Here is a 45949-nt window from a genome sequence, read left to right on the forward strand (position 1 = left end):
GCCTCTATCACTTTTGATGGAGAAAAAAAAAAGCCAGCTAACTACATAATTCCTGCTACCTTTTTCCAAGCACTTTCTCCTGCTGTAAAAAAAGTGGCTCAACCTATCGTTGAAAAAGTTGAAAAAACTAAAGTTGAAAAAGTTGAAGAACCAAAACCAATCTTAGAAAAAGTAGTTTTAAAATCTGCAGAAAGAAGAACATCATCTTTGTCATTAAAAAGTATTCATCTGAAAAAAGAAGTAAAAAAATCTGCTGTTGAAGAAAATTATGATAATCATCCAAAAGAACTTTTTACAGAAAAAAAACTACAAGAATATTGGGATATTTATCATCAAAAAATGATTGCGAAAGGTGAGAATAATATGGCTACAGCATTAGGTGTTAGCAAACCAAAATTAAAAGATAACTTCTTGATTGAATTAAACTTACCTAGCGATTTAATAGAAGGCCATTTTAAAGAAGGTAGAACAAAATTTATTAAATATTTAAGAAGTTCTTTAAATAATTATGGTTTATTTATAAAAATAATTATCGATAAAACTATAGAAGAAAAAAAGGCCTATGGCAATGTTGGTAAATACAAAATTTTAGTGCAGAAAAATCCTTTATTAGAGCAATTAAGGCAAACCTTTGAGTTGGATTTATGATTTTATTTTTGGTTTAAAATCATAAATTATTTTTTTTCCAAGATAAGCTATTACTAAATCTTTCTTTTCAATACCTTCTTTTTCAAACTCAGCAATTAGATAAATATCCTTTCCTTTTTCGATAAAAATAGGTACGGATTTTTCTTCTTTTGCTAAAAGTTCGAGCATTTTCTCTAATTCTTCATTGCCTTTTATCTTCACTTCATGTATTGTTGGATTTTCGCGGTAAGCTTCAATTAATTTTATATAATCGTCTTTTGGCGTAAAGAAACCTTCTCTGTCTTTATCTGATGCGTTTATAGCTTCTAAAGAAGATGCCAATCTAAAGGAACCATGTTCTCCAAAAATTTTAGAAAAACTGTTTACAGCATATTTGTTTACTTCATCACTACCTGTCATCGCAATCAAATATCCCACATCATTTAATTCTATATTATCTCGTAATTCATCATCATAAATATTTACGTCAAGTGCCTCTAAATCATCATCTAAAGCTTGTCTAATGTAGTTTTTATTTGAATCTATTAACACTACTCTTTTTCCTTTGTCTCTTAAAAAACTTGCTATTAGTCTGGCTGGATCAGAAGCACCAACAATTAATATTCCATTAGAACTTTTAAGAAATACACCCACCATTTTTGCAAATAATCTGGCTGTTGTTGCATTTAAAAGCACAGTCCCTAAAACAATTGTAAAAACTAAAGGTGTTATATATTCTGCACCATCTACTCCTTGTTTTAAAAGTTTGCTTCCAAATAATGATGCGATTCCAGCTGCTACAATTCCTCTTGGGCCAACCCAACTAATAAATAATTTTTCATTCAGTTTTAATTTAGAATTAAATGTGCTTGCAAAAACAGCCAAAGGTCTAATTATAAAAACTACAATTGCAAATAAGGCAGCAGTTTTCCATGTATAAAGCAACATTAAATCTTCCATATCGATGTTTGCCGACAACAAAATAAATAAGATTGAGATGAGCAATACACTCAAAGATTCTTTAAAATAGAGCAACTCTTTAATGTTTTCTAGTTTTCCATTTCCTAAAACCATTCCCATTACTACAACTGCTAAAAGTCCAGATTCGTGAGCAAATACTTCAGATTCTACAAAAACTAATAAAACTGCTGACAGAGAGACTACGTTTAACAAATAATGAGGAATTAATTTTCTATTAATTGCATATGCTAAAGCATGTGCAAAAGTGAATCCGAAAGTTGTTCCAAATAATAAAATTTTACCAAATTCAATTAATGCTGTTTTGGTAAAACCTCCATCTCCACCAACACTAATAAATTCAAAAACCAATACTGCAACCAAAGCGCCTATTGGATCTATTAAAATTCCTTCCCATTTTAAAACGGTAGAAATATCTCTTTTTAAAGGGATATTTCTTAGAATTGGAGTGATTACTGTTGGCCCAGTAACAATGATTAAACCTGAGAATAAAAACGATAATTCCCAACCTAAACCAAATATTAAGTGCGCAATAATTCCAGCTCCAAAAAAAGTGATTGCAGATCCCAAAGTAATTAGCTTTGTAATTACAGGTCCTACATTTTTAATTTCATTTCTTTTTAAGGTTAAACCTCCTTCAAATAAAATAATACTAATTGCAAGCGATACAAAATAGTATAAATAATCTCCTGGAAATAAACCTTTTTCTCCATTCCATATTGGCTCAATCCATTTAGAACCATCTTCGCTTAAATAAGTTTCTGCTACTGGCCCAACTAACAACCCAATTAAAATTAAAGGTAAAATTGCAGGGATTTTAAATTTCCATGCAACCCATTGTGCCAATATTCCTAAAATGATAATTCCTGCTAATTCTAACATATTTCCTTAAATCTATTGAGCTAGTAAATTTAAGAATGTTTACGCATCATAAAAATTAAAAGTATAGTTTTTTTTCATTCCTATAAAGTTTGGTATCTTGTGCCACTAACTGCACCTAAAATCTTTTTTTGCCAAAATTTGACAAATTACTTATCGGAATCGCTTTTTCACCTAATTTAAAACCAAACCTATTTGAAGCTATAAGGTTAGCTAATATGTTTGATTCAGAGTTAGTTGTTGTTCATGTTGGCTTAGAATCTAAAGAAAAAAAAGCAAGAATAAATTCACTTTTAGAAGAAGTAGAGCCTTTAAAAAAACCGTTTACCATTATTTTTCAGCAAGGAAAACCTGTGCATGTTATTTTAGCGATTTGTAAAAATGAGAAAATAGATTTATTGATTTTAGGAGCCTTGCAACAAGAAAATTTATATACATATTATGTTGGCTCTATAGCTCGAAAAATTACAAGAAATTCACCTTGTTCTGTACTTTTATTAATTAAACCTTCTATTAAAAGAGTGCCTTGTAATCATATAGTAGTTAACGGTTTAGAAGATGGAAAAACTGAACAAACTATAAAAACCGCTTTTGTAGTTTCTAATTATTTAAATTGCAAAAAAATTACGATTGTAGAAGAAATTAAAGAAGAAGAATTACATGTTATTGTAAATGATGATAAATCTCTAAGAAAAGCAAATATTATAAAAGAAAGGCTAAGAAACAGAGAAAACAGGCGTATAAACACTATTTTAAAAGAAATCGATTGTACTGACATTCATATAAAAATGCAAAGTATTTTTGGCAAAAGAGGATATTCTATTGGGCATTATGCAAAAATTAAAAGAGCAGACTTGTTAGTAATGAGTGCTCCAAAAAAATCCAGCTTATTAGATAGAATTTTCCCTCATGATTTAGAATACATCTTATTTGAATTACCTACAGATGTTTTAATTGTAAAATAAATGAAAAAACAAGGTACATTTAAAACATTTTTATCAGAAATACCGAAAAATTTATTTGCTGGTTTTGTGGTTTCTTTAATTGCACTTCCTTTAGGTTTAGGCTTGGCTTTAGCTTCTGGGGCTCCACCAATTTCTGGAATGATTGCAGCAATTGTAGGTGGTATTGTAGTTTCTTTAATTGGTGGTTCTCATGTTACAATTACAGGTCCTGGAAATGGTTTGGTTGTAGTTATACTTGCAGCAATTACAACTTTAGGAAATGGAGATATGCAACAAGGTTTTTTATACACTTTAGCCGCCATTGTTGTCTCTGGAATTATTATGATTATGCTCGGTTTTTTAAGAATGGGTTCTTTAGGAGATTTCTTTCCATCTTCAGCAATACAAGGAATGTTGGCTGCTATTGGTATTGGAATTTTTGCCAAACAAATACATGTAATGTTTGGAAATATAGAGGCAAAAGGAAGTATAATTGATCTTCTTATACAAATCCCTAAAGGAATTATCAACTTTATAAAAACAGATAATTCTAGTGTTTTTTATGCTGGCTTGGTTGGTATTATTAGTTTGCTGATTATGATTTTTTATAGCAAAATTAGAAACAGATACTTTAAGCTCATCCCTGCTCCTATGTGGATTGTACTTTTAAGCATTGGTTTGTATTTGTATTTTGATTATTTTTCTGCTTCAAAGTATCCTATTGATAAAAGTTTACTTATTAATTTACCTGATGATATTTTATCAAACTTTGCTTTTCCTAACTTCGGAAAAATATATGAAATTAACTTTATAAGCGCAGTAATTAGCATCACTTTAATTTCAAGTATAGAAAGTCTATTAAGTATAAAAGCTGTAGATAAATTAGATACTCTAAAAAGACGTTCTAACGTAAATAAAGATATTAGAGCTCTAGGAATTGCAACTGTTATTAGTGGTTTTTTAGGAGGATTAAATGTTGTTACAGTAATTGCAAGAAGTTCTGTAAATGTAAATAATAAAGGCAGTAACAGATCTGCAAACTTTTTTCATGCTACTTTTTTGATCTTATTTATACTTCTATTTGCAACAGAATTGCGTAAAATTCCTTTGCCAGCATTAGCTGCTATTTTAGTCTATACAGGTTATAAGTTGGCTTCACCTAAGAATATTAGAAAAGTTTTTAGAGTTGGTAAAGAACAATTAATTATATTCTTAATTACTTTATTTACAACAATTTCAACAAGCTTAATTATTGGGATTTTAGTGGGTATTATTGCAACTTTTATCATTCATATTATTATCAATAAAAATGCGAAGTTGTTTTTTAAAAATGCTTTAAAGCCTAATGTTTTAATGTTTAAAGAAGATAATACGTTTTATGTGAGTGTCAAGAATTTTTCTAGTTTTCTTAATTACATAAAGTTAAAAGAGAAGATAAACCAAATACCAGAAAATCAAGAAGTTATTATAGATTTTTCGTTATGCGATTTTGTAGATGATTCTGTCATGGAAAACATGAGCAATTATGCAGAAAGCTTTGCCAGAAAAGGTGGACATTTTGAAATAATTGGATTGGATGAAACTAAATCTGTAAATAACCATCCTTTTGCTTTGCGAAAAATAATTCCAAAACAAATTAATTCTATTGGTAAGTTCTTAACAAAAAGACAAAAATCTATTGAAAATATTAGTAAAGAAATGCATTGGAAATATGATGCTTTTTCTGATTTAGAAATGGAAGAACTTCCCACTTTTGGATACTTTAAAACAAAGAGAATTGAAAAAGTTTCTAATGTACTTTCTAATGAGAATTGCACCATTTTTGATGCTCATTTTTCTGAAGGCGAATTAATTACCAAAGAAGACATTAAAGCAACAATGTTACATATTCATACCAAAACTGAAATTCCAGATTTCACATTAGACAAAGAAGGTCTCTTTGAGCATATTTTGCATATTGTAGGTTATGGAGATATTGATATTGACAATCATCCAGATTTTAGCAAACGCTTTTATTTATCTGGTAAAAATGAAGAAAAAATTAGAGATTTCTTTAAAGATGATTTAATTTTATTTTTCGAAAGCAACAGACAATATCATATAGAAGCTTCTAAAAACGGATTGTTAATTATTGGAAACGAACGTTTAGCAAGTGTAAAAGAAATAAAAGCACTCGCCTATTTTGGCATTGGTTTACAAAAAAACATTGGATAAAAAATTAGATGGTAAAAACTCTAACTTTCTTATTCTTTAAACGAACATTGTTTAATTCTTCGACCAATTTACCTGCTTCAGAAACTGGTACAGCAACAAATGCACAATCTTGTTTTAATTCTATAACACCCAATTGATCCTTACTTAAATTGCCTTGTTTAAAAAATAAACCTGCAATATCACCTTTCGAAATTTTATCTTTTCTACCTCCAGAAATAAATAAAGTTTCCCAAAAAATAGGTTTTATTTTTTCTTTATTAGAAATATCTGCATTTGTAAATCCTTTAATAAAATCTGGTAAATCTTCTTTTTGCCACTTTAAAACATAGGCAGTTCCTTTTGCATTTACTCTGGCAGTTCTTCCATTTCTATGGGTAAATTCTTCTAATCTTTCTGGCATTTCGTAATGAATAATAAATTTCATTTCTGGAATATCTATACCTCTGGCAGCCAAATCTGTAGCTACCAAAATTTGACTACTTCCATTTCTAAACTTTATCAAAGAACGCTCGCGATCTCTTTGCTCCATACCTCCAGAAAAACAACTGTGTGCTATTTTATTTTTTGATAAATAATCGCTTACATAATCGATACTATTTTTTAAATTACAAAAAATAATGCCTTGCTCATTTCCTAAATGATGTAACAAATCTAATAAAGCTTCATTTTTATTTTTTGATGAAGAAGCTACAATTTTAATATCTAATTTTTTTGATTTTTTTCCAGTCAAATAATTTAAAACGATTGGGTTTTTCAAGTTTACAAAATCTGGAACATCTGCATCTTGAGTTGCTGATGTTAGAATACGTTTTTCGATATTTGGTAATTGATTGATAATACCTCTCATTTCATACTCAAAACCAACTTCTAAAGATTTATCAAACTCGTCTAAAATTAACGTTTTAATGCTGTCTTTAGAAAAACGATCGTTTGCAAAATGATCGGAAATTCTTCCTGGAGTTCCAATTAAAATACTTGGAGTGTGTTTTATTTCTATTTTATCTTTAGCCATAGAACGACCTCCATACACTGCATTTACTTTAAAGCCTGTGCCCATTTCTCTTATTACCTGCTCAATTTGAATGGCTAATTCTCTAGATGGAACTAAAATTAAAACCTGAATATCTTCATTATCTGCATCAATTAATTTTAATGTTGGCAGTAAAAAAGCTAGGGTTTTTCCTGTTCCTGTTGGAGAAAGAATAATAGTGTTGTTATTTTGTTCAATTACAGAAATGGCTTCCTTTTGCATTTCATTTAACTCGTAGATATTTAGCTTTGCTAAAATTTCTTCTTCACTCTTAATCATATTTGCCATAATATTTGCGCTCTGTAAACCTTAAATTCTCTTTAAATCTTTGCCAAAGATAGTTAGTCTTTTATCAATAAAGAATTTAAATTTTTTACTTTTGCATTTCAAAACAAAACAATGCTAGGCTTACAATTCGAAACTGAAACTTCTTGGGCAGAAATTGCCAAAGTTAATTTGGAACAAATATTAACAGATCATGCTTTTTTAGAGCAAAAAGCAGCCTCTAATGCTGTTTCTATTATTATAAATTATTCTGAAGAAACAGAACTCGTTAAAGAAATGAGCAATATTGCTATCGAAGAAATGCAACACTTTAAAATGGTGCATTTATTAATGGTAAAACGTGGAATGGTTTTAGGACGCGAACAAAAAAACGATTATGCTGTGCGTTTGCAAAAGTTTTTCCCAAAAACAAAAGATAGAACAGATGCTTTAATTCAGCGTTTATTAGTTGCTGCGCTTATTGAAGCTAGAAGTTGCGAACGTTTTAAGGTGTTTTCTGAAAATATGGAAGATGAAGAGCTAAAAAAGTTCTATAAAAATTTGATGATTTCTGAAGCAAATCATTACACAACATTTTTACAATTTGCTCGCAAATATCAAAACAGGAAAATTGTTGATGAAAAATGGAACGCTTTGCTTATCTTTGAGGCTGATTTAATGAAAGATAGAGGGAATTTAGCCAAAATTCATGGTTAAGTTTTTTGTATCAATTAATATACATACATGTTTTACTTATTAAAATTTTCTGAAATATCCATTATTCTTAGTGTAACTTATATCTGGAATAAATTTGCACTTAAAAAAGTTGCAACTGTGATAAATGATGAAAATGACAATGAGTCTGAAAATAAATATTCTTCTTTTAATTTCTTATTAGATAACTTTAATTTCTTAAAATATACTTCCTATTTTTACTGGTTCATTGCTATAATTGTATCTATATTATTGGTAATAAACTAAACTTAAGTTATGTTTTCTAAGGAAGAAGCTTCTCTTTTAAGACGAGAATTTTGGACTAGTTTCGGAAAATCTTTCCCAAGAAAATGGTTACTTTATAACACAAAAATTAAAGGCTTTGCTTTTAAATTTGTGGCCGATAAAAAAAAAGCACTGGTTTGTTTAGACTTTGAACATCCAGAAGATATTGCGAATGAACTTCTTTATGATCAATTACTCTCGTTAAAAAATTTACTCGAAACAGATTATTTACCCAACGTTGTTTTTGATGATAATTATCAATTAGAAAATGGTAAAATTATTAGAAGAATTTATGTAGATTTTGATGGTAAATTTAGCATCTACAATAAAAATACTTGGAGAGATTGTTATGAGTTTTATGTGGAAACCATGAGCCAATTTGAATTGTTTTTTTATGAGTTTGAAGATTTTATTAAACAAGCTATTTAATTATTCTAATTTCTAAAAACTTTATAAATACGCTGCGTTAAGGATTGAAGCGTTTGTTTGAGCTCTTTTTTGCCAATACTCTTAATGTCTTTCTTAAAATGTTAAAATATTTTGTTAAGCAATTGACTATTTAAAATAAAAAAAAAAAGCGAGTGCGAAAAGCCTGACTTTTTCCTGAATGCTTTCAGGAAAAAGGAACGCCCAAAAAAAAATCGTCAATAAAAAATTGACGATTTTAATTCAAATAAATATATAAATTCTAGTTTATAATTTTCATCGAAAATGGATAATTGGGTTCTTCGTTATTGCTTACTTTTATAGCATTTATAATAGGAAATATCAAGTAAAAAATACCTAAAACTATTAAACCAATAATACCCAAACCTAAAAGTAAAATTAAAGGGATACAGATTAAAACATAGATAAACATCGATATTCTAAAGTTTAAAATTGCTTTTCCATGAGCATCCATATCTATCACCTCATCTTTTTTTAAGAGCCATAAAATTAAAGGAACTACAAAACCCCCAATACCAGATACAAAATCTAATAATTGGCTCAAATGTGTAAATATTAATAGTTGTCTGTTTTCTTTCATGATTTTTAAATGTTGGTTCGTATATATAAGACGTGTAATTTGTTAAATTGTTACAAAAAAATTAGAATACCAGCTCTACAAAGTGCAACCCTTTTTCTTTTTGTCATCAATTCTTTACGTATTTTTGCAATATGATTAAAAATGATACCATTATTGCCTTAGCAACACCTTCTGGAATTGGTGCAATTTCGGTTATTAGAATTTCTGGTTCAGAGTCTATTACTTTGGTTGATTCTTTTTTTAAGTCTGTAAAAAAGGGTAAATCATTAAAAAATCAGAAAACACATACCATTCATCTTGGTCATATTGTTGATAATGATATTATTTTAGATGAAGTTTTGGTGTCTGTTTTTAAAAATCCGAATTCTTATACAGGTGAAAATGTGGTAGAAATTTCTTGTCATGGATCTAGTTTTATTCAGCAAGAAATTATTCAGCTATTTTTAAAAAATGGTTGTAGAATGGCTGATAATGGTGAATTTACCATGCGTGCATTTTTAAACGGAAAGATGGATTTAAGCCAAGCTGAAGCTGTGGCAGATGTAATTGCATCGAATTCAGTTGCCAGTCATCAAATGGCCATTCAGCAAATGCGTGGTGGAATTGCAAACGAATTAAAAGAATTACGTGCACAGTTATTAGATTTTGCTGCTTTAATTGAGTTAGAACTCGATTTTTCTGGAGAAGATGTAGAATTTGCAGACAGAACAAAGTTTAAAGAACTCGTTTCAAAAATTACGTTTGTTTTAAAAAGATTGATAGATTCTTTCGCTTTTGGAAATGCTATGAAAAATGGAATTCCTGTTGCTATTATTGGCGAACCAAATGTTGGGAAATCTACTTTATTAAACGCTATTTTAAACGAAGAAAAAGCAATCGTTTCCGATATTGCAGGAACTACAAGAGATGCTATTGAAGATGAAATTAGTATTGATGGAGTTGTCTTTCGCTTTATAGATACTGCAGGAATTAGAGAAACAAAAGACATTATAGAAAGTATTGGTATTAAAAAAGCGTATGAAAAAGCTGATAATGCACAATTAATTATTTTCTTAATTGATTCTAATAAATACACCTATTCAAGTGAAGATTTTTTACAGGAAATTATAACGATAAAAGATCGTTTTCCTAAAAAACGTTTGTTGGTTATTGCCAATAAAATTGATACTTTATCTTGCCATGATTCGGCTATTTTACAATCAGAAATTGAGAACCTAATTTTACTTTCTGCCAAACAAAAAATAGGGATTGAAGAATTAAAGAAAGAATTAACTTCATTGGTTAATATTGGTGCATTAAGTAATAACCAAACTATTGTTACCAATTCTCGTCATTTCGAAGCTTTAAATAATGCTTTAAAAGCAATTACATCAGTAAAACAAGGTATTGATTTGGAAATTTCTACAGATTTATTTTCTATAGATATTCGAGAATGTTTGCGTCATTTAGGCGCAATTACAGGAGATTATGATGTTGATAAAGATATTTTAGGACATATTTTTTCTAATTTTTGTATTGGAAAGTAAATGACAACTAAAGACATTTTAGGTGATTTTTCAATAATTGGCACCAATCAAAATGGGTCTGAAGAAACGTATAAAGGTTCTCTTTCTTTAACTTTAGATGATCAAAATAGAATTACTGCTAAATGGCTCATCAATAAAAGTCAAGAACAATTTGGAGTTGGTTTTTTTAAGAATAACATTTTAGTCATCAACTTTAATTACCAAGGAGATGAAAATTCTATGTATTATGGTACAGTAGTTTACAAATGTTTAAACAAAGATATTTTAGAAGGTTTTTGGTCGGAAGAATTTGGAAACCCTAATTTTTTAGGTAGCGAAAATTGTTTTCGAATGAAAGATGAAGTTCTAAATTAAATTTTTAATGACAAACTTTCACAGCTTCTGAAGCCAATTCTAAAACTGGCTTTGGAGAAACATAAGGTATTCCTAATCCTAAACCTCTTACTATAAAAAGAACTCCAATAAAAACAACTAAAACAGGTATCGCTTTTTGAATATTTTTTCTAAAATTACCTTTTGTAAAATTGCCTAAATACACAAAAGCCGTCATTAAAGGAATGGTACCCAAACCAAACAAAAACATATAGAAACTTCCTGTAAAAGCGTTCGAGGTTGTTAAGGCTCCAAAAACTGCCATATAAACCAAGCCACAAGGTAAAAATCCGTTTAAAAAACCGATAGTGAAAAAAGTGTCATTTCCTTTCTTTTTAAGTTCTGCACCTAAAGAATTTTTTACTTTTAAAATAATTTTACTGATGCTTTTTGATAAAGATAATTTTTGAAAAATCTTTGGAAATAAAATAACAACAATCATTAAAACTCCAACAAGTATAGAAAGCTGTTGTTGAAATCCGAATAAATAAAAACCTTTCCCTAAAAAACCAAAAAGCAAACCTATAAAGCTGTAAGTAAATAATCTACCTAAATGATAACTTAAAATTTGAAAGAATCCTTTTGTTTTATTTGTTCTATCAATTGGTAACATAAAAGCAATTGGACCACACATACCTATGCAATGAAAACTGCCTAATAAACCAAATATAATTGCTGATAATAACATTAATAAATCAATTCTTTTTTAAATAAATAATCAGTATTTTTATGTTTCCAAAAAATTTTAATGTTCCAGCGACCATCTAATAAACGATTCTCAGGCACGAGCAAATATGTATTAGAAATTGAAATAGGTAATTCAAAATCTAACTGTTTATTAGATGGTCTATAAAGGAACACTTTTCCTTCTACTTTTTCATTATTAAATTTGTTCGGAATCTTAATGAGCAAGCCTTCACTATTTTTCTGTACAGTTACTTTTTCTGTTAATTGATTTAGATTCTTTTCTGCATTTATTTCTTGCTGATAATTTAATTCTGCTTGATAATATTTTTCTGTTACCAAATCATAACTATATTTTTTATCTGTACTCATAGTTATTACGAAATACATTATAAATGCAATAAAAGCAATGATGGTTACTACAATTCCTGTTCCCCAATTAAATTTCATAATTTCTATTTTTTATTTGAGATTTCAACTATCATCGAAATAACAACTTCTTTCTTTAAAAGCTCAGATTCTAACTAAACTATTTATAACTTCTTGGCCCAAGAAAATTGGTTTCTGTGGTTTCAATTAATTTATCTCCACTAAAAACTCCAATTTCTATATCCATATTATCACCTTTTAAAACGGACTCGTTTAATTCTATAAATAAGGTTCCTTCTGCTGAACCTTGTTTAGGAATTGTAAAATTATGATTTGAAACTAGTTTAATTTCACCTTTATGAGATAAAATTTTATAGCTAACATTTTGTATATCTTTAGTAGTTTTATTGATTACTTTATAGGTATAAACATTGCTGATTATATTATTTTCTTTGTGTTGATATAATTGACCTGGTAAACGTAAAATACTGGCTTCTACATCATTTCTTAAAAATAGCATTCCAGTTAAAATTCCAATTAAAATTAATAAAACAGCTGAGTATCCTTTAATTCTTGGTGTTATTTTAAAAGGTTGTTTTTTAACAATTTCATCTTCGCTTGCGTATCTAATTAATCCTTTTGGTAAGTTGATACTTTCCATAATATGATCGCATTCGTCTATGCAAGCTGTGCAATTTACACACTCTAATTGCGTGCCATTTCTAATATCAATACCTGTTGGACAAACAACCACACATTGTTTACAATCGATACAATCTCCTTTTCCTAAAACCTCTCTATTTTCATCTTTTTTAAATTTAGAACGCCCCAAATCTCTCTCTCCACGTTTATGATCGTAAGCAACATTTATGGTTTTATCATCTAATAAAACGCCTTGCAATCTGCCATAAGGACAGGCAATAATGCAAACTTGCTCTCTAAACCAAGCAAACACAAAATAGAATACGCTTGTAAAAATAATTAATGAAATGAGTGTGTTTATATTATCTAAAGGGTTACCTGTGATATAGCTGATTACTGTATCTCCTCCAATTAAATAGGCTAAAAAAACGTTTGCAATAATAAAAGAAATCACAAAGAAAATAAACCATTTTAATAATCTCTTTTTAATCTTTTCTGCATTCCAAGGTTGTTTGTCTAAACGTATTTGTTTTCCTCTATCGCCATCAATCCAATATTCAATTTTTCTAAAAACCATTTCTAAAAAAATGGTTTGAGGACAAATCCATCCACAGAAAAGACGACCAAAAACTACCGTAAATAAAATAACAAAAACAACGCCTGTAATCATTGAAATGACTAACAAATGAAAATCTTGTGGCCAAAAAGGAAATCCGAAAATATTAAATCGTCTCTCTAAAACATTAAATAGTAAAAACTGATTTCCGCTTATTTTCACAAATGGTGCTAACAATAAAAAAGCAAGTAGAAAATAGCTTACATAAGTTCTGTATTTGTAGAACTTTCCACTCGGCTTTTTAGGAAACACCCAAGAACGCTTACCCTCTTTATTGATGGTTCCAATACTATCTCTAAATTGCTCGTTATTGGTAGATTCCATTTCAACTATTAAAAAATATCTTATTCAGTTTCCTTATTCTTAACTTCAATTACTTCTTCAATAACTTCAGTTTTTACTTCTTCAGTTTCGGGGGCAGATCCATCCATCCACTTTTCACCATCTGGTGCTTTTCCTGCTGCTGGTGTTGTGCCTTGTAATGAAAGCACATAACTTGCTACTTTAGCAATATCATCTGTTTTTAGTGTTTTGTTCCATGCAATCATTCCTTTTCCATCTCTACCTCCATTGTAAATTGTGTTAAAAACATTTTTTATTCCTCCACCAAGAATCCAATATTCATCTGTTAAATTCGGGCCAATAGAACCTCCACCATCAGCTAAATGACAAGAAGCACAGTTTAAATTAAAAACTGCTTTCCCTCTTTTTAAAGCGCCTGCATCTGTTAATAATTCTACATTATCTGCAGTTATTAAATCAGTTGCTGTTGCTTTATATTTATCAATTTCCATTCTAGCTTCTGCAACTGCTTGCTGATATTCCATTTCTGGACTTGGTCCATCCATAACTTCAAAACGAACTAAATACACAACAGCAAATAATATTGTTGCATAAAACATATACACCCACCAAGGAGGAAGTGCGTTGTCTAATTCCTTAATTCCATCGTAATTATGATCCAGAATAATTTCTTGTTCCTGTTCGATTGCTTTTGTCTTTGTCCAAGATTTTAAGATTTTTTGAAGCCAAGCATTTTCAGGTTCTGGAACAATACCATCTTTTTCGTTTTGTAATTCTTTTGCTCTAGAAATTGCCATATTATTTACAACTTCTTTTAAAATAATTACAGTTACAAAACCAATCAATGCTAACCAAACCAAAGGATTTTCATAAAAACTAAATGGATTTTGATACCCTATAAAAGCCTTCACAAGTGCAAAGAATGTAACTAATACAAATAGTATATAAACTGTAGATTGAATCTTTTTTTTCATCGTATTTCTTTTTTATTGATCTAAAGGAATGTTACTAACCTCATTGATATATTCTTTTTTTGCTGAAAATACCCACCAAAATAAGACTACAAAAAAGGTGAAGAAGATAATTAAGGATATGAGTGGGTATATTTCTATGCCTGCAATACTTTCCATGTGATTTTTTACAAATTTTAGCATATTCTTATTTTTTAGAAATTTGTTGTTCGTCTTTTACTTTAATATCTGTTCCTAACCTTTGAATGTATGCAATGATTGCCACAATTTCTCTGTCTTTCATTTCTACAAACTCTTGCCCATTATCTTTGGCAAACTTTTTATCGGCTTCGTAATTTTTAGCAAAGTCTGGATCTTGATATAAATTTTCTTCAATTTGTTTTCCTTGAGCATCCATTAAAGCAAAAGCATTTGCAATCTCCTCATCTGAATAAGGAACCCCTAATGATACCATTACTTGCATTTTATCTGCAGTAGATGACTTATCTAGCTTATTTCTAATCAGCCATTTATAAGAAGGCATTATAGAACCTGGGGACGTGCTTTGAGGATCGTACATGTGATTTAAGTGCCAGCTATCAGAATATTTTGCACCAATTCTGTGTAAATCTGGACCAGTACGTTTACTTCCCCATAAAAATGGATGATCGTATACAAACTCACCAGCTTTTGAGTATTCTCCATAACGTTCTACTTCACTTCTAAATGGTCTTACCATTTGCGAATGACATCCCACACAACCTTCTCTAATGTATAAATCACGTCCTTCTAATTCTAGAGGTGTATATGGTTTTACACTGCTAATTGTTGGTATGTTCGATTTTACTAACAAAGTTGGAATTATCTGAACAACACCTCCAATTAAGATGGCAACTGTTGCGTATAAAGTTAATCTTACTGGTTTTCTTTCTAACCAAGTATGGTAGCCTTCACCCTTTGTTCTGTATTTAGAAACTTTTGTTAAAGCTGCTGCTTCTGCTAACTCATCTTCTACTCCACTGCCTTGCTTCACAGTTCTAACAACATTGTATAGCATTACAATTGCACCAATAATATACATGGTTCCACCAATGGCACGCATCCAATACATTGGAATTATTTCATTTACAGTCTCTAAAAAGTTACCATAAGTCAGAGAACCATCAGGATTAAATTGTTTCCACATAGAAGCTTGTACAAAACCAGCAACATACATAGGCAAAGCATATAAAATAATACCCAAAGTTCCTATCCAGAAATGGAAATTGGCTAACCCTTTAGAAAATAAAGTGGTTTTAAACATTCTTGGAATCATCCAATATAACATACCAAAGGTGAAGAAACCATTCCAAGCTAACGCACCAACGTGAACGTGAGCAATAATCCAATCAGAAAAATGGGCAATAGCATTTACATTTTTAAGTGATAACATAGGTCCTTCAAAAGTTGCCATTCCATAACCTGTAATTGCAACGACCATAAATTTTAAAACAGGATCCGTTCTTACTTTATCCCAAGCACCTCTTAAAGTTAACAATCCATTTATCATTCCTCCCCAAGAAGGAGCTATTAACATAACAGAAAAAGCAACTCCTAAATTTTGAGCCCAATTTGGTAAAGAAGTATATAATAAATGATGAGGACCTGCCCAGATATATATAAAAATTAACGACCAAAAGTGCACTATAGAAAGTCTGTAAGAATAAACTGGTCTGTTTGCTGCTTTCGGTACAAAGTAATACATCAACCCTAAAAAAGGTGTGGTTAAGAAAAATGCAACTGCATTATGTCCATACCACCATTGGACAAGTGCATCTTGCACTCCTGCATATACTGAATAACTTTTTAAGAAACTTACAGGTAATGCTAAACTGTTAAAAATATGCAATACTGCAACCGTCACAAAAGTTCCTAAATAGAACCAAATAGCTACATATAAATGACGTTGTCTTCTTTTAAGAATTGTCCAAATCATATTTACACCAAAAGCCACCCAAACCAAAGCAATCATAATATCTATAGGCCATTCTAATTCTGCATATTCTTTAGAACTTGTATAACCTAATGGAAGCGTAATTGCAGCAGCAACGATTATTAATTGCCATCCCCAGAAATTAAAATTACTAAGAAAGTTACTAGCCATTCTTGCTTTTAATAATCTCTGAAGCGAATAATAAACCCCTGCATAAATAGCATTCCCTACAAAAGCAAAAATTACAGCATTTGTATGTAAAGGTCTTAAACGTCCAAAACTTAACCACGAAATTCCGTCTGTAACATTTGGGAATAAAAACATAAATGCCAACAATAAACCCACAGAGAATCCTACAATTCCCCAAAGTAATGTTGCGTAAATGAATTTTTTTACGATTTTATTATCGTAATAAAACTGTTGCATTTCCATAATTTGAATCTAATTTTTAGTTGATTTCTTATTTTCTTTTACTAACTCATCATCAAACAGCATACGAACTGAGGGCGTATATGAATCATCATATTGTCCACTTTTTACTGAATAAATAAATGCAATAAAGAATACAATTGCCACTAAAATACTTAGTGTTAGCAGTAGGTATATTACGCTCATATCTTGCCTGATAATTTGATGAATCAAAAGTAAGATTGATGCAATTCTTAAAATATGACATTTGTCATGTTTCTTAAAAAAATGTTAAGATTTTTGCTTTAAATGGTTTGTAAAAAAAGTTGATTTGCTGGTTTATTTTCCAATAAATGAACATCAAAAGCCATGCAAATGTTTCAATTCAGGTTTCTTCAACTTTATGCATTTTTTGTAATGTGCTTATGACAAGCACAAAACGTACATAAACTCTCACAAAATGGCAAATGAATGTATAAACTAATCCCTTCTTTTCGATTACTTTCTGTACACGATTTTTGATAACTTTCTAACCATTTTTCTTTACCAAAAGTAGCATGATACCAAAAAGAATTGTTAAATACCTAGTATATCTTGGACCTGGAATCTTGTATTTTTTTATCAGCGATTTTGTCATTTTGTTCTCGATATAATTTTGTTTCATTCTTCAACAAACTCACTCGAACTAACAATTAAGCCAACTCTAAAGCAATTTCTACCATTTCTTTAAAAGTTTGTTCTCTTTCGTCTGTAGTTGTTCTTTCTTTGGTAACTAAACTGTCTGAAATAGTTAGAATTGCTAGTGCATTTACATTGTGTTTAGAGGCAATTGTATACAAAGCAGAGGTTTCCATCTCTACGCATAACACCCCATAATCTGCCCATTTTTTATAACTATCAAAATCATCTGCGTAAAACTCATCTGAACTTAAAATGCCACCAGCTTTTATAGGAATATTTTTTTCTTTTGCTATTTCAATTGCTTTTTGAAATAACTTAAAACTTGCAGTTGGTGCATAATCTGCTCCATTAAAACGAATGGTATTTAAACCTGAATTGGTAGACGCAGACATTGCAATTACAATATCTCGAATCTTAACCTCTTTTTGATAAGACCCAGCAGAACCGACTCTTATTAAATTTTTAACTCCATAGTCGTTTATCAATTCATGAGCATAAATTAAAGTAGATGGAATTCCCATTCCTGTTCCTTGTACAGAAATTTTTTTACCTTTATAAGTGCCTGTAAAACCTAACATTCCACGAACATCATTATAGCAAACAGGATTTTCGAAAAAAGTGTCTGCAATCCATTTTGCTCTCATTGGATCTCCAGGTAATAAAACTGTTTCTGCTATTTCTCCTTTTTTTGCTTCTATATGTATGCTCATACTAGTATTGATTTTTATCTGAAATGCCTTTTGTAACTAATAAAACTCCAGCTGAAGTTCCTAAACGAGTTACGCCCATTTCTATGTATTTATTTGCGGTTTGTACATCTTTAATTCCTCCTGATGCTTTTATTTGAGCTTTTCCATTTACAGCATTTTTCATAATTTCTACATCCTTAAAAGTAGCTCCATTTGTTCCAAAACCTGTAGATGTTTTTACAAAATCTGCACCTGCATTAACAGCTAATCTACAAGCAATTTCTATTTGTTCTTTTGATAAATAACAAGTTTCTAAAATTACTTTTAGTAGGTTTCTACCAATTGCTTCTTTTATTAATTTAATTTCCTTCTCCACATATTCATAATTAACTTCTAATAATTTTCCAATATTTAGAACCATATCTATTTCGTTAGCTCCATTTTCTATGCAATTACTGGCTTCAAAAACTTTTGCTTTTGTAGATATTGCTCCTAATGGAAAACCAATAACAGCAGCAATTTTTACATCGGTATTTTTTAGTTGCTGCTTTGCGAATTCAACAAAACATCCATTTACACAGACTGCATAAAAATTATATTTTTTAGCTTCATTACAGAGTGCAATAATTTCATTATTTGTAGCTGTTGCTTTCAGCAAAGTGTGATCTATATATTTATTAATTTCCATAATTTTTATTTAGCTTTTTACCTAATAAATTGGTAGCAAATGTTGTAAAAACAACAATACTAATCGAACTTAAAGGCATTAAAATTGCTGCAATAACAGGCATTAATTGACCTGTAACTGCAAAATACAAACCTATAAGATTGTAACATAAAGATAAGATAAATGCATATTTTATTATTTTAATTCCTTTTTTAGAAGCTATTAAAAATCCATTGATTTTTTTGAATTGTGTCGCATCTAAAATAGCATCGCAAGCAGGAGAAAATACATTTATATTTTCGGATAAAGCGATACCAACATTACTCTGAGCTAAAGCTCCTGCATCATTTAAACCATCACCAATCATGGCTACTTTTTTATTTTTTTCTTGTAATCTAGAAATAAAATTTAATTTATCTTCAGGTTTTTGATTGAAGACTAATTTTGTGTTTTTAGGAAGATTATCTTTCAAAAACTTTTTTTCTCCTTCATTATCTCCAGAAACAATTGCCAAATCATATTCGTTTTCTAGAGAATTAAAAAGTGTTGCTACCTCTTTTCTATAAGCATTTTTAAAAGTGAATTTTCCTCTGTAACCATCATTAAAACTAACATGAACAGAGGTGTCTAAATTTGTATTTTCTTTCTGGTTCTTCACAAAACCTGCAGAACCTAATTTTAAATAATCTGCATTGAATTTTACTTCAATTCCTTTGCCTACAACTTCTATATAATTTTCTATTTCTAAAGTTTCTATATCTGTAAAAGTGTTGTATAATGTTCTACTTAAAGGATGATTAGATGCTCTTAAAGCACTTTTAAAAATTCTTTTTTCTTGGTGGTTCAAAGCAATTCCAGAATACGAAACAGAAGGCTCTTTATTGGTGGTTAAAGTACCTGTTTTATCAAAAATTATGGTGTCTATATTTGCTAATTGTTCTATAACAGTTGCGTTTTTTAAGTAGAATTTCTGATTACCAAAAATACGTAATAAATTTCCTAAAGTAAATGGAGCAGCCAAAGCAATTGCACAAGGACAGGCAATAATTAATACAGCTGTAAAAACATTTAATGCTTTTGAAACATCAAAAAATAACCAAAATACAGTTGCTAAAAATGCAATTGATAAAACAAAAATTGTAAAGTTTTTACTAATCTTGTCTGTTAATGTTTTAAATGTTGATGTTTTATCTTTTTGAAAAATATCATTACTCCACAATTGGGTTAAATAACTTTGACAAACAGACGTTAAAACTTCCATTTCTATAATCCCTGAAATTTGTTTGCCACCAGCAAAAATTTTATCTCCAGAATTTTTAGCAACTGGCTCTGCTTCTCCAGTTACAAAACTGTAATCAATATTCGCATTTCCGTTTATTAAAATTCCATCTACAGGAATTAACTCTTGATTTCTTATTAATAATCTATCTCCCTTATTAATGTCATAAATCTGGACATTTTCTTCTTTTTTATCAGCCAGAATTCGAGTAACTGCTATTGGAAAATACGATTTATAATCTCGCTCAAAAGACAAGAAATTATAGGTTTTTTGTTGAAAAAATTTCCCCAATAATAAGAAAAAAACCAAACCTGTTAAACTATCAAAAAAGCCTGTTCCAAAATCGAAAATAATATCTACAGAACTTCTTATAAACAAAACAGAAACTCCAAGTGCAATTGGAACATCAATATTTAAAATTTTAGAACGCACACCTTTGTATGCTGAAATAAAATAATCTTGTGCAGCATAAAAAACCACTGGTACTGAAAAGAAAAACATTAACCATCTAAAAATATTTTTATACTGCTCTAACCAAAATTCTGATACTTCGAAATATTCTGGAAAAGAGAGAAACATTACATTACCAAAAGCGAAACCAGCAATACCTAATTTGTAAGTTAAACTTCTATCTACTTTATTTTTACCTGTTTCATAATCTTCTAAGCTTATAAATGGTTCATAACCAATAGCGTTTAATAAAGTTACAATTTCTTTTAGTGAAATACTTTCTGATTGATAGGTAATTCTTATTTTTTTCTTTGGAAAATCTACTTGAGAAGCAGTGATTTTTTTATTTAATTTATGTAAGTTTTCTAAGACCCAAATACAAGAACTACAATGTATATGAGGTATATATAAGGTTACTATTTGAGTATGATTATCATTAAAATCCAATAATTTTTCAATGATTTTATCATTTTCTAAAAAATCATATTTCCCTTGAATTTCAGCAGGAATTGCTCCTGGATTATCTTGAAAATCATAATAACAAGTTAAATCGTTTTCAGAAAAAATTTCGAAAACAGTTTTACAACCATTACAACAGAAGATTTTTTCATCAATATAAATGGTATTATCATTACAAGAATCTCCACAATGATAACAATGTGTAGTCTTCATATTTACTCTTTTGCCTAAAAACAAATTTCTAATAACTCTCTATTTTAAAATATGATATTTGTCATCTTTTCCTTATTTTTGAACAAACATTTTTTTTATGAGTAAATGCGAACAATGTATTGTGCGTCAATTTAATTCTTTTAAAGAACTATCGAAAGAAGAATTAATTAAAATGTCTAATTGTAAAACGGTTAGAACAATTAAAAAAGGCGAAATACTTTTTTCAGAGAATGAACATATTAATGGTATTTTTTGCATTAAAGATGGTGTTTGCAAAGTTTCTAAAATGAGTATTAATGGTAGAAATCAGATCATAAGCTTAGTAAGTAAAGGTAGTTTATTAGGCGAAAGAAGCTTAATTTCTAATGAAGCTTCTAACCTAAAAGCGGTTGCTTTAGAAGATATGGAGGTTTGTTTTATACCTAAAGACGAAATTATTGCAGATTTACAAAAGAACCCAAATTTTTCTATGAGTGTTTTAAAAACAATGGCAGATAATTTAAAACAAGCAGATAATTTAATTGTTGATTTGGCTCAAAAAACGGTAAAACAACGTTTGGCAGAAGTGTTAATTTATTTAAACAAAAACTATAATTTTTCTGATGATAATTTTATAGATGTTCAATTGTCTAGAGAAGATTTTGCTGATATAATTGGGGCAGCAACAGAGTCTACCATTCGTTTAATTTCAGAATTTAAAAAGAAAGGTTACATTGCTATCAAAGGTAAGAGAATTAGTGTTTTAGATGAAAATGAACTTGAAAAAGTAGCAAAAGGCTTTTAATTAAATTATTAACAAGGAGTAACTTATTAAAAATTTATCTGACAGAAGATATTTATTGATTCTGTGCATACTTACTGATAGTTTTCTTAAAAAGATTTTATACTTTTGTGCAGGCAGTTTATAAATTACATCTAAATTCTAATGAAACAATTAATTATAATTCTACTTATTATTATAGCTGGTATTATTGGCTATGGAAAATATAGTCAATACAAAAGATATAATTCTCCTGCAGTAGATTATAAGACAGAAAAAAATATCGATCTTACCTATCATAATCAAGAAACTGTTTTAAAATATAATGAAGCTATAGAAGATTTAAATAGTTTTATTATGTTGCAATGGACTGCAAATGAAATAGATGTAAGAACTCCAGAAGATGATGATATTGCCACAAAAGTAGCTGTAGAAAAGTATGCTAAGAAACTTGCCAAACTAAATTTTTATGAAAATATATTAGAAAATTCTTCCATTTTAAAAGAAAAAGGACTTTCTAATGATGAAATAAAATTTATGGAAATTAACGGATCAGATTTTGAATCCTACAAACGAAAAAAGAATTTTGACCAAATAAAAAGCCTTTTCGATCCTAAATTAAATTTATACAATGGTGAAAAAAATGCCATCGTTTTCGAAGTTCAGAAAAGATTGGTAGAATTAGGGAATGACATTCAAATAGATGGTGTTTACAGAATTGAAACCTTAAACGCAATTAAAAGTTTCGAACAAAAAAACAACCTTTTTTCAGATGGTCTTATCGATGTTTTAACTTTGGAGAAAATGTTTCAGTAGAAAAATAAAAAAGGGCTGATTTTAAACCAACCCTTTTTCTATTTTTAAATACTTTTTACCAACCGAATAAATTCTGCTCTGTAGCCATTTTCATCTTTTCCTCTTCCATTTTCTGCTAACTCAATAATTTCTCTATTTTTTATATTTTTATAATATTGAGATTTTCTTAATTTCATTCCAAAAAGTGCCACTGCAGAAGCAAATTTTAAATCTTCAGAAGCTGTTTCTAAAACATCTTTTTGTGTGTGAATCATTTCTATGCTTTTATCTTCAGATGGTTTTTTGTATCGAAATTTAACTGTAAACAACTCATCAGAAATTAATTGATTTACATCATTATTAGAATATTTTAATTCTGGAACTTCTTTTAAAAATTGATTTTTATCGCCTTTTAAAATAATTTCATACAAGGCAGTTACTTTATGTCCAGAGCCTAATTCTCCAGCATCTTTTGTGTCATCTATAAAATCTTCATCTTCCAATAGTCTGTTTTCATATCCAATTAATCTATATCCTTCTACTTTGTTTGGGTTGAATTCAATCTGAATTTTTACATCTTTTGCAATTGTATGCAAAGTACCTCCAAATTCTTCACCTAATACTTTTTGAGCTTCTTGCATAGTATCTATGTAAGCATGATTTCCATTGCCTTTATCAGCTAAAATTTCTAATTTAGAATCTTTGTAATTGCCCATACCAAAACCTAAAACTGATAGAAATACGCCTGATTTTCTTTTTTCTTCAATAAGTTCTTCCATTTTTTTATCACTCGAAAAACCAACATTAAAATCTCCATCTGTAGCCAGAATTACTCTATTATTACCGTTTTTCTTAAAGTTTTTCTCAGCTAATTTATAAGCTAATTCAATTCCTCTTCCACCAGCAGTAGAACCTCCAGATTCTAAATTATTTAAAGCTTTTAATATGGTTTCCTTTTCGTTTCCAGAAGTTGGTTTTAAGACAACTCCAGCAGCTCCAGCATACACAACAATTGAAACTTTGTCTTGTTTTCTTAATTGATTTACCAAAAGTTTAAAAGCTGATTTTAATAATGGAAGTTTATTTTGAGAGCCCATAGAACCAGAAACATCTATTAGAAAAGTTAAGTTAGATGCTGGTAAATTCTCTTGCTCAAAAGTTTTTCCTTGCAAACCAATTCTAACTAATTTTGTATTGTTATTCCAAGGTGTGTTTACATATTCTGTATTGATAGAAAACGGATGAACATCTTTTGGCTGAGGATAATTGTAATCGAAATAATTAATCATTTCTTCAATTTTTACTGCATTTACAGGAATTTTTTCACCATTATTAATCATTCTCCTAACATTGCTATAAGATGCTTTATCAACATCAATTGAGAAAGTTGATAAAGGTGCTAAACCAACTCTTTTAAATTGATTCTCTTTAATTTCTGCATAAGATTCATCGTTTTCAATGTTATAATTTCCTTTTTTTGTAGTGATTATAATACATCCATTTGCTGCAGAATTTCCATATAAACTAGTTGCATTATTTCCTTTTAGAACATCAATCTTTTCAATGTCCTTTGTATCAATATATTTAGCAAGATTATTATTTTGATTTACAGGAACTCCATCAACAATATATAATGGTTCCCTATTATTATTTGGAGAACTATAACCTCTAATAATTATACTATTATTTGAACCTGGAGAACCACTAGATTGAAGAACAGTTACACCAGCAACTTCACCTTTTAAAGCTTGGTTAATATTTGAATAATTGGATTTACTTCTTTCAGTTTTAATTAGTGAGGTTGCAGAACCAGTATAACTCCTTTTTGTAGTTGTTCCATAACCAACTATTACAATTTCATCCAAAACACTAGCATCTTCTAACATCAATACGTTTATGATAGATGACGTTTCAACAGTTTTTTCGACAGTTACGAAACCTAAATATCTATAAACCAAAATATCTCCTAAATTAGCAGTTATAGAATATTTTCCATCAAAATCTGATTTTGTTCCATTAGTAGTTCCTTTAACAATGATAGAAACTCCAAGTAAAGCTCCTGATGAATCTGAAACGATCCCTGTAATATTTTTCTCCTGAGAGTTTGCAATTGATATTCCAAATATCAACCAAACGAAAATTAGTTTTTTCAACATCCTTATAGTTTTAAAGTTGATCTAAAACTAATAATACTATAAAGTTTAAAAAATAAGCAATGAGTTAACACGACTTTTTTAGAAGTAAAAGTGTGTTTTTATTTAGTGAAGATTTTCTCTAATGTTTTTTTTCTTTGAACTTTACCTGTTGAAGTTTCTATAAATCTATTGATAAAATAAATTTCTTTTGGTAGCTCAAATTTATCTAAACCTACTTCTTTCGAATTGATTTGACATTTCTCTCCTTCTACAATCAAAATTAATTTCTCTCCTAATTTTTCATCAGAAATACCTGCAACAAAAAATCGTTTTTTAATAATTTTCGATAATTTTTCTTCTATTTTTTCTGGATGTAATTTAATTCCTCCAGAATTTATAACATTATCAAAACGTCCTAACCATTCAAAATGTATATCACTAATTAGATCTACAACATCGTTCGTAAACACAATTTCTTCGGATATTTTTTTAGCCTCAATTACCAAGCAATTTCGTTGGTCTTTGTAAATAGTTACATTTGGTAAGACTTGATAATAAGACTCACCAATTGCACCTGTTTTATTCTTTGAAAAATGATTCAGCTTTTTAACAGCAATATGTGTAATGGTTTCTGTCATTCCATAAGTTGCAAAAACTTGAGTAGAAATATCTTGTAATTTTTCTTGTAATGAATTGGAAACAACTCCTCCTCCAACAATCAATTTTTTAATCAAATTTATTTTTGAAAGTGAATTTTCTAATTGCAAAGGAACCATTGCAGAAAAATCGTATGACTTATTCAACCCTTCTAAAGGATTCGAATTTGCTTCAACAACATCTAATTGCCAACCTAAAGATAAAGCTCTAATCAACATCATTTTACCTGCAATATATGCAATTGGCAAACACATGAAAGCTGTTGTATTTTCTTGTAAATTAAAAAAATCACCTGTTGCTTTTGCAGAATTCACCATCAATTCTTTTTGTAATAAAATAGGTTTTGGTTTTCCAGTAGAACCCGATGTTTTTACCAGCAAAGTTTTATCATCAGAAAACCATGCTTCTAAAAAAGTGTAAATTTCTTCAGATATTGTTTTTGAATATTCTAAAATTTCATCCGAAGAAGAAAAAGAACATCCATTTAATTGAAAATTTTTATGAAAATTACTTGGCTCCAATTTCATCTAAAACTCTATAATTTTCTTTAAAATTCACAGGTTCGACTATTTTTCCAGTTAATTTTTCTTTCCAATTTGTCCATTTATATTTTTTCGTAAAAACAAAAAGTAATATTGGAAAAACAACAAAAATGGGTAAATAAACATCTAAGCCCAAAGCTGGCTCAGATAAATCTATTAAGACTGAATCCGTTTGAAAAACAGTCCAATCTGCAGTAACTAGTAATGCAGTAAATAAATTATTTGCGGCATGAAAACCCAGAGCCAATTCTAGACCTTCGTCCATTAAAGTTAAAATTCCTAGAAATAAACCTGTACCTATATAATAGGTTAAAATGCCATAACCCAATTTAGAAACTTCAGGATTTGCAATATGCAATAAACCAAATATAACAGAGGTTGTTATTAATGGAAACCATCTATTTTTAGTTGCTACACCCAAACCTTGCATTAAATATCCTCTAAAAAAATACTCTTCGAAACTAGTTTGTAAAGGAATTAATATAACCCCAATTAAAGCTAGCATCAAAAATTTGTCTAAATTAAAATTCCATTGATAATTTTCTGGTGATGCATAATAATCTATTATCAGAAAAATTGTAGTAACAATTCCCCATAAAAAAAACGCAAAAAATATACGTTTCCAATCTGTTTTTTTTCTGGAAGTTGTTATCGAAGTTATAGTTTGTTGATGCACATACTTTACCCAAAAAAGAAGAGCTATTAAACCGATAGCGAAAGGAATTAAACTTTCCAGTAAAAATTGACTTGCTCCTTTTGTTGCTATTTGATCTTTTAATAATTGCTCTATATCAAAGTTCGGATCTAAATTTTCCATAACAATTAATGCCACAAAATTTAGTGCCATCAACCCGAAAAATAAACCTGCAAAAATGAGGTATTTCCACATTCCTAATTTTCCTGTATATGCTTGTTGTATATAATTCATTTTTATAAATTAAAATCCCATTTTAAAGCTGGGTTGTATTGTAAATGTCCGTTTTTAACTTGTAAAGGACTCTCAAAATTATTTATAAATAAACCTCCAGTGCCTAAACCTTGGGGTAAATTATTTTTTAGAGTATAAGTAAACTGCGCAATAGCACTCAGCCCAACATTACTCTCTAAAGCAGAGGTAATCCACCAACCACAATTGTTTTCTTCTGCGAATTTAATCCATTCTTTGCTACCTGCAAAACCACCTATTAAACTCGGTTTTAAAATGATGTATTGAGGCTTAATTTCTTCTATTATTTTCTTCTTTTCTTTGGATGAAAAAACACCAATTAACTCTTCATCTAGTGCAATTGGCAAAGGTGTTTTGGCACACAATTCAGCCATTTCTTGAACTTGACCTTGTTTGATAGGTTGCTCTATAGAATGGATTTCTAAGGATGATAAAACTTTTAATTTTTCTAGAGCATTCTCAGGAGTAAAAGCACCATTTGCATCCACTCTTAATTCAATTTCCTTGGATGAAAATTCTTTTCTGATTGATTTTAAAAGTGCTATTTCTTCATCAAAATTAATGGCTCCAATTTTCATTTTAATACAAGAAAAACCTGTTTCCAATTTTTCTTTAATTTGCTTTTTCATGAACTCTTTTTCGCCCATCCAAATTAAACCATTAATAGAAATTACATCTTTTCCTTCTGTAAATTCTGATGGAAAAAGTTCAAATTGAGTTTTACTTTTCAATGATAAAAAAGCTTGTTCTAAACCAAATTGAATTGAAGGGAAGTCAATGACTTCAGATAATAATTTTTCTAATCCTAAATTAATATTCTGACAAACCCAAATTAATTTTTCTTCATAATTAGTTACATCATCTATACTTAAACCTCTAAAAAGACCCGTTTCTCCAATTCCTTTTTTACCATTTTCTTCTAAAATGATAAACCAAGTTTCTTTTGTTTTTAAAATTCCACGTGAAGTTCCACTTGGATTTTTAAAGTTGAGAATGTATTTCTTATAGGTTGCTGTTATCAAAAGAAAATTATTGTTTTTCTACAAACTCTTTAAAATTATTTAAATAGGTCTGATCTTGGTTTTTAAAAGTTCCTTTAAAGTACGGAAAAATACACGCCATAATATAAGAATCGCTTTGGCAAGATGCATTTAAACTAATTGTTGTAATTCCATTATTTTGTTTAAAAACATAATCATCTGTTTTTAACATATTCTCAGCATCAAAAAATAAGGTTACTTTTTCATTCGGTACATAGGCCATTACTTTTTCTGTCATAGTAATTTCCTGACCTTGATTTTCTACGACAATTTTATAAGTACTTCCTGTTTTACCAACATTTTCGTTTAATACCTCAAAAGATTTCACTTCTGGAATCCAGTTTTTAATCTTTTCAGAGTTGTTAAAGGTTGTAAAAACTTCTTCTACAGATTTATTTACAGAAACTTCGGCTGTATAATTAACCTCTTTCACAATTAATCCTGTTGCAAAAAACACGACTACTAAAGCTGTTATAATGCCTAAAATTACTTTTATGGTTTTCATAATTATTTAAAATAAGGTGTTTCCAATTCCGAATAAAACAGCAAACAGAAAAGTGCTTAATGCTACTTTTTTAAGTTCTTTATCTAATTCTGCAGGAATTTTATTCTGTGCAACTGTTTTTATATTTTTAATTAAAGGAATAAATGCAATTAAAAAAAGCAGTTGATAAATAGATTCAAAATTTAAAAAAACATATATGAAAGCTGTTAATAAAGCTGCTAAAATTAAAAAATAATGATATTTTTTAGCATTCCCACTTCCTAATTTAACGACTAATGTATTTTTATTGTTCTTTTTATCTTCTTCTCTGTCTCGTAAATTATTCAAATTTAAAACAGCAGTGCTTAAAAGACCAATTGAAATTGCTGGTAAAAATATCTCGAAATTAAGCTGTTTTGTATATAAAAAATAACTTCCTACAACACTCACCAAACCAAAAAATAGAAATACAAAAACATCACCAAAACCAGAATAACCATAAGCTGAATTGCCAACTGTATATTTTATAGCTGCTGCAATTGAAGCAATACCTAAACCAAAAAATACAATTGAATATCCAAAATTTTCACTTCCAAACGCTACATAAATCAATAGTAGTGCAAAAATTAAAGTGATAATTGATGTAATTATCATCGCCATTTTCATTTGTTTTGGGGTAATCGCTCCAGAGGAAACCATTCTTGCCTCTCCAGTTCTGTTTTTGTCAGAACCTTTTATTCCATCACCATAATCGTTTGCAAAATTGGATAAAACTTGAAAACCGATTGTAGTTAAAATTGCTAACCAAAAAATTGGAGTTAGCCAAGTTATAATTTTAACACTGCCTATGGATATCGAATTTAAATAATCAACCCCTAAATACGAACCTACAATAATCCCTGAAACAGATAAAGGAAGTGTTCTTAAACGAGCTGCTTTTAAAAAACTTTTTACATCCATGCAGTTTGACTTGTTTCTACTTTGTATAAAGTATGATTATAGATTTTTACGGCTTCTTCTAATTTTATACAAGGAATTGTTATTTTACCTGATGCTGTTTGCATAATAAGATCTGCAACTTTGCTTTTTTCTTGAAAAACTGTTTGCTTTAAATTAATATTTTGAACTTTAAAAAATTCTAAATAGGTTAAATGTGTTTCTATTAAACCACTTCCAACAATCAACATAGAATCAGATATTTTATAAAACTTCTTTTTTACTTTTTTAAGAATTAAAAATATAAATAAAGGAATTACAAAGATAAGCGAAAATAAAGTTTCATAAATTTGAAAGACACTTATAAAACCAACATAAAAAGAAATAGTTACTAGAAAAATGATATAAAACAACCTTTTCTTATAATAATAATCTGGATATTTATTTTCTGAGTTTTCTAAATCTGCCACATCAAATAAACTCGATTTTATGGTTTCTACCTGGTCTATTTTACAGCCAACAATTCTAATTAATTTATTTTTCTTTACATTTATTTTTCCGCTAACTGCTTGTTTAAAAGTGATGAAAGAAATACCAATAATTCTTTTAATTGGATTTGTAGAAATTGTAATATTCTGGATTTTTTGCTTTTTTAAAATGATTGATTTTTTTGTAAACAAACCTTGGTTTATTTCAAAAGCATCCTTTCTAACATAGGCAACCAAGTTAAAATGATTTAAAATAACTTTTACAAATGAGCTAATAAAAGCACTAATGATTAGCAAAATAAGAAAAAACACAAATACAGATATGCTTTTAGAAACTGCATTTGTGTTCTTGTCTATAAAGCCGTCTAATAATTCTCTACTGCCTAAACCATCAAAAATTTGCTGGATCTGCTGAAAGAATCCAATTAAAATAGCAAATAATAAAAATAAACTTTGCAAATGGTTTTCTGTTAAACTCACTTTTAACAATTCTAAAAACCCAATTTTAACTAACGGTTTTGCCTTCTCTTGTTTTTCGTCTATAACAACTTCACCTTTAGCTCTTTCTGTAATTATTTTTTTTAAAGCTTCTGCCTTTTGTAACGAAACCGCTTTTATTGATATTTCTGTTTTACTAGAACCCGCAGTTTCCAGGCTTACCTCAAAAACATTAATAATTTGCTGAATTAAATTTTGCTTAAAGTTTACATTTTGTATTCTTTCAAAAGGTATTGAAGTATTTGTTTTTTTTAGTATCCCTTGTTTTAAAATAAAATGTTCATCTTCTATTTTAAAAAGAAAATTTTTATAAATTAGATACGCTCTTCCTAAAAAGAACAATAATAAAAAAACAGTTCCTGCATAAATATAATTCGTTTTTACATCAGAAAACTTGGATAAATCTTTAAAAATTAAGAACAATAAAATCCAAGAAATTTTTAAAAACTTATAAATTTGACCAATATAAATAACTAAAATACCTTTTACAGATTGTCTTGAATAATTAGAAAAATCGAAAGAATTACTCATCAATTTTAATGCTAATAAATTCTTTAATTTTTGTTGCATTCTCTAAAGTAATGCCTTTTATCATTAAATCGTCACTACTATCTCCTGCAGTAAAAACACTTATAGAAGCCAAATTAAAAATTCTAGAAATTGGTTTTTCATCGATTTCTATATGTTGAATTCTAGAAAAAGGAACTGTGGTAATTTTTTTCACTAAAATGCCACGCTTGTAAGAAATATCTTTATCTCTAACTGCATATTTCCTTTTTGAGAAACTAAAATATAAATAGCTATAAAGCAAGGAAAAAAAGAATATTAAACCAAAATAAAAGTAAATAACGTATGGTTTAAATTCATCCTCAAAAACCCAAAAGTGCAGAAAAATTAACGCTGTTAGAAAAACAAAAAACACTATAAAAGTATTGATACTAATTACTTTAAAATATTTTTTATTGATTTTTATAAAATCAATTTTTGTAATATCTGGTAATTCTGAAACAACATTATTTTTAAAATCTGTCATTCCTAATTACAAATTATTTGCTTCCGCAATTAATTCTGCAATATCTTTAACAATAACTTCTGCTTCTTTTTCTTTAAATTTAATACCATCTGTCATCATAGTATTGCAATAAGGACAACCTGTAGCAATAATATTAGGTTTGGTTTCTAAAGCATCTTCTGTTCTTAAAATATTTACTTCTTTATCTCCAGGTTCTGCATCTTTAAACATTTGTGCACCTCCAGCACCACAGCATAAAGCTGTAGATTTGTTGCGTTTCATTTCTGTAAGGTTTACGCCTAATCTTCTAATTAAATCTCTTGGAGATTCGTAAACTTCATTAGCTCTGCCTAAATAACAAGGGTCATGAAAGGTAACTCTCTTTCCTTTTAAAGTAGTTGCATCTATTTTTAAACGACCTTCAGAAATTAGTTTTTGTATGAATTGGGTGTGATGAAAAACTTCATATTTTCCACCCAAAGAAGGATATTCGTTTTTTAAAGTATTAAATGAATGAGGATCGCAAGTCACAATTTTTTTAATTTCATAACCATTTAGAACTTCGATATTCATCATGGCTTGCATTTGAAACAAAAACTCATTTCCAGCTCTTTTTGCTGCATCTCCAGTTGATGATTCTTCAGCACCTAAAACTGCAAAATCTACATTGGCTTGATGTAATATTTTTACAAATGCTCTTGATATTTTTTTTGCTCTATCATCATAACTTCCTGCAGCACCCACCCAAAACAACACTTCTGGTTGTTTGCCTTGAGCCATCATATCTGCCATTGTTGGTACATTCATTCTCTGTGGTTTTTAGTTGTTAGTCTTTAGTTATTAGTATTGTACTTAAACTAAAAATTCATCATTAAAAATTATTTTATTCTTCGTTTGCCCAATTTAATCTGTCTTGCTGATTGTAAGGCCAAGGTGCTCCATTGTTTTCGATGTTCGTCATCATCATATTTAATTCTTGTGGAGCAGCACTTTCTTCCATCACCAAATATCTTCTCATATCCATTATTATAGAAAGTGGATCTATATTTACAGGACATTCTTCTACACAAGCATTACAACTTGTACACGCCCAAAGTTCTTCTGGAGAAATGTAATCGTTTAAAAGTTGTTTTCCATCATCTACAAAAGTTCCTTTGTTTGCATCTATATTTCTACCCACTTCTTCTAGCCTGTCTCTTGTATCCATCATAATTTTACGTGGAGACAATTTTTTACCTGTTAAATTTGCAGGACAAGATGATGTACATCTTCCACATTCTGTGCAGGTATAGGCATTTAATAATTGCACCCAGTTTAAATCGGTTACATCTGAGGCACCAAATTTTTCTGGAACAGCTTCTTCTACTCCTTCTTCTGGCATTGCATAAGGATCTGCATCTGGATCCATCATTAGTTTTACTTCTTTAGTAACTGCCTCTAAATTATTGAATTGACCTTTTGGGTTTAAATTTGCAAAATAAGTGTTTGGAAACGCTAAAAGAATGTGCAAATGTTTTGAATAGTATAAATAGTTTAGGAAAGTTAAAATTCCTAAAATATGAATCCACCAAGCTGTTCTTTCTATTATATGAATTGTTTCTGGGGAATAACCATTGAAAATAGGAACTAAAAATTGACTAATAGGATTTCCAATTCCTGCTTCTTGAAAAGGTGCATCTGTAGCGTTCATCACTAGGAATAATGTCATTAAAACCATTTCAAAATACAGAATGTAATTCCCATCATTCTTAGGCCAGCCTTTCATTTCTGTGCTCAAAAAACGCTTTATGTTTGATACATTTCTACGAGTCCAAAAAAGAATAACAGCAATAAAAACTAATGCTGCTAAAATTTCGAATGTTCCAATTAAAAATGCATAAAAACTATTGCCAATAATGTCTTGGAAAACTCTGTGTGTACCTAATAAACCATCTATAATAATTTCTAAAACTTCGATATTTATGATGACAAAACCTACATAGACAATAATATGAAGAAAGCCTGAAAAAGGTCTTTTCACCATTTTTGATTGGCCAAGAGCAATCATCATCATATTTTTTAAACGTTCAGATTTTTTGTCTGTTCTGTTAACATCTTTTCCTAAATTGATGTTTCGTAATAATTTTCTGATATTCATTACAAAAAAACCAATTCCTGTAATTAGGGCAATAGCAAATACTATGTTTGGTAAATACTGCATTTTATTATTTTAAGGTATTTTAAAAAAATTTACTCTTTTATTATTAGCAAACTATCTGGTAGTGATGGTTCATAATCCTTTGGTTTTTTACCAAATAAAGAGAAATGAACATATCTTTTTGGATTCAATTTTAAGTCTCTTAATAATTGTTCTAATTCTTTTGTAGCTGCTTCTATATTGTTGTATAGTTTATCATCATTCATTAACTTGCCTATAGAGCCGTCTGTAGAATTTAATTTTTTAGATAATTCATTAAAATTATCTACAGCGTTTTCTGCCTTTTTAACAATGTTTTCTATATCAATAGCACTTAAATTTTCTGATACTTTACTAAAATTTTCTGTGATATCTTTTGCATTAGAAATGGTAGATTTTAAGTTTACTTGATTTTCGACCACTATTAAATTTACAGATTGTATGGTTTGTCTTAATTCCGAAATTAAGATAGCTATATTTTTTACAGATGCATTTACACTCTTTATGGTTTCCTCATTTAATAATTTATTAATACCGCCAAATAAGGTGTCTGCTTTTACAATTGCGCTTTCAATTTTTGTTTGTAAAGGGTCTAATCTTTCACCTATAGAAGTAAATAAACTTTCTTCTATTTCACCTAGCAAAGTGTCACCAGTTAAAGCTGTTTCTCCTTCGTAATTTGGCACTATTGCTAAGTTAGAGTTTGCTAAAGGATTTGGAGAATATATTTTTACAATACTTTTTTTAGAAAATTCAAAATCGTTTTCAACCGAAAAAGTTACAATTAATTGTCCTTTTTTTTCTTTAGATTGATCTAATACGATATCTACTACTTTGCCTACTTTTAAGCCATTTAAAGTAACTAAACTTGCTCTGGTTAAACCTCCAATATTGTTATATTCTACATTAAAATATCTAGCTTTACCATCAAATAAATCGTGCCCTTTTAAAAAGTTAAATCCCCAAACAAAAGCAACTATAATTGAGGTTACTATAATTCCAATTTTTAATTCTTTTGACATACCTAGTAATTTTACAACAATATTACTAATAATTTTTGGGAGTTTCTAAAGAACCAGTTCATTTTCTTGCTTCGCTCACAGATACTTTTTCTCCGTTTTTAAATGCTACTATAAATGCTGATTTATATCCTTTTTGTTGCGCTACTTCTAATGATTTTAAAGCTTCGTTATAATTAGCGCTGTTACCATAATAATACTTATAATACTCCCCTAATTCTACAATTTCAACATCTTCTAAACCTTTAAAGTTATAAGGTTTTGTAGAGATTTTATTTTTACCTGATGCAATTTGAACTTTAAATTCAATTCCATTTTGTTTTTCTTTTTCTTTTTCTAAACCTGCACCATCAGCTATTTTGTTGGCTACAGTATTTAATTTTAAATTACTAATATAATTTTTAATAGCATCAGCAATTGACTTTCCCATTTGCTTTTGCCCTATTTTAGAATTCAGAAATTTTCCTTCATATTTATTTGTTAAAAAACCCAATTCTATTAAAACACTAGGCATAATAGTTTCTCGTAAAACTTGAAAATTATCTTGTTTAACTTTTCGATCATTTCTGTTTAACTTCAGTGCAAAGTTGTTCTGTATTAAACTAGCAATTTCTAAACTTTTGTCTAAATTTTCTTCTTGTAAAAGAGACAACCCAATTACAGATTCAGCAGAATTAGGATCAAAACCCTTATATCTTTCTTTATAATTATCCTCTAAAAGAACCACTGCATTTTCTCTCTTTGCAATCTCTAAGTTCATTTTATTACCTCTTAAACCTAGTACAAAGGTTCCTGCTCCATAAGCGTTTGTGGTATGAGAATCGCAATGAATGGATACAAATAAATCTGCTTTTGCAGCATTAGCAACATCACCTCTCTTCCAAAGATCTATAAAAACGTCTGTATCTCTTGTGTAAATTACTTTAATATCATCCTTTTTCTCTAGCTCTTTACCTACTATTAAAGCTACCTCTAAAGCAATATCTTTTTCTTTAAATCCGTTTCCTAAATTTCCTGGGTCTTTACCTCCATGACCTGCATCTAAAACAATTGTATAGCTTTTTTGAGCTATAATTGATGTTGAAGATAAAAAAACGATTAAAGAAAGCCCTAAAAAAAATAGGTTTCTTAATTTGGTATTAAAATTGTTCAATTGTAGAAAATTCATCAATAAAATTTAACTAATTTTGGCATCTTAAATTTTTTATTTCAAATATTGAGCCATACTTTTACTCGTATACAAAAATAGTATTTATAGCATTGCAATCAAACCTATCATATATACTTTTATTTTGCTGCATCTTTTTTATAAAGATAGGTTACTCTCAAGATATAAAATCTAATGAGAAAATTATAATTAAGTCTGTAAAAAAAGATACAATTCTATCAATTAATAAAGACTCTTTATTATTACCCAAGAAAGACACGATACTATTCCCAAAAAAAGATTCTATACTTGAAAAAAAGATAGACACTATTTCTAAAGATTCCCTTGTTCTAAAAGAAACTATTGAAGACATCATAACACATATTGCAAAAGAATACACGATACAAAATGCCAAAGACAAAACTGTAACGCTTTTTGATGAGGCCAATATAACCTATACTGATATTGATTTAAAGTCTGGAATTATCATTGTAGATTATAAAAAAAGCACACTTTTTGCGAAAGGTATTATAGATAGCACTGGTTACATTCAAAGGCCCGTTTTTAAACAAGGTAATCAAGAATCTGTTCAAGATTCCATTTTGTATAATTTTAAGACCAAGCGTGCTTTAATTTATGGTTTAAAAACGAAACAAGGTGAAATGTTTACCTATGGTGAGAAAACGAAACGCGTAAACGACTCCACTATTTATATACGAAAAATTAGATTTACAACATCAGAGAAAGACAACAACCCAGATTATTACATATCTACAGATAGAGCGAAATTAGTGCCTGGTAAAAAAATTATTGTTGGTTTAAGTAATTTGGTTTTGGCAGATGTTCCTACACCTCTTTTTCTCCCATTTGCTTATTTTCCCATGAGCGAAACCAGTGTTTCTGGGTTTCTAATTCCTGCTTTCGATACTGGAAGTAGTAATAGAGGAATTGGTTTTCAGAATGGAGGTTATTATTTTGCCCTTAGCGAATATTTTGATTTAACTGTAACTGGTGATGTTTATTCTAATGGAAGTTGGGGTTCTAGATTCAATTCTAATTACAACAAACGTTATAGATATAATGGAACTTTTAGTTTGAATTTTGAAAATATTATCAGCGGTATTCGAGGCTTTGATAATTTTTCGAAAGCGAATAATTTTAATATTCGATGGAACCACAATCAAGATGGTAAAGCCAGTCCTAATTCAAGATTCTCAGCATCTGTAAATGTTGGTAGTAGTCGTTTTTTTAGAGAATCTTTAAATCAGTTTAATGTTTCACAATCACAAAATAACACGTTCAATTCTTCTGTAAATTATAGCAAAACCTTTGTTGGAACTCCATTTAATATGGCTGTTACTGCTTCTCATCAGCAAAATACCAACACAGAGCAAATTACCATGACTTTGCCTTCGTTAACTTTAAATATGAATAGAGTATATCCTTTTGTAGGAAAAAATGGTATTAAAAAAACAGCTATTCAAAAAATGGGTTTTAATTATAACATGCAGGGTCAATATTTAATTAACACAACAGATGATGAGTTTTTTACGCCCAAAATGTTTAAAACTGCGAAATCTGGAGTTACTCATAAAACTGGTACTAATACAAACATGAAAGCTTTTAAGTATTTTACCTTGTCACCCAGTGTTAGTTATGAGGAAACTTGGAATTTTAATTATATAGAAAAAAATTACGATGCTGTTAATAACGAAGTTGTTATAGATTCGCTAAATGGTTTTAAAGCTTTTAGAACTTATAATTTTGGAGTAAGTTTATCAACAAATATATATGGTACTTTTAATTTTAAAAAAGGAAGATTAAAAGCGTTAAGACATACGTTTAGACCAACTGTCTCCTACTCCTACAGACCCGATTTTGGCACAAAATTCATAAAACAAGTTCAGCAAAGTACAGACCCATTAGATCTGGCTAATTACACTATTTTCGATCAAAGTTTATATAGAGCACCTTCTACAGGAATTAGTAATTCCATTGGTATTTCTTTAAATAATGTATTAGAAGCTAAAGTTGCACCTAAAGATCCTGACAGTGATAAAGAAGATGAAAAGATTATGATATTAAACAATCTAAACTTTAATACATCTTATAATATTGCAGCAGACAGTTTACGATGGTCTAACGTAACTTTTAATGCAGGTACAAGATTGCTTAAAGACAAATTAGCTTTAAATGTAGGTGGTGTTCTAGATCCTTACCAAGTTGTGGAAGTGAATGGAAATGCTGTTAGAATAAATAAATTCAATCCTAATATATTTAGGTTAACTAGCTTAAATTTAACCGCCAATTATTCTATTTCGAGTACCGATTTTGATAAGAAAGACAAAGACGAGAAAAAAGAAGATACTAAGAATGGAAATGGTGCAAATAATCCTGTAGATACAATGGGTGCAGATATAGATCCTACCAACAGAAGACTTGCAGGGCAAAATAGTAACAATACTAATAGTGGAGGTGGCACCACAAAAACAGAACTTTACAGATCAAAAATTCCTTGGTCTATAAATTTAATCTATTCTGCAAATTATACAAATAATGGCATTACTCCTAGTTCAATTGGTGTGCATACTGTTGGTTTTAGTGGAAATGTGGATTTATCTCCAAAATGGAAAATAGGTTATTCTTCTGGTTACGATATTAAAAATGGTGCATTCTCTTTTTCAAGATTTAATTTTACAAGAGATTTAGATAGTTGGCAATTTAATTTTAACTGGGTTCCTTTTGGTACAAATTCTTCTTACACCTTTTTTATTGGCGTAAAATCATCAACGTTAGCAGATTTAAAGTGGGATAAAAATAAACCACCAGATAGAAGATTGTTTTAGTTAGCAGTTAGCAGTTAGCAGTTAGCAGTTAGCAGTTAGCAGTTAGCAGTTAGCAGTTAGCAGTTAGCAGTTAGCAGTTAGCAGTTAGCAAAAATAAAAAGACTTCGACAAGCGCAGTCTGACATTCGTTAAAACTTATCAACTTTGAAACTTTGAAACTTTGAAACTTAAAAAAAATGAAAAAAATAATAATAACACAAAAAGCACCTGCTCCAATTGGGCCTTATAGTCAGGCAATTTTAAGCGGAAATACTTTATATACTTCTGGTCAAATTGCTATAAACCCAAAAACTGGAGAATTGGTTTTATCATCTATTAAAGCTGAAACGAAACAAGTAATGGAAAACATGAAAGCAGTTTTAGCTGCTGCAGAAATGACTTTCGAAAACGTAGTAAAAACATCAATCTTTATTTCTGATATGCATAATTTTACAGAAATAAACTCGGTTTATGCTGAGTATTTTAACAAAGAAACTGCACCTGCAAGAGAAACTGTAGAAGTTGCAAACTTACCTAAATTTGTGAATGTAGAAATTAGTATGATTGCTGTTAAATAGTGGTTAGTGGTTAGTGGTTAGTGGTTAGTGGTTTGAAAAATAAAAAAACCTGATAGATTTAATTTTCTATCAGGTTTTAAATTTTATATAAAATTGTAATTACTACAAACTAGCAGCATATTCTACTAAGTCAACAATTTTTGTTGAGTAACCCATTTCGTTATCATACCAAGAAACAACTTTTACGAAATTATCGTTTAAAGAAATACCTGCATTTGCATCGAAAATAGAAGTTCTTGTATCTCCTACGAAATCTTGAGAAACTACTAAATCTTCTGTGTAACCAACAATTCCTTTTAATTCATCGCTTTCTGAAGCTGCTTTCATAGCTGCACAAATTTCTGCATAGGTTGCTGGTTTTGCTAACTTCACAGTTAAATCTACAACAGAAACATCCATAGTTGGTACTCTAAAAGCCATACCTGTTAATTTTCCATCTAATTCTGGAATTACTTTCCCAACTGCTTTTGCAGCTCCTGTAGAAGAAGGAATAATATTGTGAACTGCTGCTCTACCCCCTCTCCAATCTTTTGCAGAAGGACCATCTACAGTATTTTGAGTTGCAGTTGTTGCATGAACAGTTGTCATTAAACCTTCTACAATTCCGAAATTATCATTTAAAACTTTAGATAAAGGCGCTAAACAGTTTGTTGTACAAGATGCATTAGAAAATATTTTTTGATCTGCTTTTAATTCTTTGTGGTTTACACCCATCACAAACATTGGTGTATGGTCTTTAGAAGGCGCAGATAAAACTACTTTTTTAGCGCCAGCTAATAAGTGTTTACCAGCAGTTTCTTCTGTTAAGAAAAATCCTGTAGACTCGATTACATATTCTGCACCAACTTCATCCCACTTTAAGTTTGCTGGATCTCTTTCTGCAGTAATTCTAATTTCGTTTCCGTTTACAACTAATTTACCATCTTTAACCTCTACTGTTCCATTAAACGCTCCATGAACAGAATCATATTTTAACATGTAAGCTAAATAATCTACTTCTAATAAATCGTTAATAGCTACTACTTGTACATTATCTCTTAATACCGAAGATCTAAAAGCTAATCTTCCTATTCTACCAAATCCGTTAATTCCTATTTTAATCATTCTATCTTTATTTTAAATATTTATGTGGTCATTATATCTGACACACGAATTAATTCTTTATTTATTTTTGATTGTCCTTTAATCGCTTTTGCTAATGGCGTCACTGCAATTTTATCATTTAAAAGACCAACCATTAAATTCGATTTTCCTTCTAACAAACTTTCTACAGCTTTTACACCCATTCTACTTGCCAAAACTCTATCAAAACAAGAAGGAGAACCACCTCTTTGCATATGCCCTAACACAGATACTCGAACATCGTATTCTGGCAAATGTTCGTTTACATAATCTTTTAATTCAAAAACATTTTTACCTGTTTTATCGCCTTCTGCAACGATTACAATACTGGAAGATTTACCAGATTCTTTACTTCTTTTTAAAGAGTCTAATAAACGTTCTAATCCTAAATCTTCTTCAGGGATGAGTATTTCTTCTGCTCCTGCACCAACTCCAACATTTAAAGCAATATGGCCAACATCTCTACCCATAACTTCGACAAAAAATAATCTGTTATGTGAAGATGCAGTATCTCTAATTTTATCAATTACTTCTACTGCATTATTTAAAGCAGTATCATACCCTAAAGTGTGCGAAGTACCAGCAATATCGTTGTCTATAGTTCCAGGAATTCCCATAATTGGAAAACCAAATTCTTTATTAAAAATTAATGCACCTGTAAAAGTTCCATCCCCACCAATAACTACTAAAGCATCTATATTTGCCTCTTTTAAGGCATCATATGCTTTTTTTCTACCTTCTTTGGTCATAAATTCTTTTGATCTTGCCGATTTTAAGAAAGTACCACCTTTGTTAATTATTCCTTTTACGCTACGTGCGTTTAATTCAATAAAATCGCCTTCAATCATCCCTTCATAACCTCTGTAAATTCCTGCACATTCTATTTTATAAAAAGCACAAGTTCTTACTACAGATCTAATTGCAGCGTTCATTCCAGGAGCATCACCCCCAGAAGTCATAACTCCTATTTTTCTTATTTTCTCCATAAATTTAATATTGTAAAATTAACTCTTTTTCGTCATTTAAAATAAAAAAATTACGAAAACGTTATAGCATATAACCCTTTGTTTTAAAAGGATTTTTAATTGGAAACTTAAAATCTTAACATAATAATAACTTACCTAATTTCCTTCGAAATTTATTAAATCTTTTGTTTTTAATTGGGTAGAATCTTTTTTCTTAATTGCCTCCTCGTTTTTCTTTTCTTTCCTTTTTAATCCGATTCTAGATAGTAATTCAGATAGTGTATTAAAATTTACTTGGTAAGATAAACCTACACCCTGTGTATAGCCTTCTTCTTGCTGAGAGTATTGAATTTCGTTTTGTCTATTAAATATAACCCCTCTAAAATTTCCTTCTTTATTTAATAAAACTTCAACCTTAACTTCACCCACAACACTTGCTTGTGTTTGATCTCCAATAGGAACACCAACCTTTCCATTTATAATTACTCTTTCGCTAACTTGTGTGCTTACAGATAAATCAACTTGATTATCAATATTTAATCTATCTATATCGCTTCCACTTAACCCTTGTTGATAATCGACACCCAATTGAAATTTACTGTCTGGACTATTTAAAAGGTTCGAAAATGCTGCTGCTATAGCACTGGAAGCTGTGCCTGTAAGCGCATTATTAACATCGAAAGTTACTCTATCTGGATTTCTAAAAGTATTAAAAGCCAATAAGGAAATAAACTGCGTCGTTTTTTCATTTACATTATTATCATTTAAAATAAACTCTAATTCATTTGCAATTGTTGGATCTACATTTGTTAGTTGTATGTCTAATTCTTGTTTCGAACTAAAAAGGCCTCCTGTTATTCTGGTTACCAAATCGATTTCTTCTTTTCGATTAGAATTAAAGTTTTGTAATAGAACTCCAGGATTTGCTTTTGCTTTGTATACAGCAACAACGTCTAAGTTTGCTTCAAAAGGGTTACCACTCCAAGAAACTACACCTCCTTTTTGTATAATAAATGGTTTGTTGATAATTCCTCCATATTTAAAATCATATACTCCACTGTCTATAGAATAATCTCCATACATGTTAAATTTACCACGTGTATTGATTAGAATTTGTAAATTTCCTGAACCTCTACCTGTTAATTGACTCCCATTCACTTCGTCTATAACTATTTGTGCGACAGCATCTTTAGTTACTTCCAAATCAATTTCTAAAGACAAGCCTTTTACAGCATTTTGTGCCAATAATTTTTGCCTATCTTCATTTTTAATTTTGTCGCTTTTAAAATGAATTAATTGATAGCTATCGACGGTTTCTATATCTTTTAAAGGAACTACAAACTTTGTTTTTGGATTTGTTTTTGCATTTACATTTATAGTTAATTGCTCTGTTAAACCAGAAATACTTGCAGAACCATCTATAAATGCAGTTCCATAATACAAAGCTTCTTCCGTATTTTTTGTGTCTAAGATTAATAAATTATCTGATGCTATTTCTAAATTTAAAAACCATTGTTCAAAATTTTGATGCGTAATATCACCCGTTAATTTTCCTCTTGTGCTGTATTTAGTATCTAACAATTGTACATCTTCTAAAATAAAAGATTGCTCTGATAAAGAGATAATTGATTCGCCTTCAAAATCATAATCAACATTAAGATAAGGGAATTTTAAACCTGCCTTTTTTAACCTTAACGTACCATCCATATCAGGGTTTCCTAAAAATCCTTTTAAATTAAAATCGCCAGAAACACTACCTCTAATAGACGATATAACATCTTGACCTAAAGGACTAAAGGCTTCTAACTGATAATCTTCTAAAAATATTTCTAAGTCTATTAAAGGTCTTTTACTTGAAAAATCTACAGATCCTGTTGCTGCAATGCTTTTTACTTTTTCGTTGTTTATAGATAAATCTACATCATATTTTTCGAAAGAATTATTTCCTTTTATATTGATGGCTAAATCGCCTTGTGTAAAATTATTTACTTGAAAATCTTTAATAACAAATACAGCTTCTGGACTATAAATATTATCTTTTTGAACAAAATCTAAATTCCCAGAAACTTTACCCCTTAATGCCAAACTATCTATTTCTGGTAAAAAACTTCTTAGTTTTACTTTGCTAAAATCTGCTAATAAAACTTTTTCAGAATCTCCTTTTAAACTTCCTGTAAATTCAATTTTTTGCTCTCCAGAAGTTATTTTAAACTGACTAAAGCTAAATTCATCTTTATTTAAATCGAATGTAATTCTATCTGTATTTTTTTTATCAGGATTAATTCTCCAAGCAGTTTCTTTAAACACAAATTTTGATTCTTCAAAACCAATAACAGATTTTCCTTCCTCGTTAAAAGTGTAAAAGAAATCTAAATTAAAATCTTCTTTTTCATCATTTTTGCCTTGAAACTCAGATTTAAAAAATAGGGTATCATTTTGAGTTCTATTTAGCAGATTCAATTTAGAAATATTATAATATTTCGTATTTACTTCTGATGCTGTTAAATGTGTATTATAGATCGGATTTTGGTTGTCTGTTCTTAATAAAATTTCTTTCACTTCATTGCCATAAGCATCTATTCTTGGCGAAGAAAGTGTAAGTCTAAGTAAATTTTTACTTGAAGCGATTTTACCCTTAATTTTTGTGTTATCATCTATAGAGATTTCTGGAAAAAAGACACTTACTATTTGATTGTAAATGGTAAAATTATAATCGATGAATTGATTAGGCTCTACTTTATAGGGTTTATAGTTTGTATAAATACTACCCAATGCATTTTGTGCAACATTAGGTAATTCTTCAAAAATAAATTTACCTTCTAAAAAACCGTTTGCAATGTCTTTAGATTCTAAATCTATTCTTTTAATACTATCTTTTACAGAAGACGAAACCTTAAATTCATCAAAGCTAAATTCCTTTTTTTCGTTGGTATAAAAAACATTTTTAAAGACCGCATTTCCAACAATATCGTTAAAGTTATTGCCTTCTATATCTAATTCTATTTTACCTTTTAACTCTGAAATACTATCTCTTGTAAAAAGATTCGTTTGTTTTAAGTTTAAATAAACAACATTGGTTTCAAAATCGAATTTATAAGTTTCTGAAGATAAATCTGCTAAACCATTAAAACTCATTTTAAAGTTGTCGTCATCAATTTTTAATTCACCATCAAATTTGTTATTTTGATATTGGCCATTTGCTGTAATCTTTTTATAAGTATACCCTTTAAATGCGAACTTAGATACTTTACCTACAAAAGAAGTATTTATATTTTCGAGTTTAAAACCAGCACCATTTACAACTCCATCCAAAGAAATAATGCCAAATAAAGGATCGTTAAAGAAATTGCCAATATTAAAGTTCTTAAATTGCACTTTACCACTATATTCTGCAAAATCGATGTTGTCTATATTTTCTATTTGTAAATCTGTATAGGCAGCACCAATATCAGAATTTAGTTTTATATCTGCCTGAATTTGGTCTGGTGTAACTTTAAACCTTCCTTGCAAAGAAAACTTGCCAAGTTTAATTAATTCTGATGGTACATTTTTACTTAAAACATCGGGTAATATATTTCTTAGTTCTATGTAAGTTGCTGTTAAATCTTTTAAATTTGCCTCAAATACAAAGCCCCTTTCTGTATTTACGGCATTTACAAAAGTTAAATCACCTTCAATTTTCAATCCTTTTTGTGATGATAAGTTTAGATTTGTAAGGTCGAAATTATTCAGTTTTCCATTAAAATTACCAGTAAAATCTAGCAAATCATTTCCACTTAATTCTTGGTAAAACTTCTTAATATCTTGAACTGCAATTTTACTATCTTTAAAATTAGCTTTAATGTTCACCTTATTATTAAAATCTACTAAATCTTCTCTTTTGTAAGTAAAGTCTATATCTCCCTTTATAATTGATTTTTTTGTTTCCAAAAGGGTATTTTTAAAATGCATGGCAGTTTTAGTATACTCAAAATCTGTGGTTAAATTGGCTACTTCTAAACCATTAAAATCTAAAAAATTTAATCCTCTAATATTCGTAGAAAAGTCAGGTCCTATAATTGAAAAATTCTGCAAATTACCCCCTGCATTAAAAACTTCGTAATTTAGAGAGTCTTTTTTATTTGCATCTGTTAATCTAAAATGAAGTCCGTTTAAATAGAGATTCGAAGTTTTTAGTACAAAAGGATTCGTGAGCGAATCTCTTGGTTTTCCATCATCGAAAGTATCAATAAAAACAGCAAGGTTATCATCAATTTCTCCTTTGTAGGTTTTCATATAAAAATCTACATCTTCTAAAGAAATATCTTTTAAAGAAACTTCATTATCTATAATTCTTTTAGCATTTAATAAAGTAGTTGTTAATTTTTTAGCAAAAATCAAAGTGTCTTTATGATGATCTCTAATTTCGATTCCCTTTAATTGTACATTTCCAAGAAACGATAAATCAACTTTATCAATAGAAATATTTGTATTAAAGTCTCTATTAATTTTTTCTGTTAAATGAGTTGCTATTTTAGTTTGCACAAAAGGAATAGAAAAAAAAACAAAAAGCAACAGCAAAAACAGCACAAAGTACCTAAGC

38 protein-coding genes and 2 pseudogenes are annotated in these 45949 nt (G+C 29.2%); 11 read left to right on the top strand and 29 right to left on the bottom strand.

The genetic code is table 11. The features are described from left to right. Window positions 1-648: pseudogene (locus WAO74_RS04945) on the top strand (DNA polymerase III subunit gamma/tau); the annotation flags it as partial. Here the strand turns inward: WAO74_RS04945 and WAO74_RS04950 are convergent. Next, a complete protein-coding gene (locus WAO74_RS04950) occupies window positions 643-2487 on the bottom strand; it encodes a cation:proton antiporter (protein WP_422160066.1) in 1845 nt (614 codons plus the stop codon). The pseudogene WAO74_RS04945 and the gene WAO74_RS04950 sit on opposite strands and share 6 nt — an antisense overlap. A gap of 128 nt (window positions 2488-2615) precedes the next feature. Between WAO74_RS04950 and WAO74_RS04955 the strand changes: the two genes are divergently transcribed. Then, entirely contained in the window at window positions 2616-3449 is an 834-nt protein-coding gene (locus WAO74_RS04955; RefSeq protein WP_422160067.1) for a universal stress protein, read from the top strand. Next, complete coding sequence (locus tag WAO74_RS04960) at window positions 3450-5642, top strand: SulP family inorganic anion transporter (protein ID WP_422160068.1); 2193 nt, start codon at window positions 3450-3452, stop codon at window positions 5640-5642. It abuts the gene before it with no gap. Window positions 5643-5646: 4 nt separating this feature from the next. Here WAO74_RS04960 and WAO74_RS04965 read toward each other — a convergent pair whose 3' ends face one another. Beyond that, window positions 5647-6960 carry a DEAD/DEAH box helicase gene (locus tag WAO74_RS04965; protein ID WP_422160069.1) on the bottom strand — a complete coding sequence of 438 codons (1314 nt, stop codon included), beginning with the start codon at window positions 6958-6960 and terminating at the stop codon, window positions 5647-5649. A 111-nt stretch (window positions 6961-7071) separates the two neighbouring features. Between WAO74_RS04965 and WAO74_RS04970 the strand changes: the two genes are divergently transcribed. Continuing rightward, window positions 7072-7653 carry a tRNA-(ms[2]io[6]A)-hydroxylase gene (locus WAO74_RS04970; RefSeq protein WP_422160070.1) on the top strand — a complete coding sequence of 194 codons (582 nt, stop codon included), beginning with the start codon at window positions 7072-7074 and terminating at the stop codon, window positions 7651-7653. A 273-nt stretch (window positions 7654-7926) separates the two neighbouring features. After that, entirely contained in the window at window positions 7927-8364 is a 438-nt protein-coding gene (locus WAO74_RS04975; RefSeq protein ID WP_422160071.1) for a DUF4268 domain-containing protein, read from the top strand. A gap of 259 nt (window positions 8365-8623) precedes the next feature. Here the strand turns inward: WAO74_RS04975 and WAO74_RS04980 are convergent, their stop codons facing one another. Continuing rightward, window positions 8624-8962, bottom strand: coding sequence for a DUF4870 domain-containing protein (locus WAO74_RS04980; protein ID WP_422160072.1), 339 nt, complete (start codon window positions 8960-8962; stop codon window positions 8624-8626). 131 nt (window positions 8963-9093) lie between these two features. On the opposite strand from WAO74_RS04980, the gene mnmE reads away from it, so the two are divergent. Next, window positions 9094-10488: a tRNA uridine-5-carboxymethylaminomethyl(34) synthesis GTPase MnmE gene (gene mnmE / locus WAO74_RS04985; protein ID WP_422160073.1), complete on the top strand. Its 1395-nt coding sequence runs from the start codon at window positions 9094-9096 to the stop codon at window positions 10486-10488. Then, a complete protein-coding gene (locus tag WAO74_RS04990) occupies window positions 10489-10842 on the top strand; it encodes a hypothetical protein (protein ID WP_422160074.1) in 354 nt (117 codons plus the stop codon). A 4-nt stretch (window positions 10843-10846) separates the two neighbouring features. Here WAO74_RS04990 and WAO74_RS04995 read toward each other — a convergent pair whose 3' ends face one another. The 11 genes and pseudogenes from WAO74_RS04995 to WAO74_RS05045 form a co-directional block, all read right to left on the bottom strand. Then, complete coding sequence (locus WAO74_RS04995; protein WP_422160075.1) at window positions 10847-11548, bottom strand: sulfite exporter TauE/SafE family protein; 702 nt, start codon at window positions 11546-11548, stop codon at window positions 10847-10849. Further along, the gene (locus WAO74_RS05000; RefSeq protein WP_422160076.1) at window positions 11548-11994 is read right to left on the bottom strand and encodes a FixH family protein; all 447 of its coding nucleotides are present in this window, start codon (window positions 11992-11994) and stop codon (window positions 11548-11550) included. The genes WAO74_RS04995 and WAO74_RS05000 overlap by 1 nt, the downstream gene beginning before the upstream one ends. Before the next feature lie 79 nt (window positions 11995-12073). Beyond that, complete coding sequence (gene ccoG, locus WAO74_RS05005) at window positions 12074-13495, bottom strand: cytochrome c oxidase accessory protein CcoG (protein ID WP_422160077.1); 1422 nt, start codon at window positions 13493-13495, stop codon at window positions 12074-12076. 20 nt (window positions 13496-13515) lie between these two features. Next, window positions 13516-14448 carry a cbb3-type cytochrome c oxidase N-terminal domain-containing protein gene (locus WAO74_RS05010; protein WP_422160078.1) on the bottom strand — a complete coding sequence of 311 codons (933 nt, stop codon included), beginning with the start codon at window positions 14446-14448 and terminating at the stop codon, window positions 13516-13518. A gap of 12 nt (window positions 14449-14460) precedes the next feature. Next, window positions 14461-14628 (bottom strand): CcoQ/FixQ family Cbb3-type cytochrome c oxidase assembly chaperone, encoded by a 168-nt coding sequence (locus tag WAO74_RS05015; protein WP_422160079.1) that lies wholly within the window; start codon window positions 14626-14628, stop codon window positions 14461-14463. 4 nt (window positions 14629-14632) lie between these two features. After that, window positions 14633-16828: a cytochrome-c oxidase, cbb3-type subunit I gene (gene ccoN, locus WAO74_RS05020; protein ID WP_422160080.1), complete on the bottom strand. Its 2196-nt coding sequence runs from the start codon at window positions 16826-16828 to the stop codon at window positions 14633-14635. A gap of 9 nt (window positions 16829-16837) precedes the next feature. After that, window positions 16838-17011, bottom strand: coding sequence for a cbb3-type cytochrome oxidase assembly protein CcoS (ccoS, locus tag WAO74_RS05025; protein ID WP_422160081.1), 174 nt, complete (start codon window positions 17009-17011; stop codon window positions 16838-16840). Between the two features lie 203 nt (window positions 17012-17214). Beyond that, window positions 17215-17441, bottom strand: a pseudogene (locus WAO74_RS05030) (coproporphyrinogen III oxidase); the annotation flags it as partial. 55 nt (window positions 17442-17496) lie between these two features. Beyond that, window positions 17497-18195 (bottom strand): purine-nucleoside phosphorylase, encoded by a 699-nt coding sequence (deoD, locus tag WAO74_RS05035; protein ID WP_422160082.1) that lies wholly within the window; start codon window positions 18193-18195, stop codon window positions 17497-17499. A 1-nt stretch (window position 18196) separates the two neighbouring features. Then, window positions 18197-18862 carry a deoxyribose-phosphate aldolase gene (gene deoC, locus WAO74_RS05040; protein WP_422160083.1) on the bottom strand — a complete coding sequence of 222 codons (666 nt, stop codon included), beginning with the start codon at window positions 18860-18862 and terminating at the stop codon, window positions 18197-18199. Next, on the bottom strand, window positions 18852-21242 hold the full coding sequence (locus WAO74_RS05045) for a heavy metal translocating P-type ATPase (RefSeq protein ID WP_422160084.1): 2391 nt from the start codon (window positions 21240-21242) through the stop codon (window positions 18852-18854). The genes deoC and WAO74_RS05045 overlap by 11 nt, the downstream gene beginning before the upstream one ends. Before the next feature lie 97 nt (window positions 21243-21339). Here WAO74_RS05045 and WAO74_RS05050 point away from each other — a divergent pair, with 97 nt between their 5' ends. Both WAO74_RS05050 and WAO74_RS05055 read left to right on the top strand, forming a co-directional pair. Further along, window positions 21340-22026, top strand: coding sequence for a Crp/Fnr family transcriptional regulator (locus tag WAO74_RS05050; RefSeq protein WP_422160085.1), 687 nt, complete (start codon window positions 21340-21342; stop codon window positions 22024-22026). Between the two features lie 141 nt (window positions 22027-22167). After that, window positions 22168-22818 carry a peptidoglycan-binding domain-containing protein gene (locus WAO74_RS05055; protein ID WP_422160086.1) on the top strand — a complete coding sequence of 217 codons (651 nt, stop codon included), beginning with the start codon at window positions 22168-22170 and terminating at the stop codon, window positions 22816-22818. A gap of 44 nt (window positions 22819-22862) precedes the next feature. Here the strand turns inward: WAO74_RS05055 and WAO74_RS05060 are convergent, their stop codons facing one another. From WAO74_RS05060 to WAO74_RS05115, 12 genes are all read right to left on the bottom strand, one after another. Next, window positions 22863-24953: a YfbK domain-containing protein gene (locus WAO74_RS05060; protein WP_422160087.1), complete on the bottom strand. Its 2091-nt coding sequence runs from the start codon at window positions 24951-24953 to the stop codon at window positions 22863-22865. A gap of 98 nt (window positions 24954-25051) precedes the next feature. Beyond that, window positions 25052-26116, bottom strand: a complete 1065-nt coding sequence (locus WAO74_RS05065; RefSeq protein ID WP_422160088.1) for an AMP-binding protein — start codon at window positions 26114-26116, stop codon at window positions 25052-25054. Then, a complete protein-coding gene (locus WAO74_RS05070) occupies window positions 26097-27059 on the bottom strand; it encodes a CPBP family intramembrane glutamic endopeptidase (RefSeq protein ID WP_422160089.1) in 963 nt (320 codons plus the stop codon). The genes WAO74_RS05065 and WAO74_RS05070 overlap by 20 nt, the downstream gene beginning before the upstream one ends. A 2-nt stretch (window positions 27060-27061) precedes the next feature. Next, complete coding sequence (locus tag WAO74_RS05075; RefSeq protein ID WP_422160090.1) at window positions 27062-28099, bottom strand: o-succinylbenzoate synthase; 1038 nt, start codon at window positions 28097-28099, stop codon at window positions 27062-27064. 7 nt (window positions 28100-28106) lie between these two features. Further along, on the bottom strand, window positions 28107-28622 hold the full coding sequence (locus WAO74_RS05080; protein ID WP_422160091.1) for an SRPBCC family protein: 516 nt from the start codon (window positions 28620-28622) through the stop codon (window positions 28107-28109). 6 nt (window positions 28623-28628) lie between these two features. After that, window positions 28629-29561, bottom strand: a complete 933-nt coding sequence (gene menA, locus WAO74_RS05085; RefSeq protein ID WP_422160092.1) for a 1,4-dihydroxy-2-naphthoate octaprenyltransferase — start codon at window positions 29559-29561, stop codon at window positions 28629-28631. After that, the gene (locus WAO74_RS05090) at window positions 29552-31093 is read right to left on the bottom strand and encodes a PH domain-containing protein (protein WP_422160093.1); all 1542 of its coding nucleotides are present in this window, start codon (window positions 31091-31093) and stop codon (window positions 29552-29554) included. Before WAO74_RS05090 ends, menA begins: the two co-directional genes overlap by 10 nt. Continuing rightward, window positions 31047-31556: a PH domain-containing protein gene (locus WAO74_RS05095; RefSeq protein ID WP_422160094.1), complete on the bottom strand. Its 510-nt coding sequence runs from the start codon at window positions 31554-31556 to the stop codon at window positions 31047-31049. The genes WAO74_RS05090 and WAO74_RS05095 overlap by 47 nt, the downstream gene beginning before the upstream one ends. Window positions 31557-31562: 6 nt before the next feature. Further along, window positions 31563-32342 carry a (Fe-S)-binding protein gene (locus WAO74_RS05100; RefSeq protein WP_422160095.1) on the bottom strand — a complete coding sequence of 260 codons (780 nt, stop codon included), beginning with the start codon at window positions 32340-32342 and terminating at the stop codon, window positions 31563-31565. Window positions 32343-32418: 76 nt separating this feature from the next. Then, window positions 32419-33735 carry a 4Fe-4S dicluster domain-containing protein gene (locus tag WAO74_RS05105; RefSeq protein ID WP_422160096.1) on the bottom strand — a complete coding sequence of 439 codons (1317 nt, stop codon included), beginning with the start codon at window positions 33733-33735 and terminating at the stop codon, window positions 32419-32421. Window positions 33736-33764: 29 nt separating this feature from the next. Then, on the bottom strand, window positions 33765-34733 hold the full coding sequence (locus WAO74_RS05110; protein WP_422160097.1) for an MlaD family protein: 969 nt from the start codon (window positions 34731-34733) through the stop codon (window positions 33765-33767). A 58-nt stretch (window positions 34734-34791) separates the two neighbouring features. Next, complete coding sequence (locus WAO74_RS05115) at window positions 34792-35898, bottom strand: N-acetylmuramoyl-L-alanine amidase family protein (RefSeq protein WP_422160098.1); 1107 nt, start codon at window positions 35896-35898, stop codon at window positions 34792-34794. Window positions 35899-35990: 92 nt separating this feature from the next. Here WAO74_RS05115 and WAO74_RS05120 point away from each other — a divergent pair, with 92 nt between their 5' ends. Continuing rightward, the gene (locus WAO74_RS05120) at window positions 35991-38723 is read left to right on the top strand and encodes a putative LPS assembly protein LptD (protein WP_422160099.1); all 2733 of its coding nucleotides are present in this window, start codon (window positions 35991-35993) and stop codon (window positions 38721-38723) included. A 176-nt stretch (window positions 38724-38899) separates the two neighbouring features. Next, window positions 38900-39280, top strand: coding sequence for a RidA family protein (locus WAO74_RS05125; RefSeq protein WP_422160100.1), 381 nt, complete (start codon window positions 38900-38902; stop codon window positions 39278-39280). Window positions 39281-39382: 102 nt separating this feature from the next. Here WAO74_RS05125 and gap read toward each other — a convergent pair whose 3' ends face one another. The 3 genes from gap to WAO74_RS05140 all read right to left on the bottom strand — a co-directional run bounded on the left by gap (window position 39383) and on the right by WAO74_RS05140 (window position 45891). Then, a complete protein-coding gene (gap, locus tag WAO74_RS05130; RefSeq protein ID WP_422160101.1) occupies window positions 39383-40384 on the bottom strand; it encodes a type I glyceraldehyde-3-phosphate dehydrogenase in 1002 nt (333 codons plus the stop codon). A 20-nt stretch (window positions 40385-40404) separates the two neighbouring features. After that, complete coding sequence (gene pfkA, locus WAO74_RS05135) at window positions 40405-41388, bottom strand: 6-phosphofructokinase (RefSeq protein ID WP_422160102.1); 984 nt, start codon at window positions 41386-41388, stop codon at window positions 40405-40407. A gap of 135 nt (window positions 41389-41523) precedes the next feature. Next, a complete protein-coding gene (locus WAO74_RS05140) occupies window positions 41524-45891 on the bottom strand; it encodes a translocation/assembly module TamB domain-containing protein (protein WP_422160103.1) in 4368 nt (1455 codons plus the stop codon). Window positions 45892-45949 lie beyond the last annotated feature (58 nt).

The organism is Polaribacter sp. (assembly GCF_049276715.1).
Classification (GTDB): domain Bacteria; phylum Bacteroidota; class Bacteroidia; order Flavobacteriales; family Flavobacteriaceae; genus Polaribacter.

What these genes read in the sequence shown, in the direction of transcription:
- WAO74_RS04950 (WP_422160066.1), bottom strand. Translation starts at nt 2,487, where the DNA reads ATGTTAGAATTAGCAGGAATTATCATTTTAGGAATATTGGCACAATGG.
- WAO74_RS04960 (WP_422160068.1), top strand. Translation starts at nt 3,450, where the DNA reads ATGAAAAAACAAGGTACATTTAAAACATTTTTATCAGAAATACCGAAA.
- WAO74_RS04965 (WP_422160069.1), bottom strand. Translation starts at nt 6,960, where the DNA reads ATGGCAAATATGATTAAGAGTGAAGAAGAAATTTTAGCAAAGCTAAAT.
- WAO74_RS04970 (WP_422160070.1), top strand. Translation starts at nt 7,072, where the DNA reads ATGCTAGGCTTACAATTCGAAACTGAAACTTCTTGGGCAGAAATTGCC.
- WAO74_RS04975 (WP_422160071.1), top strand. Translation starts at nt 7,927, where the DNA reads ATGTTTTCTAAGGAAGAAGCTTCTCTTTTAAGACGAGAATTTTGGACT.
- WAO74_RS04980 (WP_422160072.1), bottom strand. Translation starts at nt 8,962, where the DNA reads ATGAAAGAAAACAGACAACTATTAATATTTACACATTTGAGCCAATTA.
- mnmE (WP_422160073.1), top strand. Translation starts at nt 9,094, where the DNA reads ATGATTAAAAATGATACCATTATTGCCTTAGCAACACCTTCTGGAATT.
- WAO74_RS04990 (WP_422160074.1), top strand. Translation starts at nt 10,489, where the DNA reads ATGACAACTAAAGACATTTTAGGTGATTTTTCAATAATTGGCACCAAT.
- WAO74_RS04995 (WP_422160075.1), bottom strand. Translation starts at nt 11,548, where the DNA reads ATGTTATTATCAGCAATTATATTTGGTTTATTAGGCAGTTTTCATTGC.
- WAO74_RS05000 (WP_422160076.1), bottom strand. Translation starts at nt 11,994, where the DNA reads ATGAAATTTAATTGGGGAACAGGAATTGTAGTAACCATCATTGCTTTT.
- ccoG (WP_422160077.1), bottom strand. Translation starts at nt 13,495, where the DNA reads ATGGAATCTACCAATAACGAGCAATTTAGAGATAGTATTGGAACCATC.
- WAO74_RS05010 (WP_422160078.1), bottom strand. Translation starts at nt 14,448, where the DNA reads ATGAAAAAAAAGATTCAATCTACAGTTTATATACTATTTGTATTAGTT.
- WAO74_RS05015 (WP_422160079.1), bottom strand. Translation starts at nt 14,628, where the DNA reads ATGCTAAAATTTGTAAAAAATCACATGGAAAGTATTGCAGGCATAGAA.
- ccoN (WP_422160080.1), bottom strand. Translation starts at nt 16,828, where the DNA reads ATGGAAATGCAACAGTTTTATTACGATAATAAAATCGTAAAAAAATTC.
- ccoS (WP_422160081.1), bottom strand. Translation starts at nt 17,011, where the DNA reads ATGAGCGTAATATACCTACTGCTAACACTAAGTATTTTAGTGGCAATT.
- deoD (WP_422160082.1), bottom strand. Translation starts at nt 18,195, where the DNA reads ATGAGCATACATATAGAAGCAAAAAAAGGAGAAATAGCAGAAACAGTT.
- deoC (WP_422160083.1), bottom strand. Translation starts at nt 18,862, where the DNA reads ATGGAAATTAATAAATATATAGATCACACTTTGCTGAAAGCAACAGCT.
- WAO74_RS05045 (WP_422160084.1), bottom strand. Translation starts at nt 21,242, where the DNA reads ATGAAGACTACACATTGTTATCATTGTGGAGATTCTTGTAATGATAAT.
- WAO74_RS05050 (WP_422160085.1), top strand. Translation starts at nt 21,340, where the DNA reads ATGAGTAAATGCGAACAATGTATTGTGCGTCAATTTAATTCTTTTAAA.
- WAO74_RS05055 (WP_422160086.1), top strand. Translation starts at nt 22,168, where the DNA reads ATGAAACAATTAATTATAATTCTACTTATTATTATAGCTGGTATTATT.
- WAO74_RS05060 (WP_422160087.1), bottom strand. Translation starts at nt 24,953, where the DNA reads ATGTTGAAAAAACTAATTTTCGTTTGGTTGATATTTGGAATATCAATT.
- WAO74_RS05065 (WP_422160088.1), bottom strand. Translation starts at nt 26,116, where the DNA reads ATGAAATTGGAGCCAAGTAATTTTCATAAAAATTTTCAATTAAATGGA.
- WAO74_RS05070 (WP_422160089.1), bottom strand. Translation starts at nt 27,059, where the DNA reads ATGAATTATATACAACAAGCATATACAGGAAAATTAGGAATGTGGAAA.
- WAO74_RS05080 (WP_422160091.1), bottom strand. Translation starts at nt 28,622, where the DNA reads ATGAAAACCATAAAAGTAATTTTAGGCATTATAACAGCTTTAGTAGTC.
- menA (WP_422160092.1), bottom strand. Translation starts at nt 29,561, where the DNA reads ATGGATGTAAAAAGTTTTTTAAAAGCAGCTCGTTTAAGAACACTTCCT.
- WAO74_RS05090 (WP_422160093.1), bottom strand. Translation starts at nt 31,093, where the DNA reads ATGCAACAAAAATTAAAGAATTTATTAGCATTAAAATTGATGAGTAAT.
- WAO74_RS05095 (WP_422160094.1), bottom strand. Translation starts at nt 31,556, where the DNA reads ATGACAGATTTTAAAAATAATGTTGTTTCAGAATTACCAGATATTACA.
- WAO74_RS05100 (WP_422160095.1), bottom strand. Translation starts at nt 32,342, where the DNA reads ATGAATGTACCAACAATGGCAGATATGATGGCTCAAGGCAAACAACCA.
- WAO74_RS05105 (WP_422160096.1), bottom strand. Translation starts at nt 33,735, where the DNA reads ATGCAGTATTTACCAAACATAGTATTTGCTATTGCCCTAATTACAGGA.
- WAO74_RS05110 (WP_422160097.1), bottom strand. Translation starts at nt 34,733, where the DNA reads ATGTCAAAAGAATTAAAAATTGGAATTATAGTAACCTCAATTATAGTT.
- WAO74_RS05115 (WP_422160098.1), bottom strand. Translation starts at nt 35,898, where the DNA reads ATGAATTTTCTACAATTGAACAATTTTAATACCAAATTAAGAAACCTA.
- WAO74_RS05125 (WP_422160100.1), top strand. Translation starts at nt 38,900, where the DNA reads ATGAAAAAAATAATAATAACACAAAAAGCACCTGCTCCAATTGGGCCT.
- gap (WP_422160101.1), bottom strand. Translation starts at nt 40,384, where the DNA reads ATGATTAAAATAGGAATTAACGGATTTGGTAGAATAGGAAGATTAGCT.
- pfkA (WP_422160102.1), bottom strand. Translation starts at nt 41,388, where the DNA reads ATGGAGAAAATAAGAAAAATAGGAGTTATGACTTCTGGGGGTGATGCT.